Genomic DNA, 48,842 nt, shown 5'->3' with positions numbered 1-48,842 from the left:
CGATGGAGCGGGCCAGCCCGCCGATTTCATTGGGATAATCGGTGTGCGGCACAGTGACCTCCAGGTCGCCGGCGGCAAGCCGGTCGACGGTGGTCCGCAAGCGCTCCGACGGGACGCGGATGGACAGGACGATCACGCCGCCCAGCGCCAGCACCACCGCCATGCCGCCGGCCAGAATGGCGAAGGCGAAGACGATGGCGTCGCCGGACCGGGCCTTGGCCGCCGCCGCCATGGCCCGCGCGCGCTCTTCCCGACCCTGGACGATGTCGCCCAGGGCATCGTTGGCCGCCCGGCCGGTCCGCTGGAATTCGGCCGACGCCAGCAGGGCCAGGGCGTCGCTGAGGTCGCCCCGCTTCTGGGTGGCGACCACAGTCTCGACATTCAGCTTGTACTGGGCGAAGGCCTCCTCGAAGCGCGCCAGCGCCGCCTTGTTCTCCTCGGCGTCGAAGAGCCTGCGGGCCTCGGCCACGGACCGGCGCATATTGGCTTCGGCGTCGGCAAGCTGCTTATAAGCGTTGTCCCGCTCGCCGGGAGCCTGGGGCAGAATCGCCTGGCGCAGGGCCCGGCCCATGATGGCGTATTGAACGCGCGCCTCCTTCAGATGGGAGACGCTGCGAAGCTCACCCTCATAGAGCCGGTCGAAGCTCCGGCCCATCAGGGTCATGCTGTGAATGGAATAGAGATTGATGCCCAGCGCCACCACGACGATGCAGGACAGTCCCAGCAGGACCTTGCGGACCAGCGGCCATTTCTCGATCGCGGTCATCAGGGATTTCATCACGGCGTCTCCACGGATGGCGACGTGTCGCCGCCGCGCTCGTGCCGGCGCACAAGCTCGAGATTCAGGGCCAGGATCCTGACCATATCCTCGAATTGCTGGGTGATCCCGCCATCGGGAATGTCGAGCAAGGCGACCTCCACCACGCCCAGCAGGGATTCGTTCAGCAGGATCGGCGCCATGACCACCGCGCGGGGACGGGTATCCCCCAATCCCGACCGGATGACCCAGGTATCGTCCGCCGGCATGGCGACGACCCGCATCCGGCGGTCCACGGCACATTGGCCCAGAAGCCCCTCGCCCGGCCGGATTTCCGGGCTCACCCCGGCGCCGGTGGCATAGCCGGCGGCCAGCCGCATCATGGCGCCCGCGTCATCGGCCCCGACATAGACCAGCCCCTGAAGCGTCCCGAGCAATGTGTGCGACTCGCGCAGGAACGCATCGGCCAGTTCGGCGGCGCCCCTGGCCTGCTGCAGCCGCAGCGCCGTGCCGGCAAGCAGAGCCTTGCGCTCGGCGGCAAGCCGCTGCGCCTGGGCCAGGGCGGTCACCTGCCGGGCCGAAACCTGCTGGGCATGGCGGCTGCGCAGCATGTTCAGCAGGGTCAGCAGCAAGATTCCCGCCGCCAGCGCCGCGCCGCCGCCGACCAGGGCGCTTCCGCCACGGGGAACCGTCCGGGAAAGATCCTCCATCAGCACCAGCGTCCAGTCGCCGAAGGGATCGTTCCACTGCACGCGGGCATTGGCCAGGGCATAGCGCCGGCCGTCGAACCACGCCCGCTCCTCGCCCACGGATACCGGCAGAATGGACGGTTCGTTGATTTCGAACAGGGAACCGAACTGCTTCAGATCGCGGATGGCCGCCAGCCGTTCCGGGGTGGGCCGCTCGGCCAGAAAGCCGATCCAGTCGCCGCGGTTGCCGGCGAACACCACGCCCTGGGGGGAGAGAAGCAGGGTGATGTCGGACTTGTCCCGCAGCAGGCCGTCGATCCTCGACAGATCGGTCCGCGCCACGACGCCGCCCACCGCCGCACCGTCCCTGGTCCGGCCGGCAAGGACCGGCGCCGCGAAATAGAGGGAGCGGTCGCCCCGGGCCATGCTGACGGCGGCGTAGACGTTCTCCTTGCGCTGCATGACCATCTGATAATACGGCCGGAACCGGACATCGATGCCGGTGGACGGCTTGCCGCTGCTGTCCCACGACGACTGGACGACGCCATCCTGGCCGACCAGGAAGACGCCATGGGCGTCGTAGGCCCGGGCCACGCTCTCGAGCATGCCCTGCAGCCGGGGGCCATTGGGCTGGCCGCGCCCCTGGGTCTCCTGCTTGATTTCCTCGTCAAGCAGGCCGAGAACCGCCACCGACCCCATGAGATTCCCGTTGAGCGTCTGGGACATGATCTCGATGCCATAGCGGCGGGCCTCGGAGCGCAACATGGAAAGACGTTCCCTTTCCTTGATTTCGTTCGCCCCGAACGCGACCCCGAAGCCGATGGCCGCAATGGAAAGGACAGCGGCGACCATCGTTGAGCGGGGCTTTTCCACAGCAAGCCGAGCAACCCCGTCCATCCTGTCCCCCTGAAGCGATCTCATGCCCGCCTATACCGTATGGAATATTAGCGTCGATCCTTCTCCCCGGAAAGGATATGCACACCCGCGATACCGGCAAAGGAATGAAAAGTGACGGCTCCGCGTCCTGGGACCGGAATCAAAAAACCACTGGAACGGTCCCGTTCCAGTGGTTTTTCATTGGTTTCGAAGGACGGCAACCACATCGGACCGACGAGGTGCGATCCCGGGGGCTTCGCCGTCAGAACTTGATCTTGGCGTTCATCATCATCGTCGTGTTGGCTTCCGCCTCGCGGAAGAAGCCATGCGAGATTTCCAGGCCGATGGATTCGGTCTGGGTCGGGAACCAATCCATGCCGATGCCGGCCAGGACTTCGTCCCGGTCGTCGGGAGTGTTCGGCTGGCCCTGAACCGTGCTCGTCCTCTTGGCGACGAAATCGCGGACATAGTGCGCCTGGGCGAACAGCTCGACCTTGTCCAGCAGGTAGCCGCCCCGGCCGCCGATCTTGCCTTGCCCCAGATTGGAGGCGACCGCCCCGATATGGGCGTTGGAGACCTCCTCCCGGTAGGAGCCCTGCCACTCGCGGGAGTACATGTAGCCGATATCGCCGCGGACGCTCCAGGCGCCCAGTTCCACGCCGTGGTGGACGTTGAACGCCCCCATCAGGCGATAGCCGTCATAGCTGCCCCGGCCGTTCTGGGCCCGGACCACGTCGGCGTCAAGGAACGTCGCCGAGGTGATGACGTCGATGGAGGTGCCTTGCCCGAAGGAATAGGCGACGTAGGGAACCACCGAATAGCCCACCCGGTTCAGGGAACCGAGATTGAACTTGGTGTTCAGGGAAATGTGCTCGCCCATCAGGGCGACGCCGACAAGGAGGTTGTCGCTCGGGGCATAATCCATGCCGACGGCGCCACCCTTGTTGTTGCCGCTGAAATCGTTGGCCGGAGACGTGCTCGACACGCGGCCGCCGCTGCCGTTCACCCAAAGGGAATAGCGGCTGGACGCGTCGCCGCCGGCGATGCCCGTCTCCCCCAGGGAGGCGACGCGGCGGGCGCCGCTGGCCGAGAACGCCCCGCCCAGATGATTGGCGATAGCCGAGACCTGAGTGGTGGTGCCGCTGCGTTGGACGGCGCCGGCGACCGGCGCGCCCGGCTGGGCGTTATAATTGGACGCGCTGCCCGAGCACGACCAACCCGACGAGCCGAACCAACTGCACGCGGCGCTGGTTCCGGGCATGGCGACAACGCCCAGGGCTGCCGCGCCGCACAGGACGGCGATCTGCCTGATATGCTTCATTTCCCCCTCCACATGGCCCACTTTCGATGGAACTTCGGCTTAATTACGGGTCCGCTACATTGCTGTCAATCGGCTTTATCCCCGCCCCCCTACTTGCCCGGCACGATCCGGGAGACCTGGAAGTCGCTGCCCCGCGAATAGCCGGTGGGATACTGGGCATAGTCGGCATACTTCTTGGACAGCGGCGGCACCGCACCCTCGACGAAATTGATCAGCTCGGTCACCGAGACCGTCCCGTCGCGGTTGATGTCGCCATTCCCCCCCAGGGCGGACAGCACCGTATAGGTGAAGATGCCGTGCCCCAGGGCCTCCAGCTCGACGGCGTATTGCTGGCGGTCGGTGGCGGCCAGCACATGGGTTCCCACCGACCGGGCCAGCAGGCGCAACGCCTTCATGCCGCGATAATCCTTCAACGGCGACACCGCCGTGCCGGAGTGGCAGGTATCGAGGAGCAACAGGGTCCGGTCGGCGCTCAGCGCCTCCATCTCGGCCTTCAGCTCGGCCGACGACAGGGCATGGCCCGACAATTGCCGCTGATCGCGCGGGATGAGGGTCTCGTGGCTGATGAAGTACCAGTCGTCTCCCACGCTGACGCCGTGGCCGGCCATGTAGACGACGACCACGTCGTCGGACGGCACCGCGCGGAATTGTCTCAGGGCGGCGAGGATACTCTCCTTGGTCGCCTTTTCATCCTCCAGCGTCACCACCTCGGCCACGGTGTGGGAGGATTGGAGCTCGGCCCCCATGGTCTCTCTGATCGCCCGCGCATCCGGGCGCGCGTATTCCAGGTTGAGCCTGGTTTCCTTGTAGCGGTTCACCCCGACGGTCAGCAGGTGCAGGCGCCCCGGCGGACGCGGACCTTCGGCCAGGGTCAGGGTCTGCGGCCGGCTCTCCAGCCGTTCGTTGTTGATGGCCGTGGCGGAAAGCACGTTGCCCCCCTGGCTTAGATCGAGCTGATAGCGGGCCTTCACCTGGGCGCGGCCGTCGACGTCCTGCCGCTCGACCTGGCCGATATCACGGGGCAGGAGCTTGCCGTTGCGATAGAGCCTGACTTCACTGACCCCTCCCCCCTTGTCCTCGGCCACCACCTCGACCACGATGCTGCGGGCCTCCGCCCCGCCGGCGGACGCCGGCGACAGGAAGCGCACCGAGGGCGGGAAGCTGACGCCGGCGGGAATGTCCGCCGCCGCGGCGATCTCGCCATTCTGCAGGGTCCGGGGCAGCAATGCCGGCTGGTAGTGGGTTTCGGCGAAGTCCTCGATATTGGCGACGCCGCTGTCCGCCTGCCAGTCGATCCCGTTCAGGGCCTGCTGGTTGCCGTCATAGCGCCCCTTGGCGTCGATCACCGCCCACCCCGTCTCGGTGGAGACCAAGGTGAGCAGATGGGTGCCGCCGCGCAGGCTCCACAGCCGCGAGGTGCCATCCTCCGAGGCCGACAGTGCGAAGCTCGAATCGGCGCTCACCACCATGTAGCTCACCGGAGCGTCGTGCTTGCCCAGAACGCGGGGGGACTCGCCGCCGGGGGAAAGCTGGACCACCGACCCGTCGGCCCCTCCGGCCACCAGCGAGCCGCCATCCCCGACGAAGGCGATGGACAGGATGCGGTCGGCCTTGCTCTCGACCGTCGCCATCCTGGTGCCGTCCATGGACCAGAGCGCGATCTCTCCCCGGTTGTTGCCCGCCGCGATCCGCTTGTCGTCGGCCGACAGGGCCAGGGACTGAACCGGCGAGTCCCAGGCGATCTCGACCGTGGCCTTGCCCGTCGCGGCGTCCCACACCCGCACCGCTCCGTCGGCTCCGGCCGAGACAAGCCTCCGCCCATCCGCGGCGACCACCAGCTTGACCACGCCCGGCGCATGGGCCGGAACATCCCATTGGACCTTGCCGTCCTGCAGGGCCGTCGCCCGGATGCGGCCGTCGGACGAGGCGATGAACACGCCGCTGTCGTTGCCCGCCAGGGCCATGCCCGTCACCGGAGAGGGATGGGTGCCCAGGGAGGAGACCTCGCCCAGCGCCCCGAGATTCCAGACCTTGACCGAGCGGTCCGCATCGACGGAAATGGCCCGGCGGCCGTCGCGGCTGATGGCCACGTTGGTGATGCGGGCCGTATGCCCGGACAGGCGGGCGATCTCGCGCCCGACCCAAAGATCCCAGACGCGCAAGGTGTTGTTGCCCACCCCGGTCACCAGGTGGCGTTCGTCATGGCTGAGGGCCAGGGCCGTCACCGGGCCGGTGGCGCCGGAATTGATCACCAGCTTTGGGCGGAACACGGTATCCAGGTTCCGGGAAACCGCCCTTTCGATGATCCGCGTCTGGACGCGCTGCACGCTCTGCGCCCAGGCCGTTCCGGAAGCGGCCAGAATGCTCAACGCCGCCACAAGGTGTGCTAGAATTCGCATGCCGCCCGTCTCCTCATCATGCCCGCCATGATCCCACGAATCCCTCTCGCTGTGTATCAGTGGAATAGGTTTGAACGCGAAAGGGTGGTTGGCGGCCGTCCCGCCCAGAAAGCGTCGCGGAGTCCCTGTACCGCCGCCGGCGGCAGACCGACCATGCCGGCGTTGAAGGCCGCCGGATCGGGGGTGTGGATCAGATAGGCCTGGGCCTCGTTGATCATCAGTTCCCGATTATTGCCGTCGTAGTGCTTCCTGCCGAGAAAACCGATGAAGGCGTTCCGTTCCGCTTCGGTCATCACATCGGCCCAGAACCGCCGGCAATATTCCGCATACTCGCGATTGGCGTAGTACTCGCCATGCCCCATCTCGTGCCGGAGGATCGTCGAGCGCAAGGCGGCGCCGATCGGGACGCCGTCCCGCTCCCCCATGGGCTGGGCCTGGGGTATGGACAGGACGACGCGTTCCGGCTCCATGGCCTGAAGGACATCGTCCTTCAGGCTGGCCAGGCCGTTCTCCATCAGGAAATCGCGCAGCGCCGCCTCCTGGCCGTTCAAATCCATCCGGCCCTGACGGGCCAGATTGAAGAAGCGCGCCAGTTCGCCGACGGCAAAGTCGTTGCCCATCGAGAAGGTGGACGGCGTCTTGCCCAGCGAAGAGATCAGCGCCGCCAGTTCGTCGGCGGACAGGATCCGGTCGCGCGGCGCCTTGCCCCGTTCGGCCAGGGCCACCACGCGGTTGAACATCTCTCCCTGCTGCGCCAGGGAGGGAAAGTCGAAGATCAGGATGGCGGGAAGGCCGGCCAGGGCGTGCACCACCAATTCGCCCGAACGGCTGGCGTCGACCGCCTCGATCGAGGGGGCGGTCTTGACCTGCGGCCCGGCAAGGGCGCCGGGCGCCGACAGGCCGAAGGCCAGGACGGCGGCCAGCCAGCGGATCATCCGGCCGGCCCGTGCGGTCACCGGCCTCAGGCCCCGCCACGCGCGCCCATGGCCTGCCGCGTCCTCAGCCCAGGACTCGGAACTGCACCCGGCGGTTTTCCCCGGCCGCCGGATCGTTGCGGTTGATCGGCTCGGACGATCCCTTGCCGACGGATTCCAGGCGGGACTTGGTGATGCCCTGGCGCGAAATCAGATAATTCCGCACCGATGCGGCCCGGGCCTTGGACAGTTCGACGTTGCGGCCGGGATTGCCGGTGATGTCGGTATGCCCCTCGACCAGGAAGCGGAGCGCCGTGTTCTTCCGCATCAGATTGGCGATCGCGTCGAGATACCCCAGGGAATCCTCCTTGATGCTCGCCGACCCCAGGTCGAAGTTGATCGGGAAGCCGACCACGGCCCCTTGGGCCGCTTGCGGCGGCCGCGACGGATCGTCGTCGATGACGATGGAGCGGGTCTTGAATTTCGGCTTGCCGCCTCCCCCTGCGGACAGGGCCTTCTCGAGTTCCTCAATCGAGGGGGGGCTGGAGAAGATCTTGACCTCCTCGGCGCGCGCCCCTCCGGCGGCCAGCCCGAGGCAAATGGCGAGAAACGCGCCGAACCACATGGACACGGACCGCGGATCGATACGGTTACGCATTTCCTTATCCCTTCAACCAGATCTCAAACCAAGACGCCGCCGCCCATCGCGACACGGGAGCGCCCCCCTCCCGGGAGGAAGACCCCAACCAATTAAAACCAGAGCGAAAGGCATGGCAATGGCATTCTCGGCCACGGCATGGCGCGCCCCGGCCGGCTCAGCCCAGATAGCGCAGGGCGAGGCCGTTGCAGATGATGTGCATGGTGTTGTCCACGATGATCAACAGCCACACCGTGAGAAAAAGCGGGCGGCTCTCATGGCTGCCGGTCGCGGAGCATTCCGCCCACGGGCGCCAGGGAAGGTTCTTGACCCAAACCACGTAACGGGCCAGCCGCCAGCGGTCGATGATGAAATGGGTCCCGGCGATCACCGCCAGCACGGCCGGGTCCTGGCTGATGAACAGGAAGGGGAGCGTATAGACCACCACATGGACTGCCGCCGCGAAATGGCTGCGGACCTTCTCGGATGCCATCCAGTCCGATTGCAGCACGAAGTCGCCGACGAGATGGGCTACGAATTGATCGGCAGAGAACATCGGCGCGCTCCTGTGTCTGACCGCATCGGCCGCCGGACCGATGGAGTAGGCATCCTCACCCCCCGGTGATCACCGGGGCATCAGTGATTGTGCAGTATTTCCCGCCCCCGATCTGTTGAAACTCACACAGATCGACCTTCCCGGAGACGATGCGGGCAAAGGTCGGGCGGACCAGCCAGCTTCCGGTATTGAGGTAATGGCCGCTTTCCGGCATGGAAACCACGCCGGCATGATGGGTATGGCCGAAGATCACCCAATCGAATCCCCGGCGCAGGATCTCGCGGGCCGCCTGGCTGATGGCTGCGGGTTCGCCCCTCAGGCGCGGCTCGCCGGCGCCCGGATTGAAACGGCGGCGCTCGAACTCGGTCCACAGCGCGAAGGCTCCGGGCCAATTGTCCAGGACCCAGCCGGCCATCTTGGTCAGCAGGTGATAGAGATGCGGGTGTCCGGCGAAGGCCGGGTCGTAGAGATGGCTGTGCTCGATCCGGATGCGGTATCCCCCCGAGGTCAGGTTGAGGAACGGCGTCAGAATCAGGAAATCCCAGTCGGCCAGCAGGTGTTCGAGGATGATGTCGTGATTGCCGATCACGTAATAGCCGCGCAGGCCGCGGTCGCGCAGTTGCCGGAACTGGCCGAACACTTCCGGAATCTCGCCGGCCATCTTTTGGAAGGACGACTGCACGACATCCAGGCCGTCGCCGTTCAGGCAGACGGAAAACCCTTCGTCCATGGCCTGCTGGATGAACGAGGTCAGCACGCGCTTGCAGGAATAGATGGGGTTTCCGATGTGAAGGTCGGAAATGACGACCAGCTTTTCCTCAGCTATGTCGATGATCACGGAGCATCGTCCCCGCGGAACTCGATCAGCATGCCGGCGCATTGCCGCTCCGGGGTCTCCCGGTCGCGCTCCTCCATCATGGTCATCAGCTGTTGATGCACCTTCCGGAAGCGCGAACTCAGCCGTTGCAGCATCTCGAAGGCGAAGGTCGGATCGCGGCGCAGCTTCTGGAGGAATCCGCCGCACTGAATGACCAGCAGCCGGGTGTCGCCCCTGGCCACAGCCGTGGCGGAGCGGGGCAGACTTTCCAGCAGGGCCATTTCCCCGAAGAATTCGCCCCGCCGGCGGGTTTCGATTTCCTTCTCGACGCCGTTGATCGTCGCGATGATCGCCACTTCGCCTTGCTGGATGATGAACATTTCCCGCGTCTGCTCGCCTTCGCGGAAAATAAGCTCACCATCCCGGAACGAGCGTTCGACCTCGTCTGGGCCAGCTTTCCTCGTTTTCATGCCATCCCCGGGAATAACGCACCACCCCGCCCGTCGAGGTAAAAACTTTGAAACCAATTCGACGATTGAGACGTCCCGTGGCTCCGGTTACGTTGTTGAAGGATAGTCCATTCTGAACCAAAGGCAAGCGTCATGGGGTGGGGACGATTTGTAACGGTGCTGCGGGGGGAGTCGATCCGATATTGGGGGGCCTATGTATTGGTTATCCCCACCGTCGTCCTGGTAGCCCTCTCGATTACGACATTTGTTCCGGTGGCGCGGATCGCCGAGAACTGGACGGCCGACATCCGCCTGTTGACCATGGCGGAGAGCCAGACCGACACCGATGTGGTGGTGGTGGCCATCGGGGAAGAGGATTTGCGCGCCTTTCCCTACCGCTCTCCGGTGGACCGGGCCTTCCTTGCCGGAGTGCTGCAGACGATCATCGACCGCAAACCCCGGGCGATCGCCATCGACATCCTGTTCGACCAGCCCACCGAAGCCGCCAAGGATGAACGGCTGCGCCAGGTCCTGAAAGCCTCGACGGTTCCCGTCTTCGTCGCCCATGCCAGCGAGGAGGAGCGGTTGACCAGGGACCAGGCCGCCTATCTGCGGTCCTATCTCCCCGCCACCGGCCTCGTCCGGCCGGCCTGGGCCAATCTGGCGAGCGATCGCGACGACGGCATCACCCGCGCCATCTTTCCCGGCCGGGAGGAAAACGGAGCGTGGCTTCCCGGAATGGCCGCCGCCCTGGCGCAGGCCCACGGCGCGCCGGAAAAGCGCGAGATGGTGCCGCTGATGCTGCGCCCCTTCACCGAGGAACGCCCCGCCGGAGTGAGGGTGATGCCCGCCGCCGCCCTGGCGGTGATGCCGGCGTCGTGGCTGGCGGACAAGCTTGTCCTGGTGGGCTTCGACCTGCCCATCGAGGACCGCCACCGTTCCCAGGCCATCGCCCTGTACGGGGCCGATGCCGGCACCATCCCCGGGGTGGTGCTGCATGCCCATGCCGTCACCCAACTGATTTCGGGCCGTTCGCCGGAATATCCGGGACTGGCGGGCAAAGTCGGGCTGCTGCTGGCCGTGGCCATCGCCGGAGCCTTGCTCGCCCGGCTGGACGTGGCCCTGCTCTGGCGCCTGTGCCTCGCCCTGGCCGCCCTGGGCGGCTACTGGGGGCTGTCCTTCATCCTCAGCCACGCGTTCCTGCTGGTCGTCCCGGTTCTTGCCCCGACCCTGGCCTTCGTCGCCTCGGCCGGGGCGGTCAGCGGCTATCTCTGGCGCGAGGAGAAGCGGCAGGGCGCCTTCCTCCGCACGGCTTTCCAGCGCTACGTGGCCCCGGCCATCGTCAACGAGATCGTGCGCTCGCCCCAAAGCTTCCGCCTGGGCGGCGAAGTGCGCGAGATAACCTATGTGTTCACCGATGTCGCCGGCTTCACCGCCATGACCGAGCGCGAGCCCCCGGAAGTGGTGGTCGCCCTGGTCAACGAGTACCTGGACAAGATGTGCGAGCTGTTCAGCCGCCATCAGGCGACCATCGACAAGATCGTCGGCGATGCGGTGGTCGGATTCTTCAACGCTCCGATCTCCCAGCCGGACCACGCGGCGATGGCGGTGGGGCTGGCCCTGGCCATCGACGACTTCGCCGAGGATTTTCGCCGCCGCAAGAAAGCCGAGGGAGTGGAGTTCGGCGTCACCCGGGTCGGCGTGCATTCCGGCCGGGCCACCGTGGGCAATTTCGGCGGCAGCCACTTCTTCAACTACACCGGCCACGGCGACACCGTGAACAGCGCCTCGCGGCTCGAGGGCGCCAACAAGTATCTGGGCACGCGGCTGTGCATCTCCGGGGCGACGGCGGCGCTCTGCCCGCCCTCCATCGCTTTCCGGCCCATGGCCATCCTGATCCTGAAAGGTAAGACGAAGGGTATCGAAACCTTCATGCCGGTAACGCCGGACGAAGCCCGGACCGACCTGTTCCGCCGCTATTGCGACGCCTACCGGGCCATGGCCGACAATGCGCCGAACGTCCTGGACGAGCTATGCGGATTGGCAGAGAAATACCCCTATGATACGCTTACGCGTTTCCATCTCGACCGCCTCCGCAATGGAGAGGCGGGTGTCGTCATCGAACTGAAGGATAAATGAGAATGAAGCGCGGGTTTTCGCTGTTTCTTCTGGCCGGCGCCTTGATGACGCAACCGGTTATGGCCGCCGAAGTGGTGGTGGTGCGGTCTTCGGCCCCCGATCTGCCCACGGGAAAGGTCTTGGACGGCGACGCCCCCATCCAGCTGGCGGCCGGCTCGCGGGTGACCCTGGTCACCGAATCCGGCAAGTCCGTCACGCTGGAAGGGCCGTTCACCGGTCCTCCCGCCCCCGGCGGCGGCGGCAAGGACAAGGATAAGGACAGGGTCAGCCAGGCGCTGTCCGGGCTGATCGCCAGAGGGGATGTGGAGACCCGCAAGCTGGGGACGTTCCGAAGCGTCCCCATCGACAACGCGGTCGACACCCCGGCACCGGCGGCCGAGGAAATCAACGTCCTGGAAGGCGGCAACCAATGCGTCATCCAGGGCCGGCAGCCGCGCCTGTCCGTCAAGGGGGCCACCCAGGGCATCTTCCTCAGCATCGCCTCGGGCAAGAAGACGGCGGCCGTGGTGCCCCTGGACGGCGCCGGAGCCGATTGGCCGGACAATCTCAAGATCGTCGACGGCGCCAATTACAGCATGGCGCTGTCCGAACCGGTCAAGGGCGTCCAGAAGGTCGGCCTCCGCCTCCACCTCATTCCCGCCGACCTGCCGAGCGACGCCCACCGGGCCGCCAGGATGGCCGACAAGATGTGCGACAGACAGGCGCGCGCGCTTCTATCAACTCTTGCGCAGTGATTTCGTGATCGGAGGGGGGGGTATGTTGTTTCGGAGCTTTGCCCTGGCGGCCGTGGCCGCCGTGTTCACCGTGTTTCCGGCCGCCGCGGCGGAAATGAACGGCCGCGAAATTCTCGACGAGGTGTCGCGTCGCCACGACCGTCCCTACGAATACGAATCCCAGGTCATGACGCTGATCAACGCCGATCAGTCGAAGGAGCGGCGGGAGGTCGAGAGGTTCAAGCGCGACGTGGAGGCCGGGTCGCGATACCTGCTGGTCTTCCAGGAGCCGGCCGGCGTCAAGGGGACCGCCCTGCTGACCTGGCAGAACCGCGACCGCGAGGACGACCAGTGGATCTATCTGCCGGCCTCGGGCGCCGAACTGAAGCGGATCGCCAAGGGCGGGCGCAAGAACTACTTCATGGGCACCGATTACACCTATGAGGATCTGGCCACCGAGCCGCGCAGCAAGTTCTCCTACGACCGCCAGCCCGATGAGACGGTCGACAACACCGATTGCTTCGTCGTCACCTCGACCCCGGTCGACGAGGTCCTGAAGAAGGAATCCGGCTACAAGTTCACCAAGATGTGGATCCGCAAGGATATCTTCTTCGTGGTCCGCATCGATTATTTCGACCGCCAGGGCGAACTGATCAAGCGCCAGACCTGGAGCAAGCTGCAGAACATCGCCGGAGAGACCTGGCGGGCCAATCTCGCGGTCATGAAGAACCTCGACCAGAAGCACGTCACCGCCGTGCAGGTGGCCGAGCGCTCGTTCGAATCCACCGCCGCTCCGGCGGAGGTGTTCACCACGCAGTATGTGTCGTCCAACCGGCATGTGAAATAGGCTTGCGACCCGGCGCATAGGGGCGGGCGGGACCAAGGACAGAGGGGGAATCGATGTCCGGAGGCAATGGGGAAGGCCGGCTTCAGGCCGTATTTACCTTCGGTGCGCGTCAGCCGCTGATCACCGGCATCTTCCTGCTGTTGGTGACCACCTTCATGGTGATGGGCGCGCTCCGCCTGAAGATCGACACCAGCTATGACAGGCTGATCTCGGACCACGATCCGGGCTGGGCCGATTATGCGCGTTCGGTCAAGGAGTTCGGCTCGGACAATACCGTCATCGTCTATGTCCGGGACGAGCGCCTGTTCAGCCCGGAAAAGCTGGCCGCCCTCGACCGGCTGGTCCGCGATCTCAAGAAGAACCCGGAGATCCAGCGCGTCGACAGCCTGTTCTCGGCCCTCAGCATCAAGGATGAGGACGGCGCCCTGAAGACCGAGCCGGTGGTCGATACCGTCCCCACCGGCATGGCCGAGGCCCAGGCCTCCCTGGCCAAGGCGCTGTACAGCCCCCTGGTGCGCCGCAATCTGCTGTCCGACGACGGCAAGGTCACGGCGGTCACCATCTCCCTCAACCGGGCCTCCATCGACCGCGACACCAACTACACGATCTACGACGGCATCGAGGACAGCATCGGGCGCGTCAAGGGCGAGTTCGAGCGGATCTACCAGATCGGCCCGCCGCGCCTGAACATCGAAATCGAACGGGGCATGAATTATGACCTGACCCTGTTCATGCCGCTGTCGACGGTGATTCTGGTCGGCACGGTCTTCTTCTTCCTGCGGACCTGGACCGCCAGCGTGGTCCCGCTGATCACGGCGGGGCTCTCCATCGTCTGGACCGTGGGCTTCATGGGCTGGACCAACATCCCCCTGACCCTGCTGACCACCCTGGTGCCGGCCCTCAACATCGTCATCGGCTCGGCCGAGGACACCCATATGATGTCGGGCTATCTGCGCGCCATCGCCAACCAGCGGGCCAACGGCCAGAAGGTCGACCGGATGGCCGCCATCCGCTTCATGACCAGCCATGTCAGCCTGGCCCTGATCCTGACGTCGTCCACCACGGTGATCGGCTTCCTGTCCGATGCCCTCTACGACGTTCCGATCATGATCGACTTCGCCTTCTCGGCCGCCTTCGCCCTCAGCGCCAATTTCGTGGTCACCGTGCTGACCATGCCGCTGGCGCTGCGCCTGATCGGCCCGACCACCAGTTCCCTGCCGCCGATGGAGGAGGCCCCCACCGGCATTCTCGGACGCTTCGTCGCCTGGCTGGAAATGGTCGGCCGCGACCAGCGCCGCCTGGTGCTGGCGGTGTTCGCCGTCATCACCGTGGTCATGGGGTATTTCGCCCTGAGCATCCGGGTCAGCAACGACCCGCTGTCCTATTTCCACGACACCAGCCCGCTGGTCCAGGACGCCAGGCGCCTGCATGACGACATCAGCGGCATGCAGGTCTTCTACGTCACCCTGCGGGCCACCGGGGACAAGGATTTCCGCGACCCGGCCATGCTGCGGCAGGCCGAAGCCGTGGAAAAAGTGCTGACCAAGGCCGCCGTCTTCGACAAGGTGACCGGGCTGTCCGATCACCTCGCCCTGGTCCACCGCGAGATGAATCGGGGAGCCGAGACCTTCCACACCGTGCCGGACAGCCGCAAGCTGATCGAGCAGTACCTGCTGCTGTTCAAGCGGCAGGACCTGGACCGCTACGTCACCACGGATTATCGCAACACCAACATCATCGTCCGTCACAACATCTCGGATTCCAGCGACTTCAACGAGGTCATCAAGAAGGTCCAGGCCAGCCTGGGCTCGGTGGCCCTGGACGGCACCGCCGTTGACTTCATCGGCAAGAACCTGATGATCAACCGCACCGCCGAGGGCATGATCTACAATCAGGCCGACTCGCTGATGTGGGTGACGCTGGTGATCCTCGCCATGATGGCGCTGCTGTACCAGTCGCTGCTGGCCGGAATCATCTCGATGATTCCCAACATGGTGCCGATCGTCATCTGCTTCGGCACCATGGGGCTCATCGGTCTGCCGCTCAACCCGGGAACCGCGTCGGTGGCGGCGGTGGCGCTGGGCATCGCCGTGGACGACACCATCCACTTCTTTTCCGCCTATCTGGGCGTCTGCCGCCACGAGGCCGACCCCGACAAGGCGATCAAGCTGACGTTCTATTCCGAGGTGGTGCCGGTGATCACCACCACCCTGGCCCTGTCGCTGGGCTTCGTCATCCTGGCCGGGTCCAATTTCACCATCGTCTCGCAATACGGGCTGATGTCGGCCTTCACCATCTTCGTCGCCATGTTCGTCGACCTGTTCATGACGCCGGCCCTGCTGCGCGGCGTCCGGCTGGTCGGCGTCTGGGACGTGGTGGCCCTCAATGTCGGCGACACCGCCCTGGTGCAGTCGTCGCTGTTCAAGTCCATGTCGAAATGGTCGATCAAGAAGGCGATCCTGGCCTCGCGCCTGGTGGACGTGTCGGCGGGCACCGCCATCATCCGCCAGGGAGAGATGGGCCGGAATTTCTATCTGATCCTCAAGGGGTCGGTGGACGTGGTGCAGACCGACGCCGACGGCCGCGAGACCCTGCTGGCCCAGTTGGGGCCGGGCCAGACGTTCGGAGAGATCGGGTTCGTCGGCGAAACCGCCCGCCTGGCCACCGTGCGCGCCAACCGCGACGGCAAGATCATCGCCATGGACGCCGATTCCATCCGGACCGGCCTGCGCTTCTATCCCTGGCTGCGCGCCACCTTGCACAAGAACCTGTCGGCGATCATCGCCGAGCGCGTCGCCGGCAATCGCCGGGCCGGAGGCGGCGGGCCGGTGGAAGGGGTGCGCCTGCGCCTGACCCACGGCGGCAAGACGGTGGATGTGGGGGCCGGCAATCCGGAAGCGATGCTGGGGCGTTCCGACACCTGCGACCTGATCGTGCGCGAGCAGCGGGTGTCGCGCAACCACGCCTCGGTACGGTACGTGAACCAGAGGTTCTTCATCAGCGACCACAGCACCAACGGCACCTTCGCCGAGAGCGGGGACCTGCACATGAAGACCGTCGAGCTGACCGGCCGCGGCGTGGTCAGCCTCGGCCGCAAGGGTGGCTCGGAGGCCACCGCCGTCGCCTACGAGGTGCTCGGGGCAGGCGCATGAGCGGAACATCGACCATCATCGCGGCCGGGACGGCCAGCGGAAGACGCAGTGTGGATTGGAGGAAAAACGTGCGGATCTCATCCCTGATATTGGCGGGTCCGATCCTGGCGGGCATGGTCGTCACGGCTGCCGGAACCGCCCAGGCCAAGGACAAGATCGACGACAGCTTCGGCGACATCGAAAGCCAGATGGAGGCGCAGCCGGTCAAGAAGGCGGCTCCTCCCGCCGGCAAGAGCATGCTGGATACCTCCGACGACGAGTTCCTCGACACGGCGGCGCCGGCCGCCAAGAAGGAGAGCAAGGCGCCGCAGACTGCCGACAACCCCTTCGCCCAGTTGGTGAAGCGCGCGCAATACCAGCTCGACCTGTTCACCACCTATTTCCCCATGGGCTATTCCAACCGGCAGGTGGTGGACGACCATGCGGTCGGCTGGTCGAAGTTCCAGATCACCACGCGGGCGTCGCTCACCCCGGACACCCAGTTCAACCTCAAGATGCACGCCGTCGGATCGACGGCGACCAACGAGCACAAGGGGGTCTTCACCGCCCCCGGAGCCCATGGCAACCGCGCCAAATGGGTGGATGTCGACACCCTCTCCCTGGCCCACCAGATGGGAAGCAACACGGTCACCATCGGCAAGGCGCCGCTGTCCATGGGGGTGTCCACCCTCTATTCACCCGCCGACCGTTTCGAGCCGAGCTATGCCGCCGACCCGACCCAGGCGTTCCGCACCGGCCGCTGGCAGGCCCGCTACGACCGGGCGGTGGGAGACGACCAGTTCACCCTGGCGGTCCTGCCGACCGACGACGTGAGCGTCGTGCCGCACAAGAATTCCCGCTGGTTCGGCGGCACCTCCAGCTATGCCTTCACCGCCATGCCGGCCCTGGGGGCGGGCGCGTCGCTGGCCGAGAACTACCATGACGGCGCGGCGCGCAACTGGGGCTATCTGGGGCGCTACAAGGGCACCGCCGGCGGCTTCGACTATTTCGGCCTGGCCCATTACGGCCCCACCATCTACCCCATCCTGCGCCAGCGCGGGGCGGCCATGTCCGAGATCTACCGCCCGATGGCCAGCACGCTGGCGGCGGGCGTCTCGACCACCATCGACCGCTGGGAATTCCATGGCGAGGCGTCGTGGCAGATCGCCAGCCACAACCAGGACCAGGATTTCATCAAGCACGTGGTCGGCTTCAGCTATCGCGACTCGGCCCTGGCCAACAGCCTGGGGCTGGACGAGATTCAGCCGATCCTGGAATATGCCGGCGAACTGGTCACCGACCAGCAGTCGAGCAGCGGCCAGTTCCTGGCCAATTCCTCGTCGTCCCGGCCCCTCCGCGACGCCGTGCTGGGCCGCGTGATCTTCCGCATCTCCAATGCGTGGAGCACCTATGTCGGCGGCGCCAGGAACTTTGTCGACGGCGACCACTCGGCATCGGCCGGCGCCGAGTACAAGTATGCGGAAGACATCAAGTTCAAGCTCGACATGAGCGCCTTCGGAGGCGAGCCGGACACGCTGTACGGGCGCTGGCGGCGGAACGACTTCATCCGTTTCGGCGTCGTCTTGAACCACTGACCTGGAAGGGGATACGGCAAGTGGCAACGGTTGATAGCGGCAGGATCGGCAAGTACGAGATCATCGGCGAACTTGGCCGGGGGGCGATGGGGATCGTCTATCAGGGACGCGACCCGGTCATCGGCCGTCTTGTCGCCATCAAGACCAGGAAGAACGACGACGGCGGCGCCGACGCCGAGTTCGCCGAGGCGGCCGAGCGCTTCAAGCGCGAGGCCATCGCCGCCGGCCGCCTGCAGCATCCCAATATCGTCGCCGTCTACGAATACGGCGAGGATGACGGCCGCGCCTTCATCGCCATGGAACTGGTCAAGGGGCGGACCCTGGCCCAGTACTTTCAGGCCGGCGAGCGGTTCTCCACCGAGACCATGCTGTCCATCATGGATCAGGTTCTGTCCGCCCTTGGGCATGCCCATCGCCAGGGGATCGTCCACCGCGACATCAAGCCGTCCAACATCCTGATCACCGAGGACGGCCAGGCCAAGATCATGGATTTCGGCATCGCCCGCCTGGAATCCTCGACCCTGACCCAGATCGGCACGGTGATGGGTTCGCCCAGCTACATGTCGCCGGAGCAGTTCACCGGCGAACCGGTGGATGCGCGCAGCGACCTCTATTCCGCCGCCGTGATCCTGTACCAGGGCCTGACCGGCGAAAAGGCCTTCGCCGGCGACAACCTGACCGCCGTCATGCACCGGGTGCTGACCACCGAGCCGATCCCCATGACCCGCCTGGCCGCCGGCATTCCGCCGGCCATCGAGTCCGTCGTCGTCAGGGGCATGGCCCGCGCCCCGGACCAGCGCTTCCAGACCGCCAAGGAATTCGCCGACGCCCTCGCCATGGCCGCCACCGGCAAGGTCGCCGCGCCGCTCGCCATGCCCTCGGCCGCCGGCCGCGCCGTTTCCGGCGACGACCCCACCGTGGTGACGCGCGGCGGTGACGCAACCCTGATGGCCGCCACCATAATCGGGAGCACCGACGACGCCACCATCGTCGTCCAGCACAAGCGGCAAGGCAGCCGCATGCCGCTGATCGCCGCTGCCGTCGCCGGCCTGACGCTGGCCGGGGCGGGGGGGGCCTATTTCCTCGCCTCCTCCCCCAAGCCGCCGCCGGCCCCGGCTCCCGCTCCGGCGCCGGCCTCCAACCCGGCCAAGGCCGGTTCGGACATGGACCTGGAGAAGGAACTGGGCGAGGTCCGGATCAAGGGCGGCGACGCCAAGCCCACCGCGCCGGCCCCGGCCGCCTCCACCCCGGTGGCGGGGGCCGACGCCGACCTGGAGAAGGAGTTGGGCGAGGTCAAGACCAAGACGTCGGGGGCCACGGCGTCCGCCAAGCCCGCCGCCACGGCGGCGGCCCCGGTGCTTGCGGTGACCGGCCAGCTTGGCGACAAGCCCTATCCCGCCGGCACGCCGCTGACGCTTTCCATCGCCGTCACCCGCCCGGCCTGGGTGACCTGCTATTACCGGCAGGCGTCGAGCACCATCACCCGCGTCTTCCCCAACCGCTTCCAGCCGAGCGGGGCGGCGGCGCCGGGCAAGCCCCTCGCCGTCCCGAACGGCAAGTTCAAGCTGGTGATGGACAATGCCGGGCAGGAGGAGCGGTTCATCTGCTTCGCCACCCAAAGCGCGCCCAAGGTAGCCGAAGCCCTTCACGGCAAGGATCTGGCCCCCCTCGACACCACGGATCTGTCCTCCCTGGTGCAAGCCTATCAGGCGGCCGGCGCCTTCGGTCAGGGTGAGTATACGGTCCGTATCGTCCGCTGATCGCCTCAGCCGGCGGCCACGGCGACGACGGTGACGTTGTCGGGGCCACCGGCGGCCAGCGCGCTGTCCGTCGCCAGCCGGCACAGGGCGGCGACATCACCCGATGCCGATCGGGCCAGTTCGGCGAGGCGGTCATCCTCCACCACGCCCCACAAACCGTCCGAGCACAGGATGATCACATCCCCCTGGCCGCAATCGTGCAGGGTCACGGTGGCGGCAACCTCGTCCGAGGGGCCGATGGCCCGCGACAGGATGTTGCGGCGCGGGGCGGCGCCGACCGCCCCGGCCCGCCGCCACTCCTCGTATACCGAGTGATCCTGGCTGAGCTGGGTCAGGCCTTGGCCGCGCAGGCGATAGACCCGGCTGTCCCCGACGTTGAAGACCACCACCCGGTCCAGGCTGGGCCACCACGCCCCGGCCAGGGTGGTGCCCATCCGCTTCGCCCCGTCCCCGCCGCGGCGGACGTTTTCCGCCACCAGCTTGCCGTTGGCGCTCGCCACGGCCTCCTGAACGGAGACCATGGCCGCCTGGATGTCGTCGGACCGGCACGTGGCCAGCCGGGTCACGATCTCGTCGACGACCATCCGGCTGGCGACTTCGCCGGCCTCATGGCCGCCCATGCCGTCGGCAACCAGCGCCAGCCGCAGGTCGGGATCGGCGAAACAGCAATCCTCGTTGTTCTGCCTGACCTTGCCGGGATCGGTCAGCGCGGCCATCTCCAGGCGCACCGGCGCGGGGCCGGCCGGGTCGGCCACGCCACCGTCCTCCGTGCGAAAAATTTGCAGCACCCGCCTCCACCACCCCATACCGCCCCTCGTGATCATACTGATTGGTGGCCATATCCCCCGACAAATGCTGCCATAAGGTTGCCATGGTTGTCAAAATATCGGCCAGCTCCGTATTCGGCCACGCCGCCTATTCCACCGCCAGGATGACGTGGGACGCCTTGAACAAGGCCCAGGCAAACGTGCCGGGCTGCAGCCCCAGTTCGTCGGCTCCGTCCCGGGTCACCATGGCGGTCAGGACCTTGCCGCCGCCGATGTCCAGGGTGATCTCGCTGCTGACCGGCCCATCCTCGCGGCGGGCGACGGTGCCGGGGATGCGGTTGCGCGCCGATACCGGCGGCGGCGTCGTGCCGGTCGCCAGCATGACGAAGGAGGCCTTCGCCAAGGCGGTAACGGGCTGGCCGACGGTGATGCCGAGATCGCGCAGGCTCTCTTCGGTGACGGTGGCGGCCAGGGTCTGCGTATCGGTGAGGCGCAGGATCACCTCGGCGTTGACGCTGCCCCGGCGGATCTCGGAGACGGTACAGCGGAAGGCATTGCGGGCGCTGGTCTTCATGCCGAGACTCCGAAGCAGGATGATGGGATCGATGGGCGTGCTGGCATCGCCGAACAGGGCGGCCGCGCGGGACAGCCGATCTTCCAGCAGACGGAAGGCGGCGATCAGGGCCTTGCCGTCCTCGGTGACCACGGCACCGCCACCGTTGCGGCCGCCGGTCTGGGCCGCCACCGCCGGGCGCGGCAGCAGGTTGTTGACGGCGTTGAGCGCGTCCCACGCCGCCTTGTAGCTGAGTCCCACGGCCTGGGCGGCCTTGGTGATGCTGCCGTGGCGGTCCACCGCCTCCAGCAGGGCGATGCGGTCGCGCCCGACGGGCGAACGGCCGCCGCCCCTCAGCGCCAAAATGGCTTCGACTTTACTGTCCGTCACGGCGGCGCCCCTCGTCATGTGTCCTGACAATATGACGCCAGGCTTGCCGCCGTCAGCCAGAAAATGCGGCGGCGCCGGGCGCTTTGCTTGGCTTTCTCGGCATGAGCCGAGACGCGCGGTCGCGCTTGCCTCCGGCCTTATGAACCGCAAGCCGGTTCATAAGGCCGGAGGTATCATGCCCATTCCGGGTTGCCGGGAAAATCCCATCGCTATATACATGTACTATATTTCGATCGGAGCAAGGAGCGAGCCGATGCTGATGAACCGCCTGTTGGGGACCGTCGCCGGCCTCCTCCTTTCCGTTGCCGTCGTGGCCCAGGCCCATGCCGAGGACGTGGTGGTGTTCGCCGCCGCCTCGCTGACCAATGCGCTGAACGAGATCGGCGAACAGTTCACCGCCCGGACCGGCCACAGGATGGTTCCCTCCTACGCCGCCTCGTCGGCCCTGGCCAAGCAGGTGGAACAGGGCGGCCCCGGACAGGTCTTCGCCTCCGCCGACTTGAAATGGATGGATTATCTGGCTGGGAAGAAGCTGATCAACCAGGACTCGCGCTTCAACCTGCTGGGCAACGCCCTGGTGCTGGTTGCCCCCGCCGATTCCAAGCAGGGCAGGATCGAGCTGACGCCCCAGACCGACATCGCCGCCCTGGCGGGAGCGGGCCGCATCGCCACCGGCAATCCCGACGCCGTGCCGGTTGGCCTCTACTTCAAGCAGGCCATGGAACGGGCCGGCCAGTGGAAGGCCCTGGAGCCCAAGATCGCCGCCACCGATTCGGTCCGCGCCGCCCTGGCCTTCGTCGAGCGCGGCGAGGTTCCGCTGGGCGTGGTCTACGCCACCGACGCCGCTGTGTCCAAGAAGGTCAAGGTGGTCGGCGTGTTCCCCGACACCATGCATGACCCCATCGTCTATCCCTTCGCCCTGATCGCCGGCAAGGAAACCCCCGCCACCAAGGCGCTGCTGGACACCATCAAGGGTCCCGAGGCCAAGGGAGTCTTCGTCAAGTACGGCTTCAAGATCAACTAGCGTCCGTCCGGTCCAGGCCGAATCGGACAGACATTAATCCTGGCGTTTCAGCCGATACCCCACGCCCGGATCGGTGACGATCAGCCTGGGCTGGCTGGGATCGTCCTCGAGCTTCTGGCGCAGTTGGTTGACGTAGACCCGCAGATAGGCGGTGTCGTCCACATGGGCCGGCCCCCAGACCTCCTTGAGGATGTGCTTGTGGGTCAGCACATGGTCGGGATGGTGGGCGAAGAAGGCAAGCAACTCCCATTCCTTCTTGGACAGCCGGACTTCCCCGCCGGACCGGGTGACGATTCGGCGGACGAGGTCGATCTGGACGGGACCGATGACCACCGCTTCGGCGGCATCCCTGGGGCTGCGCGGGCGAAGGGCGGCGCGGACGCGGGCGATCAGTTCGGCCACCCCGAACGGCTTGACCACATAGTCGTTGGCCCCGCGCTCCAGGGCCTCGACCTTGTCGAATTCCTGGGACCGCACCGACAGCACGATGATGGGCAGTTCGGAAAACTGGCGCACCGCGGTGATCACTTCCTGCCCATCCAGATCGGGAAGGCCGAGATCGAGGATCAGCAGATCGGGGGCGGTGTCACGCACTCCGGCGATGCCCTGGGCGCCGTTCTCCGCCTCGATCACGCCATAACCGTTGGCCCCGAGCGAGATGCGCAGGAACTTGCGGATTTGCGGTTCATCGTCGACGACAAGGATTTTCCGGGTCATGGCCATCAAGCCTCGGCTTCCGCCGGCGGCAGGTCAAGCGCGGGCGGCAGCGGCAGGTGGATGACGATGCAGGTTCCTGCCTCGTGCAGGCCCGGTTCGGCATGAATGACGCCGCCATGGGCCTCGACGATCCCCCGGCAGATGGCCAGCCCCAACCCGGTTCCCGCCGCCTGGGAATCCGTCTGCCCGACCCGGTAGAACATATCGAACACCTTCTCGCGGTCCTCAGGCGGAATGCCCGGCCCCTGATCGGCCACCTCGATGGTCACATGCTCCGGCGTCCGCATGGCCCAGACCTTGACCGGGGTTCCGGCCGGAGCGTATTTGCAGGCGTTGTCGATCAGGTTGAAGAATACCTGCTCCATCAGCACGGCATCGACGCACAGCAAGGGAACGTCGCCGGCAATGTCCACCTTGATGGCGTGCCGGCTGGCAAGATGCGAAGAGCGCTGGACCGCCGCGCCGACGATGTCGCGCAGATCGGACCAATCCACCCGGGGCTTCATGGCGCCCGCCCCCAGCTTGGTCATGTCCAGGAGGTTCTGGACGAAGCGGTTGAGACGTTCGGCCTCGTCCTGGATGGTCTGGGCGAGGTCGCGGCGCGACGCGGCATCCAGGGCCTCGTCATAGCTGATGATGGAGGACGCCGCCCCCATGATGGACACCAGCGGCGTCCGCAAATCATGGGATAGCGAGGACAGCAACGCCGAGCGCAGGCGTTCGCGCTCGGTGGCGACACGGGCGGCCTCGATGTCGGACACCAGGGTGGTCCGCTCGATGGCCACCGCCGCCTGATCGGTCAGGGTCTCCAGCAACCGCATCTGCTCCGGGCTGGGCATATCGGCATCCTCGGTCATCTGGACGCCCAGGATGCCGACCGGACTGCGCGAGGTCTTGAGCGGCAGGAACAGCCACAGCGAGGCCGGCAAGGTGGCGGTGCCCCGCCCGGCCGGCTTACCCTGCACCCAAGCCCATTCGGCTGCGGCATTGGACTTGTCGTCCAACTGGTCTTCCGGCGGATAGCCGGCCGCGATGGCAAGGCCGTTTCCGCTCGGCAGCAGCACCAGCGAGCGGCCCCGAATGGTGTTGGCGACATGGTGAACCACCGCCCACAGCACGTCGTCCAGGGTCGCCGCCGCCGTCACCTTGCGGCCGAAATCATAGAGATTTCCCGTCCGTCGCGCGCTTTCCCGCGTGGTTTGGATCTGGGCACGCAGGCGGCTGGCCATGTTGGAAACGATGAATGCGGCGATCAGGAAGAACAGCAGGGTCAGGATGTTCTGGGTGTCGGAAACCGCGAAGCTGAAACGGGGTTCGGTAAAGAAGAAGTTGAAGGCGACGAAGCCGGCGACCGACGCCAGGATGGCGGGGCGGAGACCGGCCTTCATGGCGACAACCATTACGGCCAGAAGATAGGCCACCGAGATGCTGGCCACCGGCAGCCAGATATCGATGGCAAAGCCCAGGCCGGTGGCGGCGGCGGCGGCGGCCATGGCAATGGCGAAACCCCGCCAGTCGGGCTTTTCCGCCATGTGGGATGAGCCGAGGCGCTGAGCTTTTCCGTCGGCCTCGCCGCCCACGACCAGCACATTGATGTCACCGGCCGAACGGATCAGCCGGTCCGTCACCGAGGCTCCCAGCCGGAACAGCCGCGGCCGGCGGGATCGCCCCACCACGATCTGGGTGGCGTTGCGTTCCCGGGCATAGCCGAGGATTGCGGCGACGATATCGTCGCCTTGCAGGGTGCTCGTTTCCCCGCCCAGTTGAGCCGCCAGCCGCATGGCCTCGGCGATGCGGTCCTTTTCCGCCTCGGTCATGGCATGGGCGCGTGATGTGTCCACCGTCACCGCCACCCAGGCGGCACCCCGGCGTTCGGCGGCCCGCTTGGTGACCCGCACCAGCCGGTCCCCGTCCGCCTTTTCGTCGATGCAGACCAGCAGGCGCTCGCGCGCCGGCCACGGCCCGGCGATGGCGTGCGCCCGCATGTAATCCACCATCTGGCGATCGACCCGCTCGGCGGCATGGCGCAACGCCATCTCGCGCAGCGCCGTCAGATTGCCCGGCGAAAAGAAGCTGTCTATGGCGCGCCGGGCCTGTTCGGGGACATAGACCTTGCCTTCGTGCAGCCGCTTGATCAGGTCTTCCGGCGGCAAGTCGATCAATTCGATCTCGCCGGCCTTGGCCAGGACGCTGTCTGGCAGGGTCTCGCGCACCTTCACGCCGGATATCTGTTCGACCACGTCGTTCAGCGAGTCCAGGTGCTGGATGTTCAGGGTGGCATAGACATCGATTCCGGCGGCCAGAAGCTCCTCCGCATCCTGCCAGCGCTTGACGTGGCGAGAGCCGGGAACGTTGGTGTGGGCCAGTTCGTCCACCAGGGCCAGGGCGGGACGGCGGGCCAGCAGCCCGTCCAGGTCCATTTCCTTGAAGGAATGGCCGCGATACTCCACCTGCCGGGTGGCAAGCAGGTCCAGCCCCTTGACCAGCGCCTCGGTCTCACGCCGTCCATGGGTCTCGATCACCCCGGCCACCACATCGATGCCGTCGGCCAGTCGTTGGTGGGCGGCCTGGAGCATGGCATAGGTCTTGCCGACGCCGGGGGCGGCGCCGAGGAAGATCTTCAAACGCCCATGCCCCTCCCGCCGGGCTTGGGCGAGAAGGGCATCGGGCGACGGTCGCTGTTCTTCGTCTGCCATGGCTTCAGCTTCACCTCATGGGCCAGCGCTCGTCCAGAACCAGATTCAGGCGCAGGACATTGACCCTGGGTTCGCCCAGGACTCCCAATTCCCGCCCTTCCACGTGGTCCATCACCAGAGTGCGGACCTGATCCATGGGAATGTGCCGCGCCATGGCCACCCGCTTGATCTGCCACATCGCCGCCGCCGGGGTGATGTGGGGGTCCAGCCCCGAGGCGGAAGTGGTCAGCAGATCGGCGGGAACCGGGCCGCTTTCTTCGGGATGGGCGGCGCGCAGCGCCGCGTCCCGCTCGGCCACGGCCTCGGCCAGGGCCTTGGCGCTGGGGGCGAGATTGCTGCCCCCCGAATTGGCGGCGTCGTAAGGGGCGACGGCGGTGGCCGAGGGGCGGCCCCAGAAATAGCCCCGTCCGGTGAAGGTCTGGCCGATCAGGGCCGAACCGATCACATGGCCGTCCTTCTCGATCAGGCTGCCGTTGGCCTGCCAGGGGAAGGCAATTCCCGCCAGTCCCGTCACGGCGAAGGGATAGGCCAGACCGGCGATGAGGGTCAGCAGAACCAGCAAGGTGAGGGCGGGCCGCAATTCCTTGACCATATCCGTCTCCGTCACGCGAGGCCGAGGGCGGCGATCATCATGTCGATCAGCTTGATGCCGATAAACGGGACGATCAGGCCGCCGAGGCCGTAGATCACAAGATTACGCTTCAACAGCACCTCGGCCGCCGCCGGACGATAGCCCACGCCTTTCAGCGCCAGGGGGATCAGGGCGACGATGATCACGGCGTTGAAGATGATGGCCGCCAGGATGGCGCTTTGCGGGCTGGCCAGTCCCATGACGTTGAGCGCCCCAAGCTGGGGATAGGAGGCCAGGAACAGCGCCGGGATGATGGCGAAATACTTGGCCACGTCGTTGGCGATGGAAAACGTGGTCAGCGCCCCCCGGCTCATCAGCAGTTGCTTGCCGATCATAACGATCTCGATGAGCTTGGTGGGGTCGCTCTCCAGGTCCACCATGTTGCCGGCCTCGCGCGCCGCCTGGGTGCCGGTGTTCATGGCCACCCCCACATCGGCCTGGGCCAGGGCGGGCGCATCGTTGGAGCCGTCGCCGCACATGGCGACCAGCTGACCGCCTTGCTGGTGCTCGCGGATCAGTTCCAGCTTCTTTTCCGGCGTGGCCTCGGCCAGATAGTCGTCCACCCCGGCCTCGGCGGCGATAGCGGCGGCGGTCAGCGGGTTGTCGCCGGTGACCATCACCGTGCGGATACCCATGGCCCGCAGCGTGGCGAAGCGCTCGCGGATACCCGGCTTGACGATATCCTTCAGGTGGATGACCCCCAGCGGACGACCATCGCGGGCCACCACCAGGGGAGTTCCTCCGGATTTGGCGACCCGCTCCACCAGTTGGACCAGATCCTTGATCCCCCTTCCCGGCGTGGTTCCGGAACGCTCGGCCACATGGGCGATGATGGAATCCGACGCCCCCTTGCGGATCTGGGCATGGGACAGATCGACGCCGCTCATGCGGGTCTGGGCGGTGAAGGGGATGAAGATCATGTCAGCCCGCTCCGGTTCCTTAAGCTGGAAGCGGATGCGGGCCAGGGCGACGATGGACTTGCCCTCGGGGGTTTCGTCGGCCAGCGACGACAGGAAGGCGGCCTCGGCCAGATCGTGCTCGTTGACGTCGGCCAGGGCCAGGAACTCCGATGCCTGCCGCGCGCCCAGGGTGATGGTGCCGGTCTTGTCCAGCAGCAGCACGTCGATATCGCCCGCCGCCTCCACCGCCCGGCCCGACTTGGCGATGACGTTGAACTTCACCAGCCGATCCATGCCGGCAATGCCGATGGCCGACAGCAGCCCGCCGATGGTGGTCGGGATCAGGGTGATGAACAGGGCGGCCAGGAACACCACCGGGATGGCGGTGCCCGACCACGACGCCCAGGCCGGCAGGGTCGCCACCACGATCAGGAAGATCAGGGTCATGCCCACCAGCAGGATGGTGAGCGCGATCTCGTTGGGGGTCTTCTGGCGCCTGGCGCCCTCCACCAGGGCGATCATGCGGTCGAGAAAGGCCTCGCCCGGATTGGCGGTGATCCGGATGACGATGCGGTCGGAGACCACGCGGGTGCCCCCGGTGACCGCCGAGCGGTCCCCGCCGGATTCGCGGATCACCGGCGCGCTTTCGCCGGTGATGGCGCTTTCGTCCACGGTGGCGATGCCCGTCACCACATCGCCATCGCCGGGAATGGAATCTCCGGCCTCGCAGACCACCAGATCGCCGGAGCGCAGATCGGCGGCCGCCACCACCTCGTGGCGGGTGGAACCGACGGCGCTCACCCGCTTGGCCACCGCTTCGGACTTGGTGCGGCGCAGACTGGCCGCCTGGGCCTTGCCGCGCCCTTCGGCGATGGCCTCGGCGAAATTGGCGAAGATCACGGTGAACCACAGCCAGGCGCTGATCTGAACCATGACGCCGCTCTGCGCCCCGCCCGATGTGACATCGCGCAGAGTCAGGACCGTGGCCAGAACCGCTACCAGGGCGGTGGTGAACATCACCGGATTGCGGACCAGTTGGCGCGGGTCCAGCTTGATCATCGAATCCTTGCCCGCCTGGGCCAGGACGGCCCCGTCGAACAGGGACAGCGCCGCGGGACGATGAATAGTCATGACGCTCTCCTTCAGAACAGGGTTCCGGCGGCCAGCGCCAGGTGCTCGACCACCGGGCCGAGGGCCAGGAGGGGGAAATAGGTCAATCCCCCCACCACCAGGATCACGCCGACCAGCAGGGCGACGAACAGCCCGCCATGGGTGGGGAAGGTTCCGGCCGAAGACGGCACGGTCTTCTTGGCGGCCATGGAACCGGCGATGGCCAGCACCGGGATGATGATGCCAAAGCGGCCGATCACCATGGCGACCGCCAGGGCGGTGTTATAGAAGACGGAGTTGCCCGACAGGCCGCCGAAGGCCGAACCGTTATTGTTGGCGGCCGAGGCGAAGGCGTAGAGAACCTCCGACAGGCCGTGCGGCCCCGCCGCCGCGATTCCGGCCAGTCCGGCCGGGGTGATCATGGCCAGCCCCCCCAATCCCAGCACGCCCAGCGGCGTGGCCAGGATGGCAAGCATGGCCAGCTTGACCTCGCGGGCCTCGATCTTCTTGCCGAGATATTCCGGGGTGCGCCCCACCATCAGCCCGGCGATGAACACCGCGATCAGCACGAAGACCAGGATGCCGTAGAGGCCGGAGCCGACGCCGCCCACCACCACCTCGCCCAGCAGCATGTTGACCATGGGAACGAGGCCGGCCAGCGGCAGCAGCGAATCATGCATGGCGTTGACCGCGCCGCAGGAGGTGGCGGTGGTGACGACGGCGAACAGGGTGGAGGCGGCAATGCCGAACCGCACCTCCTTGCCCTCCAGGTTGACCATCCCGCCCAAGGCAGGATTCCCCCGGGCCTCGGCCCCATAGGCGGCAAGGACGCCGACAAGGAACAGCAGCCCCATGGCGGTCAGGATGGCCCAGCCCTGGCGGGTGTCGCCGACCATACGGCCGAAGGTGTTGGTCAATCCCGCGCCGATGGCGACGATGGCCACCAGATGAATCAAGTTCACCAGGCCGTTGGGGTTCTCGTAAGGGTGGGCGGCATTGGCGTTGAAGAAACCGCCGCCATTGGTCCCCAGATGCTTGATCATCATCTGGCTGGCCACCGGTCCCTGGGCGATGACCTGCCGGGACCCCTCCAAGGTGGCTGCCTCGGCATGGGCGTTAAGGTTCTGCGGCACGCCTTGCCACACCAGAACCAGCGCGCCCACCACGCAGATGGGCAGCAGCAGGTAAAGCGTGGTGCGGGTCAGGTCCACGTAGAAATTGCCGATGGTGCGGGCCGAGCGGCGGGCGAAGCCCCGGATCAACGCCACCGCGACGGAGATTCCCGCCGCTGCCGACAGGAAGTTGTGAACCGCGAGGCCCGCCATCTGCACCAGAGTGCTCATGGTGCTTTCGCCGCCGTAATTCTGCCAGTTGGTGTTGGTGCTGAAACTGATGGCGGTATTGAAGGCGAGATCGGGGGGCACGCCTCCTTGACCGGCCGGATTCAACGGCAGGAATCCTTGCAGACGCTGCAATCCGTAAAGAGTCAGCACCGCCAGCAGATGGAGCACCAGCAAGGACAGGGCGTAGCCGACCCAATTCTGCTCGCGGGCGGGGTCGATACCACAGAGACGATAGAGGACGCGCTCGATCGGCGCGAACAGGCGCGCCCGCCCGTCATAAACCCTTGCCATGAATCCGCCCAGTACCGGCGTCAGCGCCAGTACCGCCGCGGCGAAGATCAGGATTTGAAGAATGCCGTAGGCGTCCATGCTCGGCTCCTAGAACTTTTCGGGGCGGAAAAGGGCGTAGGCCAGATAGCCGGACAGGGCCACCACCAGTATGCCGCCGATGATGAGCCCGAGGACTTCGTTGCCGGACATGGCAGCCTCCCTACAGACGCTCGCAGCCGCGCACCAACAGGGCGCAGCCGGCGAACAGGGCGAGGGTGGCGAGCAGGAAGATGACGTCGAGCATGGGGGCTCTCCGGAGGAAGGTCGGACTGTCATGCCGACCATCGCTCCAAAGCGCGTTAAGGTTCCATACGGAGTTATGGAACGTTCTTTATGACGGCTTTATGAGCCGGCGCGATCACGAATTGCAGCAGAATCAAAAAGCCCGCAAGCCGTTACCTCTGACCTGCCATGGGAATCTTCCTCCAGTCTGAAGTAGAGTCCGGCCCTGACAAGGACGGACGACATGAAGCGCAGCAGGTTTTCAGAGGAACAGATCATCGGCATCCTGAAGGAGCAGGAGGCCGGTGCGCCGACGGCGGAGGTGTGCCGCAGGCACGGGATCAGCTCGCCAACCTTTTACAAATGGAAGGCCAAGTACGGCGGCCTCGATGTGTCGGAAGCCCGGCGGCTGAAGGCGCTTGAGGACGAGAACGCCCGTTTGAAGAAGCTGCTGGCGGAGTCCATGCTGAACGAGGCGGCGCTCCGCGATCTTCTGGGAAAAAAATGGTGAGGCCCGCCGCCAAGCGGGATGCTGTCGCCCATCTGCGAAGCCAATTTGAGATGAGCGAGCGTCGGGCCTGTGCCGTGATCGCGGCGGATCGCACCATGATCCGCTACCGGTCGGTTCGGCCCGATGACAGCAGCTTGCGCCTCCGACTTCGAGCGCTTGCCCAGGAACGCCGCCGGTTTGGCTATCGACGGCTGTTCATCTTCCTCCATCGCGAAGGGGAGCCGTCCGGCATCACCCGCGTCTACCGGCTGTATCGCGAGGAGGGCTTGGCGGTGCGCAAGCGCCGCACCCGGCGCAAAGCCATCGGAACTCGCGCACCGATCCTGGTCGAGGCAAAGCCCAATGCCCGCTGGTCGCTGGATTTCGTCCATGACCAGTTGGAGAACGGACGGCGCTTCCGCGTGCTCAACATCGTCGATGATGTGACGCGGGAATGCTTGGCATCGGTTCCCGACACCTCGATCTCCGGCGTGCGGGTGGTCCGCGAACTGTCGGCGCTGATCGCCAGGCGGGGAAAGCCTGGGATGATCGTTTCCGATAACGGCACCGAGCTGACCTCCAACGCCGTGCTGAAATGGTCGCAGGACCATTGCATCCAATGGCACTACATCGCCCCAGGCAAGCCCATGCAGAACGGCTATAGCGAGAGCTTCAACGGCCGCATGCGCGATGAACTTCTCAACGAGACGGTCTTCACCAGCATGGCCCAGGCCCGCGCCGTCATCTCGGCCTGGATGGCCGACTACAACACCACCAGGCCCCATTCGGCCCTGGGATACCAGACCCCGGCGGTCCACGCCGCCAAACTCAAAGCAATGGGGCCGGTCTCTCCGCCCCTCCGGGGCTCCGAGCTCAGCCCCATTGCTCATACCGCGCCACACGGCGTAACTTTGGCCGAGACTCTACTTTCAGCCGGATGAAAGTTCCATGGCAGGTCAAAGGTCGGCGAGCTGATCCCGTGCTTGCGGCACAATTCCAGCGTCTTCGCCCCGGCCTCCTGCTCCTTCAGGATGCCGATGATCTGCTCTTCCGTGAACCTGCTGCGCTTCATATCGTCCGTCCTTGTCAGGGCCGGACTCTACTTCAGACTGGAGGAGGTTTCCCATGGCAGGTCAATGGCGTTGACATGACTTTCGAGCCATCACGACCCGAGAATCAAAAAGCCCGTAACTTATTGAAGTTACGGGCTAATTTGGTTGCGGGGGCAGGATTTGAACCTGCGACCTTCAGGTTATGAGCCATGCAACGCCCTATATCTAGCGCCTTGATTCGTTGACATATTTTTCTGGTTCGCCCTACAACCCCTGTATTTCCGCGCTTTTCTGTTGATGTCCTCTGTAAATCGACGCAATGTCACGTCAAACGGCACCATACGGTGTGTTGACATAGTGTTGACAGGAAAAGCCCAATGTCAGAACGCATCACCGACGCCATCGCCAAACGGGTCAGCGCAGGCGACCGGCCCCAGGTCTTCTTCTGGGATGCCGACGTCAAGGGATTCGGCCTGCGCGTCACCAATCGCGGCGCCAAGTCCTTCATCCTGGATTACCGCATCGGCGGTCGCCAGCGACGCATCACCATCGGCAGCTACCCCGACTGGTCGGTGGCCGCCGCCCGCACCGAGGCCGGCAACCTGAAGCGGGAAGTGGACCTTGGCAATGACCCCATGGGCGAGCGCCATGCCGACCGCGCCGCCCCCACCATGCGCGACCTGTGGGACCGCTACAAGCGCGACCACCTGCCGCGCAAGGCCGCCCGCTCCCAGGCCGACGAAACCATGATGTGGGAAAAGCTGGTGCTGCCCATCCTGGGCAAGCACAAGGTAACGGACGTCACCCATACCGACATCGAGGCCCTGCACCGCGACATCACCACCCAGCGCGGTACGCCGGTGCGGGCCAACCGCGTCATCGAGGTGGTACGCCGCGCCTTCAATCTGGCGATCCGCTGGGAATGGGTCGAGAAGAATCCCGCCTCGGGCCAGTTGCGCAACCCGGAAGAGAAGCGCCAGCGCTACCTGTCGCCCGAGGAACTGTCCCGGCTGTCGGCGGCGCTGGCGGCCCACCACGAACCTGTTTCCGCCGACGCCATCCGCATGCTGATGCTGACCGGCGCCCGCAAGAGCGAAGTGCTGGGTGCCACCTGGGAGATGTTCGACCTGGATGCCGGGGTGTGGACCAAGCCCAGCGCCCACACCAAGCAGCGGAAAGAGCACCGGGTACCGGTTTCGGCCAACGCCCTGACGCTGTTGAAGCGGATCAGGGAAACCGCCGAAGGGCCATACGTCTTCCCCGGCAAGGGCGGCGACCAGCCGCTGACCGACGTTAAGCGGTCCTGGGCGGCGGTGTGCAAGGCGGCCGACATCACCGGCGCCCGCATCCATGACCTGCGCCATTCCTTCGCCTCGCTGCTGGTCAGCGGCGGCGCGTCGCTGCCGATCATCGGCGCCATGCTGGGCCACACCCAGGTGCAGACCACCCAGCGCTACGCCCACCTCTACGACGAACCGCTGCGGGCTGCCGCCGACCATGTCGGCAAAACCATCGACATGGCGGGCAAGAAATAGCAAACTCGCCGCAGATGGAACGAATAGAGAAACTGCATGGCCAGCCGTGTCCCTCCCCTTCAGTGGCGAACCCTACAGGACATCGTCAACCACATGATCGCCACCACTGTCATGTCGGATGGGCGAACCATGGCCGAAGTATTGGAGCACTGGCAGAACAGCCGCGACAAGGAAACGGCGCTATACCATAGAAACGCGAACAACACCGCCGAGGACCACGAGCTTTACCAAACGGTCATGGAAGGGCATGACCAGCTGCTGTCCACGGCCATGAATAAGCTTCACCGGGCCATGATCAAGGACGCGGAAGCGGGCTTGTGGTTTGCCTTTGGGCTCCGCCACCCTGACACTCCGCAGGAAGTGATCCCACCCCGGTACTGGCCCTTCCTGACTCTTGATATTGAGGGTGAGATCGTGACAGGCGAGGGCATGACCTTCCGGGCCATCCGTTGCCTGCGGGCAGAAGACATCCCCCTTGACCATCCGATCATGGAACAGATCCGCGCGGCACGGCACCCGAAGGCCGCGCCTTGCCCAGCCGCGCCAGAGGTCGCCAATGACGCCCAACCTGTCGAAGGGGAATCCATCCCCCAGCCTCCAGTGGTTCTGTACAGCGGCACCCAGGGACGCCCGTCCTCGGTCGAGACTCTGATCATGCCGGAACTGCGCCGCCGGGCTGGCGCAGGCTGCATGGAACCCAGCCTTGCCAGGGAATGCAGGTATCTCTCCGAGTGGCTGCGGAGCAATCACCCCACCGCACACCAGATAAAACCGGTCTCGCTGGAGAACAGCCTGCGCCAGCTTCACCGCGAACTGAAGAGTACCCCCACGAAACACTGACCACCCCGGCGGGGCCATTAAACACCCCATTAAAAACCCCATTAAATTATGATTTCATGGGCATTTTAATGCATCTAATTCATGGGATTGATTGGCGATATCTGGATTGCCGACGCGGCGTTGCGCCGCTTGGCATGAAAGGAATCGACCATGACGGAGAGCTCCCCCACCCCGGCGGAAACCAACATCTTCCTCGGCTACATTGACGAGGACGAATACTGCCGCCAGCGCGGCATCTCGGTGCGCACCGCCCAGCGCGACCGCCAGCTTCGCCAGTCCCCGCCCTACACGGTCGTCGGCCAGCGCGTCATGTACCGCATCGACAGTATCCGCACCTGGCTGCTGGAGCGTGAGCGCCAAGTCGAGCGCAAGGCGTCCGCACCCCGCGCCGGAGGCCGCAAATGAGCGCCCCCATGACTCGGGAGCGACTCGATGCGGTTATTGCCCGCAGCGGCAGCAGGGCGCCGCACATGCTCCCCCTCCTCCATGCCGTCCGCGACAACGGTCTGCGCCTGATCATCCTGCCGCAGACGGGAGAGCCGTTCCTCAAGGCCCTGACGGAACCGGCCCGCCCATTCGTCGCGCTGATCGCCGACGACACCGACCGGGCCGTCGGGCCGGGGCATTACCACCAGAACTCCCTGCGCCATCTGGCTTCGGTCATCGGCGGTGGGGCGGTGGTATCCAGTGCGCCGCTGGTCGATGCCTATGCCGCCATGACGATGATGCCGGTGGTCTTCGGCGTCAACACGGTGATCGTCGAAACCCGCCCGGAACAGGAAATTCCCTGGATCAACGCCTTGCGCGCCGTCCAGCCGGAATTGCCGTTGATCGTCGCCACCGTCCATGGAGGCCACGCATGACGGATGTCCTCCCTGCCATCGACCAAGCCAAGGCACTGACGGAGTTGCGCCATACCCTGCGGCACAATGGCTACCATCCCGTGCCGATCTCCGGTGCCCACCTGTCCATCAAGGCCGCCGGCAAGCGGCCATTGATGCGGGGTTGGGAAACCGTCTGCGCCACCGCCGACGAGGCCGAAATCGGTCGGTGGGCCAAGAAGCAGCCCGAATGCACCAATACCGGCCTGCTGTGCGGCGGGATCGTCGGCATCGACATCGACGTGCCGGTCGAGCAACCGGCGGCGGCGATCGAACGCCTCGCCCGCGACATACTGGGCGACACGCCGCTGAAGCGCATCGGCCGTGCCCCCAAGCTGCTGCTGGTGATGCGGGCAACCCAGGCATTCGACAAGATCCAGACCCCGGAACTGCTGCTACCCGACGGCACCAGCGTCCGCGTCGAGATCCTGGCCACCGGTCAGCAGTTCGTGGGCTTCGGCATCCACCCCGATACCCAGGCCGACTATGTTTGGCCCGACCGCTCACCGTTGGAGGTGCCCGCCAGCGATCTGCCGGAGATCTGTGCCGAGCAATGCGCGGACTTCATCGCCCAGGCCGAGACGGTGCTGCGCGGCCTCGGCGGCCAGACGCGGGCCGAGATCAAGGGGAGCGAACGCGCCGGGCGCAAGGCGGCAGGACTTCCGGTGGGCGCCATCGCCGCCGGTGTCGAGGCCGCCCCCGACCGCGAGACCGTCGCGTCCGCCCTGGCCCAGATCCCCAATGACGACCTGCCCTACGACGACTGGGTCAAGGTCGGCTTCGCCCTCTATGCCGGCCTGGGGCCGGACGGGGTCGATCTGTGGGAAAGCTGGTCGGCCCAGTCGGCCAAGAACGATCCCGCCGCCACCATGGAGAAGTGGCCCGGCTTCGCGGCGGGCCGCAGCATCGGCGTCGCCACCCTGTTCTGGATGGCCAAACAGAACGGCTGGGAACGCCCCAAAGCCGCCCGCCCCCGCACACCCCGGCAGAACCCTTACGAGGGCATGAAGCGCGACTGGGCACCGTCCGGCCGTCCCACCATCCGCATCATCGCCGGCGATCTGCCCCGCATCGTCGGTGAAGGCGAAATGGCGATGATGAATGCCGGCCTTCCGCTCTATCAGCGCGGCAGCATGGTGGTGCGCCCGGCCTCGTCCGCCGTCACCATCACCGACGGGCACAAGATCAGCGCCCTGCGCCTCGTTGTCGTCAACCGCCACCATATTTCTGAGGCCATGACCTTCGCCGCCAACTGGGAACGGTTCGACGCCCGCGCCGAGGACTGGGTATCGACCGACTGCCCCTTGCGCATCGCCGACACCTATCTCGCCCGCGAAGGGATGTGGAAGCTGCCGGTGCTAACCGGCATCATCAACGCTCCGACGCTCCGCGCAGATGGCTCGTTGCTGAACCAGCCCGGCTATGATGCCGCTACCGGCCTGCTGTACGACCCGCAAGGGGGCTTCTTCCCCGCCATCCCTGCCCATCCGGATCGCGGTCTGGCGTTGTCCGCCCTGCGTTTCCTGCGCGGCGTGATCGAGACCTTTCCCTTCGTCACCGGGGCCGACCGGGCGGTGGCGCTGTCGGGGATGCTGACCGCCACCATCCGCCGCTCGCTGCCGGCGGCACCGCTGCACGGCTTCAACGCTCCCACCGCCGGATCGGGCAAATCCCTGCTGGTCGACATCGCCAGCATGATCGCCTCGGGCCGCCCCGCCGCGGTCATCGCCCAAGGCAAGACCGAGGAAGAAATGGAAAAGCGCTTGGGAGCCGCCCTGATCGCCGGTGATCCTCTGATCTCCATCGACAATTGCGAGATCGGCCTTGGCGGAGAATTGCTGTGCTAGGTGCTGACCCAGCCCATGCTCAAGGTGCGCCTGCTGGGAAAATCGCTCAATATCGAGGTGCCCAGCACGGCGGCGGTGTTTGCCACCGGCAACAACCTGACCGTGGTCGGCGACATGACCCGGCGCGCCATCCGCTGTACCCTGGATGCCGGGGTCGAGCGCCCCGAACTGCGCGAGTTCGACCGGGACCCGGTCGCCACGGTCGCCGCCGCCCGCGGCGATTACGTGGCGGCGGCGCTGACCATCCTGCGCGCCTTCCACCTCGCCGGCCGCCCACAGCAGACCACGCCGCTGGGCTCCTTCACCGAGTGGTCGCGCTGGGTCCGCGACGGGTTGATCTGGCTGGGCGAGGCCGACCCCTGCGCCACCATGGAAGAGGTGCGCGGCGCCGATCCCAAGCTGGAGGCGCTGACCACGGTGATCGAGCAATGGCACACCCATCTCGGCAGCCGCCGCGTCTCGGTCAAGGAGGTGATCGATGTCGCCACCGATCAGCTTGCCAGCTTCCATGGCCGGGCGGACTTCATCAACCCCGAATTCCGGGAAGCCCTGCTGGCGGTGGCCGGCGACGGCGGCGCCATCAGCGGCAAGCGCCTGGGCAAGTGGCTGTCCGCCAACCAGGGCCGCATCGTCAACACCATGCGGATCACCCCCGACGGCATCGTCTCCGGGATCTCCCGGTGGCGGCTACGGGGAAGCAGCGACGAAGCGGCGCAATCCATACCCCCCGCCTCCAATATCCGCCCGTTTCCCCACAACCAGGGCTGATCCCCACTGCCAAAGGCGCTTTTGCACCGCCCGCTCCGACGTTGTATAGTCGCAACCGGACCGAGGAGATGGACATGGATCGCGAGCAGGTCATGGCGGCATTGCGGGCTCACGAAGCGGAATTGCACCGCTTCGGTGTCGCGCATCTGTATCTGTTCGGCTCCGTCGCTCGCGAGCAGGCGCGGGCAGACAGCGATGTGGACCTTTTCTTCGATACCGACAATCCCCGTTTCAGCCTGATCGAACTGGTGGACATCCAGGAGCAGGTCAGCCGTATCCTGGGCACCGAATCCGACGTCATGACCCGTGCCAGCCTACATCCGATGCTTCGGCCCCGGATCGAATCCGAAGCGCTGCTGGTGTTCTGAGATGGGACGCACCGTCCTACTTCGCCTTTCCGACATCATGGATGCGATCTCCGGCATTGAAGCCGTCATCGGCCAAGCCAGCTTCAAAAGCTATACCGACAATTGGGGCATGCAACGTGCCGTCGAACGCGGGCTGGAAATCATCTCCGAGGCCAGTCGCCATATTCCCGACGATCTCAAGGAACTGGCCCCGGACATTCCCTGGCGGCAGATTGCAGCCATCGGCAACCTGCTGCGGCACGAATACCAGCGTACCGACGTGCGGGCGACCTGGAATATCGTCGGCGAACATCTGCCCCCGCTGGCGGCCGCAATCCGACTGTTGACGGCGGAAGCCGAACGGCAGGAGCGGGAGTGATCCCGCGCCGTTCTTCATGATCTTATCCGAGGCGGACGAAATCGCCGCGATCATGGCTCGGCTGACGGCTCTGGATGCCGAACGCGCCGACCTTGAATCCAGGCTCACCCGCCTCCGCGCCCGCGAAGCCAACCGTCGCGCCACGGATACCGAACGATCTCCAACGGCCCGCGTGACCGGCGCATCTCCCCCCGCCGCCAAGATCGCTCTGTTCCACTCGCTGTTCCGAGGACGCGACGATGTCTTCCCCAAGCGCTGGAGCAATCCCAAGAGTGGCAAGTCGGGATACTCCCCGGCCTGCGCCAACGAATGGGTACCGCGCCTGTGCGGCAAGCCCAAGGTCAAATGCGGTGATTGCCCAAACCGGCACTTCCTGCCCGTGACCGATACCATCATCGCCCAGCATCTTCGCGGCGAAGGAGCGGACGGGCGGAATTTCATCATCGGCGTCTATCCGATGCTGACTGACGAAACCTGCTGGTTCCTCGCCGCCGATTTCGACAAGAAATCATGGCGGGACGACGTCGCCGCCTTCCTGGATACCTGCCGGATCAAGAACATCCCGGCGGCGGTGGAGCGATCCCGGTCCGGCAACGGCGGACACGTCTGGATATTCTTTGCCGAACCGGTTCCGGCCGGACTGGCCCGCCGTTTGGGTGCCCACATCCTGACCGAGACCATGGAGCGCGCCCCCGAGCTCGGCTTCGATTCTTACGACCGCTTCTTCCCCAACCAGGACACCATGCCGGCGGGCGGGTTCGGCAACCTGATCGCCCTGCCCCTGCAGCGACGCCCCCGCGAGGCCGGCAACAGCGTCTTCCTGGATGACCAATTCGAACCCCATCCCGATCAATGGCAATACCTGTCGGGGGTCCGAAAAATGACGCTGGCGGAGGTCTCCACCCTGACCGACGAGGCCAGCCGCCAGGGCCGCATCCTCGGTGTCCGCCTGCCCATCGACGACGATAACGAGGAACCGTGGCTGGCACCGCCATCCCGGCGCAAGCCTGAGGCTCCGATCAGCGGCCCCTTGCCGGAAACGGTGGACATGGTCCTGGGCAATCAGGTCTACATCGACCGCACCGCCCTCCCCCCGGCCTTGGTCAATCGCCTGGTCCGTCTGGCCGCGTTCCAGAATCCCGAGTTCTACAGTGCCCAGGCCATGCGCCTTCCTACTTTCGGAACACCCCGCATCATCGGCTGCGCCGAATTGCTGTCGCATCACGTCGCCCTGCCCCGAGGCTGCCGTGATCAGGCGGAAGCCCTGCTCACCTCGTTGGGAATTGGCATCCACTATCGCGACGAACGCCATGCCGGCCGCCCCGTCGAAACCTCTTTCGTCGGAACTCTGACGCTGGAACAGCAGGCGGCAGCCGATGCGCTACTGCGCCACGACACCGGGGTGCTGGCGGCGACCACGGCGTTCGGCAAAACCGTGGTGGCCGCTTATGCCATCGCCGCCCGCAAGACCAACACGCTGGTTCTGGTCCACCGCCGGCAACTCCTCGACCAGTGGATCGCCCGCCTCTCTACCTTTCTCGATCTTCCGCCAAAATCCATCGGCCAGATCGGCGGTGGCAAACGCAAGCCCACCGGCATTGTCGATGTAGCGGTCATTCAAAGTCTGGCGCGCAAGGGCGAGGTCGATGACATCGTCGGCGAGTATGGCCATCTGATCATCGACGAATGCCACCATTTGTCGGCGGTCAGTTTTGAGGCGGTGGCCCGGCGCTGCAAGGCGAAATGCGTCCTCGGCCTGTCGGCAACCGTCAGCCGCAAAGACGGGCACCATCCGATCATCTTCATGCAGTGCGGCCCGGTGCGGTTCCGCGTTGATGCAAAGCGGCAGGCGGCCCAGCGTCCGTTCGGGCATCGGGTTGTTCTCCGCCACACCAGCTTCGCGCTGCCGCCGGGGATGGATGCCGACCGCCCGGCCATCCAGGAACTCTACAATGCCCTGGCCAGGGACGATGCCCGCAACGCCATGATCTTTGACGACGTGCTGAAGTCGCTGGAGGCCGGACGCTCGCCCGTGATCCTAACCGAGCGCAAGGACCATGTTCTGCTGCTGGCGGAACGGCTATCGCGATTCGCCCGGAATGTCATCGTTCTGCACGGCGGCTTGGGCGTGAAAGCAAGGCGTGCGCAGGCGGAACAGCTTGCCGCCATTGCCGACACTGAGGAGCGGGTGCTGATCGCCACCGGCCGCTATATCGGCGAAGGATTCGACGACGCCCGCCTCGACACGTTGTTCCTGACCATGCCGATCGCGTGGCGAGGCACGTTGGCTCAATATGCTGGCCGCCTGCACCGCCTCCACCCGGCAAAGCGTGAGGTGATCGTTTACGATTACGTCGATGATTTCGTCCCGGTGCTGGCTCGCATGAGCGGCAAACGGATCAAGGGCTACGACAGCCTGGGCTACCGTTGTGCCACGGCTTCGCCTGCGCCATTTCCGTGATACAACGACACGGCGACAATCACGGACGACAGCCAATGACCATCCATGCTCCTCCCTTGCCTTTGGCCGAGCGGGCCCGCCGACTGCGGCAAGCCGTGACGGAACTGGCCCTGGAAGCGCTGGCATTCTCGCCGCGGGCCAAGGTCGAGACCACCGTCCACGGCTGGCTGAGCAAGGGCTTTGATCCCACCGATCCGGACGGCGAAGCCGTGCTGGCGCGCGCCTTGGCCTTGGCCGCCGATCTGGCGATGGTCCTGCCCTCGGCCAGCGGCAGCACCGCCATCGACCGCCTGCTGCGCCAACGCCGCCCGCAGCCGGGTGAGGAGGACGCCTATGAAGCCCTGCGGGAAATCCGCTTCCGCCTGCTGCGAATCAAGGGTGAGGACGGTGCCGGAATCCTGCTGCTCGACGACATCGCCGACGGCGCCACGCTACGCCTCTGCAACGACACCCTGCCGGCGATGCCGGGGCTGACGCTGGCGATGCGACTGTGCCCGATTCCGGGAAGCGATGCCTTCATCGCCGTCAGTGCCGTCACCCCGCTCGATGACGCCACCCTGGCGGTGGCACGGCCCTTCATCCGGCCCGGAGGCAAGGGCCTGTCCAATCCCCATCGCTGCGCCGAGGCGATCTATCGCCATGTCCTGCGCCATGGCGGGCTGGAGGTCCCCGGCCTCACCGACACCTCCGGCCGCCTCGGCCAAGCGTCCGAGTTTCCCTACGGCCCCGAGGACAGCGACATCGACGCCCTGGCCTTCGCCTGGGCCGAAGCCGAACTCGGTGACGATGACCTTGCCCTCGCCCGCCGCATGGCCGATTCCGACAACCTGATCGAAGCGGTGTCCACCGGCGCCTTCGCTCGCCACTGCGGGCGCGACGATCTGGCGGACGGCTACGGCAAGCTTGCATCGGTGATGATGGAAACGCTCCAGCGCCGCGCCCGCTCCGGCTGGGGCGGGCGGGCACCATCGCTGGACGCCATCGCCGCAGCGATCAGCCGCAAGGTGGCGACGGGGGAACTTCCCCCGTCGGTGCGGGAATTGTTCGAGGAATTGCGCCGTCAGGTGCGGGTCCTGCCCGCCGGATCCCACGGCGATGCCGATCTCGACCGCCTGATCCAGCGCATCCAGGCGCTCAGGGCCAAGACGGTCGACCAGGGCTGCACCGAACAGGAAGCCCTGACCGCCGCCGAGAAGGTGGCGGAACTGCTGGACCGCTACGGCCTGTCGCTCAGCGAACTGGATTTGCGCCGCCAAGCCTGCGAAGGCGTCGGAATCGAGACCACCCGCCGCCGCACCGGCCCCATCGACGAATGTGCCCCCTCGGTCGCCGCCTTCTTCGACTGCCGCACCTGGATCGAGAAAAATCCGGCCGGACTGCTGCGCCACGTCTTCTTCGGCCTGCCCGCCGACGTGGAGGCGGCCCATTACCTCTACGACCTGATTGAGATCGCCTTCGCCACAGAAACCGAACGCTTCAAGGCCGGCGCCGTCTATGCCGAGTTGCATTCCAGCGAACGGCGCGGCGGCACCAATTCGTTCCAGGTCGGCCTGGGTCACGGCATCGCCCGCAAGCTGCACACCCTGCGCGAGGAGCGCGAAGCGGCGATGGTCCGCTCCACCGGGCGTGATCTGGTGCCGATCAAGGCGTCGGTAGTCGATGACGAACTGGAACGGTTGGGCATCAGCTTCAAGGTCAAGGACCGCCGGGCCGGACGCACGGTGCTGACCGACGCCTACGAGGCTGGCCACGAAGCCGCCGACCGCTTCGATATCCATCCCGGCCTGCATCGCCGGGGGGAACGCAAAACCCGCTGACGATGCCTCTTGCATCCCACCGTCCGGCGACCTACCTTATGTCAATGCTTGACATTCGAGGCTCGTCATGGCGACCAATGTGAGTTTGACGCCGGAACTGGAGCGCTTCGCCCGGACCTGTGTGGAGGTCGGCCGCTACAACAACGTCAGCGAAGTGGTTCGCTCGGGCTTGCGCCTTCTGCAGGAGGCCGAGGAGCGCCGGGCTGGGTTCCGCGCCATGCTGGCGGCGGTGGAAGCCGAGGCCGATCGGGAGGGTGACTTTGCCCTGGACGATGTGCTGGCCGAGGTCGATGAGATCATTGAGACCAGCCAGCAATGAGCGTCGCGACGCTGTCGCCCAGGGCGCGGAACGATCTGCTGGCGGCGATTCGCTGGATCACCAAGGACAATCCCGCCGCTGCGCGCGCCTTGAGGGAAGCAGTCGCGGCTACGGCGGGACGGATCGGCGTCCACCCGGAGATCGGGATGATTAGACCCGACTTGGCTGATCCACCATACCGTTTCGTGGCCCTCACCGGCTTTCCCTACGTCATCGTCTACAATTCCCAGCGGGTCCCGCCGAGAATCTTGCGCATCCTGCACGGAGCGCAGGACATCCCGGAGGTTCTGAGAGAGCCGTGAAGGGACGTGCCGCCACCCGTTGCCGGGGCTGCGGCTTCCCATCAGCAGTCCCGGATGCGATAGACTCGCCCACCGGTCTCGACCTTTTCGCTGGTGACCTCAAGGCCCAGCGACTTCTTCAGGGAACCGGAAATAAAGCCGCGCACCGAATGGGCCTTATGCCGAAGTCGGCATAAGGCCCATTCGGTGCGCGGATTATGCCGATGTAGGTCTGTAAGCGTCTGAATGCCCTCGAGTCCGTTGCGTCTGGGTCGGCATAATCCTCGGGGCTGAGGACTGGTAACGTCTCCTCTTTCACGTCGAAACGAGGAGACTTCATGTTGATCGAACCGAAAAAGAGACGGGGTAAGAACCCGGTCACGGCCCTTTCTAATGGCCTCGAGGAGGATTTACGGCGGCAAGGATACGCGGCCGGCACAATCTGGAAGCATCGCAAGCTGCTCAACGAACTGAGTGGCTGGTTGCAGGGTCAGCAGCTCCCGATGGGCGACTTGTCCATGGTGCAGGTTGATCGATTCATGGCTGACCGCCGTGCCGCTGGCGTACGCAAACTGAAGACACGCAAGGCACTGGGCCCAATTCTTGGCTATCTGCGCGGGCTGGGGTTGGCACCTACGGCCGAAGCACCGGTGGAAGACGGCCCCGCCGGGGAAATCCTGAACCGGTACCGGCGGTTCCTGACCACGGAGCGTGGCCTGGTCCCGGTGACGGCCGGTCGGTACATCGATTGCCTGCGCCCGTTCCTGGACCGCAGGATGGCGGCGGGGAAGCTCGATCTCGGGGGCCTGACCCCGGCCGATGTCACCTCCTTCGTGGTGGCGTGGTGCCCGTGCCTGAACTCCGGCGTGGCGAAGCTGACGGTCTCGGCGCTGCGGTCGTTCCTCGGCTTTCTGCATCTGGACGGCGTCACGGAATGGTCGCTCGTCCCGGCCGTTCCGAGGGTCTTGCGCCGCCGACTGGCCGGGTTGCCCAAGGGGCTCGAGCCCGATCAGGTGCGGCGCCTTCTCGCTGCCTGCGATGCCAGCACGGTCGTTGGTGTCCGCGATCTGGCGATCCTGACCCTGCTGGTCCGCCTCGGCCTTCGGCGCGGCGAAGTCGCCGGGCTCAGGCTTGACGATATCGACTGGCGCGCGGGCACGATCCGCGTGCGCGGCAATGGCGATTGTCACGAACTGCTCCCCCTTCCGCCGGATGTCGGCCGTCGAGTGGCCGAATACCTGCGCCATGCCCGACCGGCGGACGCTCAGGGCCGGACCGTGTTCGTTCGGCACTTTGCGCCCCATCACGCACTCGGCGCGAGTCGCGTGAGCACTATCGTGGCGGACGCCGCCCGGCGCGCGGGTATCGGGCGTGTCCACGCGCATCGCCTGCGCCATACGGCGGCAACGGAGCTCCTTCGCTCCGGCGCATCCTTGCCGGAGATCGGCCAGCTCCTGCGTCATCGTCGTGTCGGGACCACGGCGATCTACGCCAAGGTCGACCGCGACACCCTGCGCCTGATCGCGCGCCCCTGGCCGGAGGGCGCGCTATGAGCCACCTGCGCAATGCCCTTGCCGATTATCTGACCTTGCGGCGCGCCCTCGGCTACAAGCTGGATAAGACCGAGCGGCTTCTCGGCCAGTTTGTCGCCTTCGCCGAGGATCGCGGTGAGACCCATGTACGGACAGAAACGGCGCTGGCCTGGGCGACCCTGCCCGCAGGGGCTGATGCGATTTGGACCTCCCGGCGTCTGGCCGAGGTTCGTCTCTTTGCCCGGCACCTGCGCACGCTCGACCCAAGAACCGAGGTGCCGCCCGCCGACCTTCTGCCCGCACAGGTGCGCCGAGCAACGCCGTATCTCTACACGCCGCAAGAAGTCACGGACCTGATGCGGGCCACGGCGATCCTGCGCGGATCGCATTCGCAGGCTACGTACCGGACGCTGATCGGCCTCCTGGCGACAACCGGCATGCGGGTCGGCGAGGCGATCGGCCTCGACGATGCCGACTTCGACGCAGTTCATGGTATACTGACGATCCGCAAAGGCAAATTCGGCAAGTCCCGCGAATTGCCGTTGCACCCGACGGCCGTCGCAGCCCTGGGCAACTACCTGCGCCGCGACGATCGCTCCCGCCAGGCGGGCACGTCGGCCCTGCTGACCAGTTCGGCCGACAGACGACTGCGCTACAAAAACGTGCAGTGGACGTTCCAGAAACTGCTGCATCATTGCGGCATCGTGCCGCACTCGGCGACGTGCCGGCCCAGGATCCACGATCTGCGGCACAGCTTCGCCGTCAGCACCATTGTCGACGATTACCGGATGGGCGACCCCGGCTCCCGTCTCGCGATCCTGTCCACCTATCTCGGCCATGCCGATCCCGGCGACACCTACTGGTACCTGTCCGCTGCGCCGGAACTGCTGGGTCTGGCGGGCGACCGGCTCGAGCGCTACTTGGCGGGTGACGCATGAGTGCGCTCGCCACGACCCTGCAGGCGTTCTTCACCGACCGCCTCATCCGCCAGTGCCATGTCAGTTCGAACACGGTGCAATCCTATCGCGATACGCTGCGGCTGCTCCTGATCTTCGCGTCGGAGCGGCACGGCAAGGCGCCGGGAAAGCTCGACATCGACGATCTCGATGCGCCCCTGATCGGCGCCTTCCTCGACCATCTGGAGCACGAACGACAGAACGGCGTGCGCACCCGCAACGCCCGACTGGCCGCGATCAGGTCGCTGTTCCGGTATCCTGTCCGCCGCCTGCGCCCGCGAGGGTGGAGAGGTCCTGCCGCTGCCGGCTCATATCAAGGGGGGAGCGGTCACCAAGGTGATCGCCAGTCTTGCCGCCAAGGGGATGGTCGAAGAGGACGGTGCCGGTGCGCTGGTGGTCACCGCCACCGCCTTCGCGGCGCTGGGCCTCGAAGTCCCCGGCACGAAGGCCGTCCGCAAGGCCCGCGTCGGCACCAAGCAGGAAGCGCTGATCGCCCTGCTGAGGCGGCCCGAGGGCGCCAGTATCGCGGAGATCATGGAAGCGGCGAACTGGCAGGCGCATTATGCCGATTCCCGGATTATGCCGATGTCGGTTCGGAACCTGTTGTTTTTGGGGGAAACCGCTGCGAAGGGGTCGGCATAATCAGAGGGCTTCGAGGAAGGCGAGGAGTTTGTCGGTCGGTCGGAAGCGGCCGGGTTTGGTCGTGATCGGGGCTGTCCTCTCGAGGGCGCGTTCCTTGATCCGGAGATCCGCGTGCAGGTAGATATGGGTCGTTTCGATCTGTTCGTGACCGAGCCAGAGCGCGATCACCGCCGTGTCGATACCGGCCTGCAGCAGGCGCATGGCTGCTGAATGCCGGAGAACGTGCATGCTCACCCGCTTTCGCGCGAGGGACGGGTATCGGGCAGTTGCGTCTACGGCATATCCGGCCAGCCGACGTTCGAGCGCGTCGCGACTGAGGGCACGTCCGGTCCGTGTCGGGAACAGCGGTTCCGCTGGCAGACCTCCACGCTCGGCGAGCCATGCCCGCAGGGTCGCGACGGTACCGGATGTGAGCGGCGTGATCCGTTGCTTTCGCCCTTTGCCGGTGCAACTGACATGCGCACCGGCCCCAAGATGGACATCGGCGCAGTTCAGCCCGATCAGTTCGGAGGCCCGAAGGCCCGTCTGGACGGCGAGACCGAACAGCGCCGTGTCGCGCCGCCCGGTCCAGGTCGCCCGGTCCGGCGCAGCCAGCAGGACATCGATCTCTGCCTCGGTCAACCAGGTCACGAGCCGCCGTTCGAAGCGCTTCGGCGGAATGGCCAGAACGCGCTCGATGGTGGCGGCATGTTCGGGATGGCGCAGGGCGGCATAGCGCGTTGGGAATCGGAAAGTTGGATCATGGTGATTTCCTCGGGTTGGCGGCGTGGCGGTTCCACGCCTGTACCACCCCGGGCCCCGCCGGATGGACCCGGTCGGGGTGTTGAGGAAACCGGGGCGTCAGGTGATCAGGCTGGCGTGTTCCGATGCAGGGCCAGTGCCGCCCCGTGCAGTGCGGCCGCATCCGCCAGCATGCGGTCGAGATCGATGATGGTACCAATGGCAGCGTTTCGCTGGCCGTCGCGGACATAGCCGGTGGCTTCGTCCATGCGCGAGGTTATGTCGCGCAAGAGAGCTGCCAGGGCGTCGATATTGGCGGCAATGGCCGTTTCGGCGATGTGCTTGCTCATGATGGCCTCCTCTGTTCGTGGGACCATCCATCGCTCTGATCGCCGGACACATCAACGACTATCAACGATCACGCGGAGCCGCCGCCATGCGTCATTCTCCCCGCCCCCCCTTGTACCCGAAGAGATCGCGGCAATCTCCCTCGTGGTGGGTTTGGTGGGAGTAGTGGGTTTGCCCTCGCTCCTTCCTTATATTTGTCATGCATATATTTTTTCCCTCACATGACATGCATCTCTCTTTGTAAAAATATTTATCGTCTGACAGTTTCCTACGGGGTATGGCAGCAAACCCACCATGTCCACCAAACCCACCACGGTCACGGCACCAAATGGGACGGGCCGAAGCGGATGGAGCTCCCACCGCAGATTCCCGAGGGGGTCACCCTGCGCCGGAAAAACACGGGTCCTCCCTGGCACTTTCGCTATACGGGGGGCAACAGCGCGCCATTTCGCTAGCGACAGCCCAAAATTCTGGGTTACCACCCGTACCACCAGAAACGTCAGGTATTATGCGGTGTTGATGGTGGTAGCCGGGGTGGAAACCATGGTGGTAACTACCCGCTGGAAACTACCCAAAAGCAGCCCGAATGGGTGGTTCTGTGGTAACTGCCCGAATGGGTAGTTGGACTGAACGGCTTCGCCGAGGGGAGCAGGCTTACAGGTCGTCGTTCGCCGTGATTGGCGGTATTCCTTCTGAACCGGGATTTTCCCGGACTGCATCAACATCAGAAGGAAGTATTCGATGTCGAGATTGCGCGAACGCATGATCGAGGACATGACTCTGGCGGGAATGGCGCCGGAAAGCCAGCGAGCCTACTTACGGTCGGTTCGCCAACTGGCGGCCTACTACCGGCGCTCCCCGGATCATCTCGGTGAAGATGATGTCAGGACCTATCTTGTCGGCTTGGTCGACAAGGGCGTGGCCCGCGGTACCTTCAAGACGGCCCTGTTCGGCATCAAGTTCTTCTTCACGAGGACGCTCGATGTGGATTGGGATCTTTTTAAAAAAGACGATTTCGGCTTCCGCAACAGAAGCGGCTGCCGGATGCCGTTCCCGATGAGCACGTCCGCCGTCTGCTGGGCTGCATAAGAAGCCCCATCCACAGAACCTGCTTCGAGGTCATGTATTCGTGCGGCCTGCGGATCAGCGAGGACGGCTACGCCCTGCTTCGTCCGCCATGTCTTCTTCGGCCTGCCCGCCGATGTGGAGGCCGCCCACTATCTCTATGACCTGATCGAGGTCGCCTTCGCCACCGAAACCCGGCATTTCAAAGCCGGGGCGGTCTATGCCGACCTTGAGCCCGGTGAACGGCGCAGCGGCACCAACTCGTTCCAGATCGGCCTAG

Annotated in this window: 45 protein-coding genes and 2 pseudogenes; 26 read left to right on the top strand and 21 right to left on the bottom strand. The window is 65.8% G+C overall.

What is annotated here, in order from left to right; genetic code table 11:
* The 9 genes from H261_RS13290 to H261_RS13250 form a co-directional block, all read right to left on the bottom strand.
* A partial coding sequence (locus H261_RS13290) for an MCP four helix bundle domain-containing protein (protein WP_008618322.1) occupies window positions 1-778 on the bottom strand: 778 nt, incomplete at its 3' end.
* Entirely contained in the window at window positions 778-2,211 is a 1,434-nt protein-coding gene (locus H261_RS13285) for a GAF domain-containing protein (protein WP_235062927.1), read from the bottom strand. The genes H261_RS13285 and H261_RS13290, both read right to left, overlap by 1 nt.
* A 373-nt stretch (window positions 2,212-2,584) precedes the next feature.
* Window positions 2,585-3,643 carry an autotransporter outer membrane beta-barrel domain-containing protein gene (locus H261_RS13280; RefSeq protein ID WP_008618320.1) on the bottom strand — a complete coding sequence of 353 codons (1,059 nt, stop codon included), beginning with the start codon at window positions 3,641-3,643 and terminating at the stop codon, window positions 2,585-2,587.
* A gap of 89 nt (window positions 3,644-3,732) precedes the next feature.
* Entirely contained in the window at window positions 3,733-6,042 is a 2,310-nt protein-coding gene (locus tag H261_RS13275; protein WP_081608944.1) for a caspase family protein, read from the bottom strand.
* Window positions 6,043-6,098: 56 nt separating this feature from the next.
* Window positions 6,099-6,998, bottom strand: a complete 900-nt coding sequence (locus H261_RS13270) for a hypothetical protein (protein WP_040476454.1) — start codon at window positions 6,996-6,998, stop codon at window positions 6,099-6,101.
* A gap of 43 nt (window positions 6,999-7,041) precedes the next feature.
* Window positions 7,042-7,614, bottom strand: a complete 573-nt coding sequence (locus H261_RS23405) for an OmpA family protein (RefSeq protein ID WP_008618317.1) — start codon at window positions 7,612-7,614, stop codon at window positions 7,042-7,044.
* Window positions 7,615-7,771: 157 nt separating this feature from the next.
* Complete coding sequence (locus H261_RS13260) at window positions 7,772-8,149, bottom strand: DUF3307 domain-containing protein (RefSeq protein WP_008618316.1); 378 nt, start codon at window positions 8,147-8,149, stop codon at window positions 7,772-7,774.
* 55 nt (window positions 8,150-8,204) lie between these two features.
* Entirely contained in the window at window positions 8,205-8,987 is a 783-nt protein-coding gene (locus H261_RS13255) for a metallophosphoesterase (protein WP_008618315.1), read from the bottom strand.
* Entirely contained in the window at window positions 8,984-9,436 is a 453-nt protein-coding gene (locus tag H261_RS13250) for a cyclic nucleotide-binding domain-containing protein (protein ID WP_081608943.1), read from the bottom strand. The genes H261_RS13255 and H261_RS13250 overlap by 4 nt, the downstream gene beginning before the upstream one ends.
* A 132-nt stretch (window positions 9,437-9,568) precedes the next feature.
* On the opposite strand from H261_RS13250, the gene H261_RS23400 reads away from it, so the two are divergent.
* The 6 genes from H261_RS23400 (at window position 9,569) to H261_RS13220 (ending at window position 19,600) form a co-directional block, all read left to right on the top strand.
* On the top strand, window positions 9,569-11,554 hold the full coding sequence (locus H261_RS23400) for an adenylate/guanylate cyclase domain-containing protein (RefSeq protein ID WP_081608942.1): 1,986 nt from the start codon (window positions 9,569-9,571) through the stop codon (window positions 11,552-11,554).
* A 2-nt stretch (window positions 11,555-11,556) separates the two neighbouring features.
* The gene (locus tag H261_RS13240; RefSeq protein ID WP_008618312.1) at window positions 11,557-12,288 is read left to right on the top strand and encodes a hypothetical protein; all 732 of its coding nucleotides are present in this window, start codon (window positions 11,557-11,559) and stop codon (window positions 12,286-12,288) included.
* A 22-nt stretch (window positions 12,289-12,310) separates the two neighbouring features.
* Window positions 12,311-13,114: an outer membrane lipoprotein-sorting protein gene (locus H261_RS13235; protein WP_008618310.1), complete on the top strand. Its 804-nt coding sequence runs from the start codon at window positions 12,311-12,313 to the stop codon at window positions 13,112-13,114.
* Between the two features lie 53 nt (window positions 13,115-13,167).
* On the top strand, window positions 13,168-16,266 hold the full coding sequence (locus H261_RS13230; protein WP_008618308.1) for an MMPL family transporter: 3,099 nt from the start codon (window positions 13,168-13,170) through the stop codon (window positions 16,264-16,266).
* 68 nt (window positions 16,267-16,334) lie between these two features.
* Complete coding sequence (locus H261_RS13225; RefSeq protein WP_152426862.1) at window positions 16,335-17,840, top strand: hypothetical protein; 1,506 nt, start codon at window positions 16,335-16,337, stop codon at window positions 17,838-17,840.
* Window positions 17,841-17,860: 20 nt separating this feature from the next.
* Complete coding sequence (locus H261_RS13220; protein ID WP_152426861.1) at window positions 17,861-19,600, top strand: serine/threonine-protein kinase; 1,740 nt, start codon at window positions 17,861-17,863, stop codon at window positions 19,598-19,600.
* Window positions 19,601-19,605: 5 nt separating this feature from the next.
* Here H261_RS13220 and H261_RS13215 read toward each other — a convergent pair whose 3' ends face one another.
* Together H261_RS13215 and H261_RS13210 are read right to left on the bottom strand one after the other, a co-directional pair.
* Complete coding sequence (locus H261_RS13215; RefSeq protein WP_008618292.1) at window positions 19,606-20,355, bottom strand: PP2C family protein-serine/threonine phosphatase; 750 nt, start codon at window positions 20,353-20,355, stop codon at window positions 19,606-19,608.
* Between the two features lie 160 nt (window positions 20,356-20,515).
* Window positions 20,516-21,310, bottom strand: a complete 795-nt coding sequence (locus H261_RS13210; RefSeq protein WP_040476453.1) for a TOBE domain-containing protein — start codon at window positions 21,308-21,310, stop codon at window positions 20,516-20,518.
* 253 nt (window positions 21,311-21,563) lie between these two features.
* On the opposite strand from H261_RS13210, the gene modA reads away from it, so the two are divergent.
* Entirely contained in the window at window positions 21,564-22,334 is a 771-nt protein-coding gene (modA, locus tag H261_RS13205) for a molybdate ABC transporter substrate-binding protein (protein ID WP_008618287.1), read from the top strand.
* A gap of 33 nt (window positions 22,335-22,367) precedes the next feature.
* On the opposite strand, the gene H261_RS13200 is transcribed toward modA, so the two are convergent.
* The 6 genes from H261_RS13200 to kdpF are packed head-to-tail and all read right to left on the bottom strand — an operon-like array spanning window position 22,368 to window position 30,210.
* Entirely contained in the window at window positions 22,368-23,051 is a 684-nt protein-coding gene (locus tag H261_RS13200) for a response regulator (RefSeq protein WP_040476458.1), read from the bottom strand.
* A 5-nt stretch (window positions 23,052-23,056) separates the two neighbouring features.
* Window positions 23,057-25,747: a sensor histidine kinase gene (locus H261_RS13195; RefSeq protein ID WP_040476452.1), complete on the bottom strand. Its 2,691-nt coding sequence runs from the start codon at window positions 25,745-25,747 to the stop codon at window positions 23,057-23,059.
* A gap of 10 nt (window positions 25,748-25,757) precedes the next feature.
* Window positions 25,758-26,339 carry a potassium-transporting ATPase subunit KdpC gene (gene kdpC, locus H261_RS13190; RefSeq protein WP_008618281.1) on the bottom strand — a complete coding sequence of 194 codons (582 nt, stop codon included), beginning with the start codon at window positions 26,337-26,339 and terminating at the stop codon, window positions 25,758-25,760.
* 11 nt (window positions 26,340-26,350) lie between these two features.
* Window positions 26,351-28,408: a potassium-transporting ATPase subunit KdpB gene (gene kdpB / locus H261_RS13185; protein ID WP_008618279.1), complete on the bottom strand. Its 2,058-nt coding sequence runs from the start codon at window positions 28,406-28,408 to the stop codon at window positions 26,351-26,353.
* Between the two features lie 11 nt (window positions 28,409-28,419).
* On the bottom strand, window positions 28,420-30,099 hold the full coding sequence (gene kdpA / locus H261_RS13180; RefSeq protein WP_008618276.1) for a potassium-transporting ATPase subunit KdpA: 1,680 nt from the start codon (window positions 30,097-30,099) through the stop codon (window positions 28,420-28,422).
* Window positions 30,100-30,108: 9 nt separating this feature from the next.
* On the bottom strand, window positions 30,109-30,210 hold the full coding sequence (gene kdpF / locus H261_RS24845; RefSeq protein ID WP_008618275.1) for a K(+)-transporting ATPase subunit F: 102 nt from the start codon (window positions 30,208-30,210) through the stop codon (window positions 30,109-30,111).
* A 316-nt stretch (window positions 30,211-30,526) separates the two neighbouring features.
* On the opposite strand from kdpF, the gene H261_RS13170 reads away from it, so the two are divergent.
* Window positions 30,527-31,713, top strand: a protein-coding gene (locus tag H261_RS13170) for an IS3 family transposase (RefSeq protein WP_085988770.1) whose coding sequence is annotated in 2 segments (ribosomal slippage) — window positions 30,527-30,779 and window positions 30,779-31,713 — 1,188 coding nt in all. Because the reading frame shifts where the segments join, the coding sequence is not laid out codon by codon here.
* 17 nt (window positions 31,714-31,730) lie between these two features.
* On the opposite strand, the pseudogene H261_RS23910 reads toward H261_RS13170, so the two are convergent.
* Window positions 31,731-31,844: pseudogene (locus tag H261_RS23910) on the bottom strand (transposase); the annotation flags it as partial.
* 357 nt (window positions 31,845-32,201) lie between these two features.
* On the opposite strand from H261_RS23910, the gene H261_RS13165 reads away from it, so the two are divergent.
* From H261_RS13165 to H261_RS13110, 12 genes are all read left to right on the top strand, one after another.
* Window positions 32,202-33,359, top strand: a complete 1,158-nt coding sequence (locus H261_RS13165; protein ID WP_008618267.1) for a tyrosine-type recombinase/integrase — start codon at window positions 32,202-32,204, stop codon at window positions 33,357-33,359.
* A 93-nt stretch (window positions 33,360-33,452) separates the two neighbouring features.
* On the top strand, window positions 33,453-34,199 hold the full coding sequence (locus H261_RS13160; RefSeq protein WP_152426860.1) for a hypothetical protein: 747 nt from the start codon (window positions 33,453-33,455) through the stop codon (window positions 34,197-34,199).
* A gap of 150 nt (window positions 34,200-34,349) precedes the next feature.
* The gene (locus tag H261_RS13155; protein ID WP_008618263.1) at window positions 34,350-34,604 is read left to right on the top strand and encodes a hypothetical protein; all 255 of its coding nucleotides are present in this window, start codon (window positions 34,350-34,352) and stop codon (window positions 34,602-34,604) included.
* Between the two features lie 65 nt (window positions 34,605-34,669).
* Entirely contained in the window at window positions 34,670-35,062 is a 393-nt protein-coding gene (locus H261_RS13150) for a hypothetical protein (RefSeq protein WP_008618261.1), read from the top strand.
* The gene (locus H261_RS13145) at window positions 35,059-36,927 is read left to right on the top strand and encodes a PriCT-2 domain-containing protein (RefSeq protein ID WP_040476449.1); all 1,869 of its coding nucleotides are present in this window, start codon (window positions 35,059-35,061) and stop codon (window positions 36,925-36,927) included. Before H261_RS13150 ends, H261_RS13145 begins: the two co-directional genes overlap by 4 nt.
* Window positions 36,928-37,695 carry a hypothetical protein gene (locus H261_RS13140; protein ID WP_040476447.1) on the top strand — a complete coding sequence of 256 codons (768 nt, stop codon included), beginning with the start codon at window positions 36,928-36,930 and terminating at the stop codon, window positions 37,693-37,695.
* A gap of 74 nt (window positions 37,696-37,769) precedes the next feature.
* Window positions 37,770-38,063, top strand: coding sequence for a nucleotidyltransferase family protein (locus tag H261_RS13135; RefSeq protein ID WP_008618258.1), 294 nt, complete (start codon window positions 37,770-37,772; stop codon window positions 38,061-38,063).
* 1 nt (window position 38,064) lies between these two features.
* Window positions 38,065-38,421, top strand: coding sequence for a HepT-like ribonuclease domain-containing protein (locus H261_RS13130; protein WP_008618256.1), 357 nt, complete (start codon window positions 38,065-38,067; stop codon window positions 38,419-38,421).
* A 16-nt stretch (window positions 38,422-38,437) separates the two neighbouring features.
* Window positions 38,438-40,882, top strand: coding sequence for a TOTE conflict system archaeo-eukaryotic primase domain-containing protein (locus H261_RS13125; RefSeq protein ID WP_008618254.1), 2,445 nt, complete (start codon window positions 38,438-38,440; stop codon window positions 40,880-40,882).
* A gap of 35 nt (window positions 40,883-40,917) precedes the next feature.
* The gene (locus H261_RS23395) at window positions 40,918-42,699 is read left to right on the top strand and encodes a DUF2786 domain-containing protein (RefSeq protein ID WP_008618252.1); all 1,782 of its coding nucleotides are present in this window, start codon (window positions 40,918-40,920) and stop codon (window positions 42,697-42,699) included.
* Between the two features lie 67 nt (window positions 42,700-42,766).
* Window positions 42,767-43,018, top strand: a complete 252-nt coding sequence (locus H261_RS13115) for a type II toxin-antitoxin system ParD family antitoxin (protein WP_008618250.1) — start codon at window positions 42,767-42,769, stop codon at window positions 43,016-43,018.
* Window positions 43,015-43,320, top strand: a complete 306-nt coding sequence (locus tag H261_RS13110; protein ID WP_008618248.1) for a type II toxin-antitoxin system RelE/ParE family toxin — start codon at window positions 43,015-43,017, stop codon at window positions 43,318-43,320. Before H261_RS13115 ends, H261_RS13110 begins: the two co-directional genes overlap by 4 nt.
* Before the next feature lie 41 nt (window positions 43,321-43,361).
* Here the strand turns inward: H261_RS13110 and H261_RS26080 are convergent, their stop codons facing one another.
* Entirely contained in the window at window positions 43,362-43,466 is a 105-nt protein-coding gene (locus tag H261_RS26080) for a DUF3489 domain-containing protein (protein WP_235062926.1), read from the bottom strand.
* Between the two features lie 171 nt (window positions 43,467-43,637).
* On the opposite strand from H261_RS26080, the gene H261_RS13105 reads away from it, so the two are divergent.
* From H261_RS13105 to H261_RS26070, 4 genes and pseudogenes are all read left to right on the top strand, one after another.
* Complete coding sequence (locus H261_RS13105; protein WP_008618247.1) at window positions 43,638-44,852, top strand: site-specific integrase; 1,215 nt, start codon at window positions 43,638-43,640, stop codon at window positions 44,850-44,852.
* Entirely contained in the window at window positions 44,849-45,769 is a 921-nt protein-coding gene (locus tag H261_RS13100) for a tyrosine-type recombinase/integrase (RefSeq protein WP_008618246.1), read from the top strand. The genes H261_RS13105 and H261_RS13100 overlap by 4 nt, the downstream gene beginning before the upstream one ends.
* Window positions 45,766-45,996: pseudogene (locus tag H261_RS26075) on the top strand (site-specific integrase); the annotation flags it as partial. The gene H261_RS13100 and the pseudogene H261_RS26075, both read left to right, overlap by 4 nt.
* Before the next feature lie 127 nt (window positions 45,997-46,123).
* Window positions 46,124-46,429, top strand: coding sequence for a DUF3489 domain-containing protein (locus H261_RS26070; RefSeq protein WP_235062928.1), 306 nt, complete (start codon window positions 46,124-46,126; stop codon window positions 46,427-46,429).
* Here the strand turns inward: H261_RS26070 and H261_RS13085 are convergent, their stop codons facing one another.
* Together H261_RS13085 and H261_RS13080 are read right to left on the bottom strand one after the other, a co-directional pair.
* Entirely contained in the window at window positions 46,430-47,059 is a 630-nt protein-coding gene (locus H261_RS13085) for a tyrosine-type recombinase/integrase (protein WP_008618244.1), read from the bottom strand.
* A 218-nt stretch (window positions 47,060-47,277) separates the two neighbouring features.
* The gene (locus H261_RS13080) at window positions 47,278-47,499 is read right to left on the bottom strand and encodes a hypothetical protein (RefSeq protein WP_008618243.1); all 222 of its coding nucleotides are present in this window, start codon (window positions 47,497-47,499) and stop codon (window positions 47,278-47,280) included.
* A 739-nt stretch (window positions 47,500-48,238) separates the two neighbouring features.
* On the opposite strand from H261_RS13080, the gene H261_RS13070 reads away from it, so the two are divergent.
* Together H261_RS13070 and H261_RS26865 are read left to right on the top strand one after the other, a co-directional pair.
* Window positions 48,239-48,586, top strand: coding sequence for a site-specific integrase (locus H261_RS13070; protein WP_008618242.1), 348 nt, complete (start codon window positions 48,239-48,241; stop codon window positions 48,584-48,586).
* A 36-nt stretch (window positions 48,587-48,622) separates the two neighbouring features.
* The coding region (locus H261_RS26865) for a DUF7168 domain-containing protein (protein WP_456095271.1) at window positions 48,623-48,842 on the top strand (220 nt) is incomplete at its 3' end.

This window comes from Paramagnetospirillum caucaseum (assembly GCF_000342045.1).
GTDB lineage: Bacteria > Pseudomonadota > Alphaproteobacteria > Rhodospirillales > Magnetospirillaceae > Phaeospirillum > Phaeospirillum caucaseum.
This window is presented reverse-complemented; position numbering and strand designations above follow the sequence as displayed.

Excerpts from the sequence above, each read along its gene's own strand:
- H261_RS13285 (WP_235062927.1), bottom strand. The coding sequence starts at position 2,211 with ATGTTGCGCTCCGAGGCCCGCCGCTATGGCATCGAGATCATGTCCCAG.
- H261_RS13280 (WP_008618320.1), bottom strand. The coding sequence starts at position 3,643 with ATGAAGCATATCAGGCAGATCGCCGTCCTGTGCGGCGCGGCAGCCCTG.
- H261_RS13275 (WP_081608944.1), bottom strand. The coding sequence starts at position 6,042 with ATGCGAATTCTAGCACACCTTGTGGCGGCGTTGAGCATTCTGGCCGCT.
- H261_RS23405 (WP_008618317.1), bottom strand. The coding sequence starts at position 7,614 with ATGCGTAACCGTATCGATCCGCGGTCCGTGTCCATGTGGTTCGGCGCG.
- H261_RS13260 (WP_008618316.1), bottom strand. The coding sequence starts at position 8,149 with ATGTTCTCTGCCGATCAATTCGTAGCCCATCTCGTCGGCGACTTCGTG.
- H261_RS13250 (WP_081608943.1), bottom strand. The coding sequence starts at position 9,436 with ATGAAAACGAGGAAAGCTGGCCCAGACGAGGTCGAACGCTCGTTCCGG.
- H261_RS23400 (WP_081608942.1), top strand. The coding sequence starts at position 9,569 with ATGGGGTGGGGACGATTTGTAACGGTGCTGCGGGGGGAGTCGATCCGA.
- H261_RS13240 (WP_008618312.1), top strand. The coding sequence starts at position 11,557 with ATGAAGCGCGGGTTTTCGCTGTTTCTTCTGGCCGGCGCCTTGATGACG.
- H261_RS13235 (WP_008618310.1), top strand. The coding sequence starts at position 12,311 with ATGTTGTTTCGGAGCTTTGCCCTGGCGGCCGTGGCCGCCGTGTTCACC.
- H261_RS13230 (WP_008618308.1), top strand. The coding sequence starts at position 13,168 with ATGTCCGGAGGCAATGGGGAAGGCCGGCTTCAGGCCGTATTTACCTTC.
- modA (WP_008618287.1), top strand. The coding sequence starts at position 21,564 with ATGCTGATGAACCGCCTGTTGGGGACCGTCGCCGGCCTCCTCCTTTCC.
- H261_RS13200 (WP_040476458.1), bottom strand. The coding sequence starts at position 23,051 with ATGACCCGGAAAATCCTTGTCGTCGACGATGAACCGCAAATCCGCAAG.
- H261_RS13195 (WP_040476452.1), bottom strand. The coding sequence starts at position 25,747 with ATGGCAGACGAAGAACAGCGACCGTCGCCCGATGCCCTTCTCGCCCAA.
- kdpC (WP_008618281.1), bottom strand. The coding sequence starts at position 26,339 with ATGGTCAAGGAATTGCGGCCCGCCCTCACCTTGCTGGTTCTGCTGACC.
- kdpB (WP_008618279.1), bottom strand. The coding sequence starts at position 28,408 with ATGACTATTCATCGTCCCGCGGCGCTGTCCCTGTTCGACGGGGCCGTC.
- kdpA (WP_008618276.1), bottom strand. The coding sequence starts at position 30,099 with ATGGACGCCTACGGCATTCTTCAAATCCTGATCTTCGCCGCGGCGGTA.
- kdpF (WP_008618275.1), bottom strand. The coding sequence starts at position 30,210 with ATGTCCGGCAACGAAGTCCTCGGGCTCATCATCGGCGGCATACTGGTG.
- H261_RS13165 (WP_008618267.1), top strand. The coding sequence starts at position 32,202 with ATGTCAGAACGCATCACCGACGCCATCGCCAAACGGGTCAGCGCAGGC.
- H261_RS13160 (WP_152426860.1), top strand. The coding sequence starts at position 33,453 with ATGATCGCCACCACTGTCATGTCGGATGGGCGAACCATGGCCGAAGTA.
- H261_RS13155 (WP_008618263.1), top strand. The coding sequence starts at position 34,350 with ATGACGGAGAGCTCCCCCACCCCGGCGGAAACCAACATCTTCCTCGGC.
- H261_RS13150 (WP_008618261.1), top strand. The coding sequence starts at position 34,670 with ATGCTCCCCCTCCTCCATGCCGTCCGCGACAACGGTCTGCGCCTGATC.
- H261_RS13145 (WP_040476449.1), top strand. The coding sequence starts at position 35,059 with ATGACGGATGTCCTCCCTGCCATCGACCAAGCCAAGGCACTGACGGAG.
- H261_RS13135 (WP_008618258.1), top strand. The coding sequence starts at position 37,770 with ATGGATCGCGAGCAGGTCATGGCGGCATTGCGGGCTCACGAAGCGGAA.
- H261_RS13130 (WP_008618256.1), top strand. The coding sequence starts at position 38,065 with ATGGGACGCACCGTCCTACTTCGCCTTTCCGACATCATGGATGCGATC.
- H261_RS13125 (WP_008618254.1), top strand. The coding sequence starts at position 38,438 with ATGATCTTATCCGAGGCGGACGAAATCGCCGCGATCATGGCTCGGCTG.
- H261_RS23395 (WP_008618252.1), top strand. The coding sequence starts at position 40,918 with ATGACCATCCATGCTCCTCCCTTGCCTTTGGCCGAGCGGGCCCGCCGA.
- H261_RS13115 (WP_008618250.1), top strand. The coding sequence starts at position 42,767 with ATGGCGACCAATGTGAGTTTGACGCCGGAACTGGAGCGCTTCGCCCGG.
- H261_RS13110 (WP_008618248.1), top strand. The coding sequence starts at position 43,015 with ATGAGCGTCGCGACGCTGTCGCCCAGGGCGCGGAACGATCTGCTGGCG.
- H261_RS13105 (WP_008618247.1), top strand. The coding sequence starts at position 43,638 with ATGTTGATCGAACCGAAAAAGAGACGGGGTAAGAACCCGGTCACGGCC.
- H261_RS13100 (WP_008618246.1), top strand. The coding sequence starts at position 44,849 with ATGAGCCACCTGCGCAATGCCCTTGCCGATTATCTGACCTTGCGGCGC.
- H261_RS13080 (WP_008618243.1), bottom strand. The coding sequence starts at position 47,499 with ATGAGCAAGCACATCGCCGAAACGGCCATTGCCGCCAATATCGACGCC.
- H261_RS13070 (WP_008618242.1), top strand. The coding sequence starts at position 48,239 with ATGTCGAGATTGCGCGAACGCATGATCGAGGACATGACTCTGGCGGGA.